The following is a 55,881-nucleotide window of genomic DNA, read 5'->3' on the forward strand; positions in this document are numbered from 1 at the left end:
CCCCGGCACACCGGCTTACCCGGCGAATCCCGGTCTGGCGCCGGCCCCGGCGTATCCCGCCAGCCCCGCCTATCCCGCCACCCCGGGGCTGGCCCAGGTCCCGGGGTATCCCGCACCCGTGGCGCCGCGGGCAACCCCCGGTGTCGCCCTGCGCTGAGCGGACACGACTTCATTCCCTGTTGTCGGGTGTGCACCGACGGCAATCGGTTCTGCGCCCGCCGCTCCACAATCGGTGAACGACAAGCCCGCCACATCCTGACACTTCATTCCGCCGTGTCCGCGAATATGGATCGGCCCGCGGGCGCTACTACTCATCGTCGACAGAAACATCCCCGGAATCACTGTCGTCGGCTGGAGTCGTGCCGTCGCTGTCACCGTCGTCGGGGACAGGATCGTCGAACGACGGATCCTCAGGGTCGTCCATATCCCCAGGCGCTGGCACATCATCGGGCACATCGACATCCGGAACCGGGGAGTCATCGGCCGGATCACTTTCCGACGCAGGCCCGTTCGGCGAATCGTTACCCCCGTGGTTGGGGTTGGTGCAGATGGTGCCCTCGCAGGAGTCGTCGAATGAGGGGTCCTCGCCGCCATAATTGGGGTTGGTGCAGATCGTGCCCTCGCAGACCACATAGCCCGGGCTGCCATCCGGGTTCTTGATCGCATCGGCACTGACGAAACTGCCCACCGGGCAACTGGGGTCTTCGGTTCGCGCGCAGTACTCTTGGGTGTGATTGTTTCCGGTAGATCCGTTGGCGCCCATCGGCCCGCCGTGGATGGGGTTACCGTTCACATCCCAAAAGCCACCGCTGTCCGCACCACCATAATTGGGGTTGGTGCAGATCGATCCCTCGCACACAACGTAACCCGGGCTGCCATCAGGATTTCTGATCGCGTTGGGGCCGACATAACTGCCCACAGGACACCCGGCGCTCTTGTTCCGCGCGCAGTATTCCTGGGAGAGGTTGCTCCTCTTGGACCCGTTGGCGCCCATCGGACCGCCGTTGACCGGATTTCCGTCTGCATCCCAGTAGCCGCTGGTCGGAGCGAGCGCCACGTTGGTGCCGTGGTAGCTGCCCGTCGGACACTTCGGGTCCCGGTTCTGCGCACAATATTGCACGTTCGAGGTCAGCTGCGGCGCCTCGCTGTGCTTACGTGATTTCGCGGGCGTTTCGCTGCCACACGCCGCCAGCAATCCCAGCGCTGCGAGACTGATGAAGATCACTGCGAATCTGCGCATCGGTAGTCCTCCCGTCCCTAAGGGGCGCCGACGCGGTCAGTGGGGCTATCGGTGTTGTGCAGATACCACAGGCCGTCCTCGTGCTGCTCGCAGTACCAGTACTTGAGGAAGTCGTCGTCCGACGCATTGTCCAGGTGAGTATCGGGGCCATCCCTCAGGCACGCCTCCTCGTCGGCCCAACTCCAGGGGATACCGTTTTCGTCCCGGACCACCATGTCGTCCGCGTGCGCGCCCGCGGCACCGCTGAGGGCACCACCGAACATCACTACTAGCGTGGCGATCACTCTCGCGCTCACAAATCTTCCTTCCTCACCCGGCAGCCGTGTTCACAGCTTCCAACCTGCATCGCCGAGACGATACATAGTTAACGTCCAGACATCTTTCGAAAAAGAGGGGCGAAACTTGCGAAATCCGCGACCCTACCTGCGGGTGGATTAGCCTGGCTCGATGTGGATCGCACGCGACCTCGACAGCACATGCCGGTGGCCATGAGTAGACATCGGCCTGACTCCGAGGGCGTCGAACCCGACATCGTCGCGCGTGGGGTCGAATTCCGTTTCGTGACAACCAGTTCCGATGATGTTGTCACTTGGTCTTTTTCAAGACCCCAGCACAACATTTTGATTTGGCGTCGCGGCATCGCATCCGAGAAGGCGGTCGACTTCGAGGGCCGTCCCACGATCAAGGCCGCGCCCCACACAGGCGACGTGTGGGTCATCCCCGCCGACTACCGTTCCACTGCGTCAGCCCGAACGGCCGACTGCGAGTTCACTCAACTGACGCTACCGACCTCGATACTAGGAGATGCCCGTCTTCAGCCGGTACTGGCGAAGCAGGATCGTTTACTACACACCATGACCGACAGAATCGCCGACCTCGCTGAGCGCGACGATGTTCTCGCCCGACTATTGCGCGAATCAATCGTCGAAGGATTGTGTCTGCACATCCGAGACCGATTCAGCGAAGCCATACCCGTCGCCGACGCCTGCGCCCCGGAGCTGAATCGGGTACAACAACATCGGATCATTGAATTTCTGCACGACAGCCCGGACGTCCACGTTGATCTCGCATCGCTGGCAAAGCTCGTGGACATGCATGTCCACGAATTCCGGAGGGCGTTCACCAACACATTCCGGACGACCTTGTATCAATTCGTGCTGGACCAACGGATTCAACGCGCGAAGACGCTGTTGACCAACTCTGCCTTGTCGATGACTGAAATAAGCGCTGAAGTGGGGTTTTCCAACCCCAGCCACTTCTCGACGACGTTCAAGCAACGTGTGGGCGTGACCCCGACGGTCTTCCGCCGTAATACATGACCCGAGTCGGCGACAGCCTCCGCGGATCGTAGTCGCCGCTGGTGACGGTACGTGTGATCGCTCACACTTGCCGCCGCAGCGCCGTGCGGGCACCCCGCGTCGGGGCTGGATCGGATAGAGTGACACCAACGTCGGCACCACGCCGATACGTCGTGGAACGCTTCATCATCAGCTAGCCCGGCCCACACACTGCGGCCCGATCGATGATCCGTGCTCCCGCACAAGCTTTTTTCGCGGCGATCGATTTTGCCCACCGGCAATCTCGCCATCTGTGCCGCGCATGGTGAACCAGCGCCCGGCACACCCGATGCCTGAAAGGCACTCCGTTTACATGACTTCGCAACCGTCCTTTGCCGATCTCGGCGTTCCCGCCGCGATCGTCGGTGCTCTCACCGACGCCGGCATCACCGCCCCGTTCCCCATCCAGGTCGACACGCTGCCCGACACCCTCGCCGGCCGTGACGTGCTGGGTCGGGGCAAGACCGGCAGCGGCAAAACGCTGGCGTTCTCCATCCCGCTGGCCGCCCGCCTCGACGCCGGCGCCCGCACCCCGGCACGCCCGACCGGGCTGGTGCTCGCCCCCACCCGCGAGCTGGCCACCCAGATCACCGCCGCCCTGGCGCCGCTCGCCGCGGCCCGCAACCTGCGGGTGACCACGATCTTCGGTGGGGTGAACCAGAACCGCCAGGTGAGCGCGCTGAACAACGGCGTCGACATCGTGGTGGCCTGCCCCGGCCGACTCGAAGACCTGATGCGCCAGAAACTCGTCAGCCTGGAATCGGTGCGCATCACCGTCCTCGACGAGGCCGACCACATGGCCGACCTGGGATTCCTGCCCGGCGTGACCCGCATCCTCGCGGCGACACCGCAAGGCGGCCAGCGGCTGCTGTTCTCGGCCACCCTGGACAACGGGGTCGACAAACTGGTCAAACGCTTTCTGCGCAACCCGGTCTCCCACGCCGTGGACGAGGCCACCTCACCGGTGGCGGCGATGACCCACCACGTGTTCCACGTCGCCGACGCCTCAGCCAAAAAGCAACTGGTGCAACGGCTGGCGTCGGGCACCGATCGGCGAATCCTGTTCATGCGCACCAAACATCAGGCCCGCAAGCTGGCCCGCCAGCTCACCGAGGCCGGTATCCCGTCAGTGGATCTGCACGGCAACCTCTCCCAGAACGCCCGCGACCGCAACCTGGCGGCGTTCTCCGCCGGGACCGCAAAGGTTCTGGTGGCCACCGACATCGCTGCCCGCGGTGTGCACGTCGATGAGGTTGGACTGGTGGTCCACGTCGACCCGCCGGTCGAGCACAAGGCCTACCTGCACCGCTCGGGGCGCACCGCGCGGGCCGGCAGTTCCGGTGACGTCGTCACGATCGTGATGCCCGAACAGCGCAAGGACACCGCCGCGTTGCTGCGCAAGGCCGCCATCACCGCGCGCCCCCAGCAGGTCGACGCCGACTCCGAGTCGGTGACCGCCCTGGTCGGGCAGGTCGCGCCGTATCAGGCGCCCGCCCCCAAACAGGCGCCCGCACCGGCGTCGGCCAAACCGCGCCGCCGCCGCGGTGGGCGCGGGACACACCAGGGGCAATCGGAGCAGCGTGCCGCGCGGCCCGCGCGTCGCCGCAGCACCGGCGGTCGCCGCGTCGCCCACTCCACCTCGACGCCCGCCTAGCGCCCGGGCACGGTAGCCCCCGGGCGCCGAGCACCGGGGGTTGTGCACTCACGGCGGCCCACCGCGGAGGGTTGTGCACTCACGGCGGCGCAGGCGGCGAATCGGCCGCCGCCATGTAACAAACCTGTGCGTGACCCCGCGCGAACCCCGCGGAAAACCCCGCGTGAACCCCTACTCGACGCGCCGTTGCCCACCACAGTTGGGAAACCCCGCGGAAAGTCGGTAAGCAGGACGGCGATGACCGCCACCACCGACCCCAGCGACACCACCGCCGACACCGCCGACACCGCCGACACCGCCAACGCCCGGACCGCCCGCTTCGACACCGCCGCGCTGATCACCCTGCCGGTGCGCCTGGTGGTGGGCTGGACCTACTTCTCGGCGTTTTGGCGCCGCGTCGCCCTGGAGGACAAGCTCAACCCCGACCTGCCGGGCTACATCGGCGAGAAGTTCAACCATTTCCTGCCGAACGCGCTGGGGATCGGCCCGATCATCGAGCACCTTTTGACCCACCCGGGTCTGCTGCAGGCCGCGATGACGGTGTTCACCATCGCCGAGGGCCTGGTCGGGGCGGCGATCATGCTGGGCCTGTGCACCCGGCTGATGAGTGTGGGGGTGTTCTCGTTCGCGTTCGGAATCCTGCTCTCCGCCGGCTGGCTGGGCACCACCTGCCTGGATGAATGGCAGATCGGCATCCTCGGGGTGGCCGCCGGGTTCATGCTGTTCCTCTCCGGCGGCGGACGCTACTCCCTGGACCGCCTGCTGGTGGGCCGCCGCCCCGGCCTCGGCGAGCGGCGCTGGTTCGCCTGGCTCGCCTCGGGCCCGATCCCGCTGCGCACCCCGGCGGTGCTGGGCACCACCGCCGCGATCGCCGCGTTGACGCTGTTCACCAACCAGTTCTTCCACGGCGGGGTGTACGGGCCGCTGCACAACAAGTCGGTGGCCCCGCGGATCGAGATCACCGACGCCACCCTCACCGACGACACCCTGCGCTTTCAGCTGTATCGCACCGAGGGCGCCGACGTGTACGGCGCGTTCCTCATCGGCCTGGACGTCCTCGACACCGCCACCGGCCAGCCGCTGCTGCATCTCGACGGCGACGACCTGGCCGCACTGGACCCGGCGGTGATCGACAACCGCTACCTCGCGCCGGTCGCGCCCGGCGCGCACGCGCTGGTGGTGCCGTTGGGGGCGAAGGCGCAGCTGACCCTGCCCAGCGCCCCCGCGCGCCCCGGTCACGACTACGCGTTGATCCTCACCGACGTCAGCGGCGCCGCCTGGCAGCACCCCGTCGAGCTGCGCGCAGACTGACTGTCAGAGCCCGGCGCGACCATGGGGCCATGAATGCACGCACCGTCATCGATGTGGCGCTGCTGGCCGGCGCCGCGTTGCTGACCACCCTGGCCCCCGCCCCGCCGGCGCACGCCGACCCGCCCTGCGCGGCCTTCGACACCTGCCGCTACATGCCCAATCCGTATTACGACGGACCGCTGATGCCCACCTGGGACATCCCCGGCTACTACGGCGGCTGGACGACCGGGCCGGTGCTCTGCGACCCGGTCACCGTCACCTGCCGCGGGGTCGCCCCGGCGGCCTGATCGCGACACAACCGGTGCGGGGACCGATCGCAGCCTCCCCCAGCCACGCCCACCGGCCCGGTAACCTCATCCCGGCAGACCAGCGCCGTTTAAGTTGACGGCAAGGCGCCGACAGGTGCACGACCGGACCGAAAGACACCATGCGAGTTGACGGGCGCGACATCGCCGTTACCGGCAGCTTGCTGCAGCCTCTGAACCGCCGCACCAACGACATCCTGCGGCTGGCGATCGCCACCGTGGTGCTCGCCGCGGTGATCGCCAGCTCGCTGATCACCCGCCGGGAATGGATCGTGCTGGAACGCTCGGTGGCACGGCTGGTCAAAGTGCTCTCCCCCACCCAGGCGAACATGGTGTACCTGGTGTACGGGTTGGCGATCGTGGCGCTGCCGTTCGTGATCCTGATCGGGATGATCGTCAACCGGCAGTGGAAGCTGCTCGGCGCCTACACCGTCGCCGCGGTCGGAGCGTTCGTGTCGCTGTCGGTCGGCGGCAACGGCTTCGCCGCCCCGCGCTGGCATTTCGACCTGTCCGACCGGCTGGACACCATGCTGGCGCAGTTCAGCGACGATCCGCGCTGGATCGCGATGCTCGCCGCGATGGTCGCGGTGTCCGGGCCGTGGCTGCCGCCGCGCTGGCGGCACTCCTGGTGGACGCTGCTGTTGGCGTTCATCCCGATCCACCTGGTGATCAGCGCGGTGGTGCCGGCCCGCTCGGTGCTCGGCCTGGCCACCGGCTGGTTCGTCGGTGCGCTGGTGATCCTGGTGGTCGGCACCCCGGCCCTGGAGGTGCCGGTTGAAGGGGCGATCCGCGCGCTCAACCGGCGCGGCTACCCGGTGGCCAGCATGGCCGTGGTCCGCCCGGCCGGGCCCGGCCCGCTGGTGTTGGCGGCCACCTCCACCGCCGACGCCGAGGCCACCGTGCGGCTCTACGGGCCCAACCAGCGCAGCGGCGGGGCGCTGCGCCAGATCTGGCGCAAGCTGCGGCTGCGGGACACCGAGACCGCCCCGCTGCACGCCTCGATGCGCCGCGTCGTCGAACACCGGGCGTTGATGATGGTCGCCGCCAACCAACTGGAGGTCGCCAACACCGACACCCTGGCGGTGGCGGCCCTGGACCGCGGCTGGACCCTGCACGCCCACACCCCGCCGCGCGGCGTGCCGATCAGCGAATGCACCGACACCACCTCGGTGACCGCGGTCTGGTCGGCGCTGCATGAGCTGCACGCCGAGCAGATCGCCCACGGTGACCTGCGGGCCTGCGAGATCACCGTCGCCGACGACACGGTGCTGTTCGGCGGGTTCGGCAGCGCCGAGTACGGCGCCACCGACGCGCAGCTGGACTCCGACGTCGCCCAGCTGCTGGTGACCACCGCGGCGCTGTATGACCCGCAGTCGGCGGTGGGCGCGGCGATCGGCATCTTCGGCCGCGACGCGGTGTTGACCGCCTCCCGCCGGCTCACCAAGACCGCGGTGCCCAAACGGCTGCGCATCGGCCTGCCCGACGCCAAGGCGACTATCGCCGCCACCCGCGACGAGGTCAAACGCCAGACCCACACCGACCAGATCCAGGCCACCACCGTCACCCGGTTCACCCGCACCCAGGTCATCCAGCTGGTATTGCTGGTGGCCCTGGTCTACGTGGCCTACCCGTTCATCAGCACCCTGCCCACCTTCTTCACCCAGCTGCGCACCGCCAACTGGTGGTGGGCGCTGGTCGGGTTGACCGTCTCCTCGCTGACCTATGTGGGGGCCGCGGCCGCACTGTGGGCCTGCGCCAACGGGGCGGTGAGCTTCCGCAACCTGACGATCATGCAGGTGGCCAACACCTTCGCCGCCACCAGCACCCCGGCCGGCATCGGCGGGCTGGCGCTGTCGACCCGTTTTCTGCAGAAGGGCGGGCTGACCACCACCCGCGCCACCGCCGCGGTCGCACTGCAACAGTCGGTGCAGGTGATCGTGCACGTGCTGCTGTTGATCTTCTTCAGTGCCGCGGCCGGGGTCTCGGCGGACCTGTCGCATTTCGTGCCGAGTGCGACCCTGCTGTATCTGGCGGCCGGGGCGCTGCTGGGCGTGATCGGCACGTTCCTGCTGGTGCCCAAGCTGCGCCGTTGGATGGCCGAGGCGATCGGTCCGCGCCTCAAAGAGGTCTCCACCGACCTGGTGGCCCTCGCCCGCGAACCGCAACGGCTGGCGTTGATCGTGCTCGGCGCCGCCGGCACCACCTTGGGGGCCGCGCTGGCGCTGTGGGCCAGCGTGGAGGCGTTCGGCGGGGGCACCACGTTCGTCACGGTCACGATCGTCACGATGGTCGGTGGCACGCTCGCCTCGGCGGCCCCCACCCCCGGCGGGGTCGGCGCGGTGGAGGCCGCCCTCATCGGTGGGCTGGCGGCGTTCGGGGTGCCCGCCGCGGTCGCGGTGCCCTCGGTGCTGCTCTACCGGGTGTTGACCTGCTGGCTGCCGGTGTTCGTCGGCTGGCCGGTGATGCGCTGGCTGACCCGCAACGACATGATCTGATTCACGGGTTCAGCACGTACAGCACCGCGAACAGCGCCGCCTCCACGACCCCGGCCACCGCGAACGTCACCGCGAACCCGCGCACCCACCACCGCTGCGGCAGCGCGAACGGCATGATCACCGCGGCGACCACCGCAGCCGGCACCGACATCAGCATCCCGAAGACCATGCCGTAGCCGTGCGGATCGTAGCTGCGGTCCGAGGAGTGCAGCAGCGACAGGATCGGCAGCGACAGCAGCATCAACCAGCACATGGTGGCCAGCGTGCCGATCACCGCGGCCAGTACGCGCGCCACCAGCACCCCGGTCGACTGCACGTTCGGAGTCTCCGCCGGCGTCGTCATGGGGTCAGCCTGCCAGGCCCACCGACCCCGCCGGCACACGAATTATCGGGCCCTCAGGGGCACAGCCCGGCGCCGTCGGCGGCGAACGTGCGGGTGATCGTCGGCTCGGCGTACCCGGCGGCGACGACCGCGGCGCGCACCGCCGCGCCGATCTCGCGGGCGCGCGCCTCGGGCACCAGCGCGATGACGCTGCCGCCGAACCCTCCGCCGGTCATCCGCGCGCCCAGCGCCCCGGCGTCGACGGCGGTGTCGGCGATCAGATCGATGTGGGCGGTGGTGATCGCGAAATCGTCGCGCATCGAGGCGTGCGACTCAGTCCACAGCCGCCCCCCGGCAACGAAATCCGCATCGGCGAGGGCGGCGACGAAATCGAGCACCCGACGGTTCTCGGTCACCACGTGCCGGGCGCGCCGGGCGTCGATCGGGTCGGCGACCCCCTCGAGTGCTGCCACGTCGTCGACCTCCCGCAGCGACGCGAGCTGAAGGTCGGCGGCGGCGCGTTCACAGGAGGCCCGCCGGGCGGCGTACGCCCCGCCGACGTGGTCGTGGCGGGAGTGCGAGTCGATGAGCAGCAACGCGACCGCGTGACCGTACGGGTCGAACGTCACCGGGCGCACCGCGACGTCGCGGAAGTCGATGAGCAGCGCGGTCGCCGACGCCCCGTACAGCGCGGCGAGCTGGTCGAGCAGACCGGTCGGGGCGCCGACGTAGTCGTTCTCGGCGCGCTGGGCGATGCGGGCCGCCTCGGTGCGGTCGATGGTCAGACCCGCTGCGGTGCTCAACGCGCCGAGCACCGCGCATTCCAGCGCCGCCGACGACGACAGCCCCGCCCCGATCGGCACGTCGGAGGCCACGGCCAGCTGGCCCCCGGGTACGGCGTAGCCGCTGCGGCGCAGCGACCAGATCACCCCGGCCACATACGCCGCCCATCCGCTCACCGCGCCCGGGGCGGTGTCCAGCGCGATGTGCACCGGCTCCTCGGCATGGTCGCTGTAGGCGGTGACGCTGTCGGTGTCGGCGTCGCCGGGGATGAAGGTGGCAATCGTGCGCTGCGGCAACGCGATCGGCAACGCGAACCCACCGTTGTAGTCGGTGTGCTCGCCGATCAGGTTGATCCGCCCCGGCGCGGCGTAACGCACCGTCACCGGGCCTGCTCCCGCAACCGGGCGGCCACCGACTCGGGGGTGACGTCGACGATGAACGCGTCCATCGCCGACTCCGACCCGGCCAGGTACTTCAGTTTGGTGGCGCTGCGGCGAATCGAGAGGAACTCGACGTGGAAGTAGCCGTCGCGTTGCGCAGCGCTGTCGCGATACTGGTGCAGCGCAGCAATATACGGCAGCGGCGCACCGTAGAGCGCGTCGAAGCGGCGCAGCACCTCCTGGTAGAGCGCGGCGAACTCGTCGAGTTCGGTCTCGGTGAGCTCGGTGAGGTTGCGCACCCACCGATTGGGGTACAGGTGCACCTCCACCGGCCAGCGCGCCGCGAACGGCACGAACGCGGTGAACGTCGCGCTGCGGGCGATCACCCGGGTTCCGTCGGCGACCTCGCGCGCCAACAGGTCGGCGAAAAGGTTGCCGCCGTGGCGGTCCCGGTGCTCGCGGGCTCGGGCCAGCATGGTCGCGGTGCGCGGCGTCAGGTACGGGTAGGCGTAGATCTGGCCGTGCGGGTGCGACAGCGTCACCCCGATCTCCTCGCCGCGGTTCTCGAAACAGAACACCTGCTCGACGCCGTCGGCGGCCAGCAGAGCCGCGGTGCGCTGCCGCCAGGCCGCCACGACCAACCGCGCCTGGGCGAAAGGCAGGTCGGCGAAGGAGCCGGTGTGGTCGGCGGAGAAGCAGATCACCTCGCAGCGGCCGTTGCCGGGCGCGGTGTGAAACCCCGGGGCGCGGGGCGTGCTGATCGGCCCGGCTCCGGCGAGGCTGGGAAACCGGTTCTCGAACACCACCACGTCGTAGTCGGGTGCCGGGATCTCGCTGGTGGTCCCGCCCGGTCCCGGGCACAGCGGGCACTGGTCGGCGGGCGGCTTGTAGGTGCGGTCCTGGCGGTCGGCGGCGATGATCACCCACGCTCCGGTGGTCTGGTCGAAGCGCAACTCGGTGGGCTGCTCGCGGCGCGGCGGCAGCGGGCGCCGGTCGGCCACCGGTGCCGGCACGTGAGCCGGCAGGGAGAAAAACAGCAGTTCACGCCCGTCGGCGAGGGGCCACACGGTGGGCTCGGTCACGCTTGCGAAGCGTAGCGGCCCGGCGGTGCACCATGGGACAGGGCACGCGTGGCAGTCTGTGCCGGGCGAGATCGAGGCGGAAAAGGGGCGCGGTGGCCGGTCGCAGTGGGGTTCTCGGCGCCGGCCGTGGGGGTGCGCTGAGCCCGGTGGCCGGACGCTTTCTGGTCGAGCAGGCGCGCACCTGGGCGGTCGGCTCGGATCCGGGGCTGTTGCGGCTGCAGACCGCGATTCGCACCACGATCGCGCTGGGGGTGGCCCTCGGGGTGCTCTACCTGTTGGCGTTGGCGACCGGGGCGCCGGTGACGGTGTCCGTGCTCGGCGCGGTGGTGGCGATGATCTCCGCCCGCGCGGTCAACGAACCCGATCCGCGCCGCCAGCGCATCACGCTGCTGCTGCTGCCGGTTCCGGCGGCGGCGGCGATCACCGTGGCCAGTCTGCTCGGCCCGCACTGGATCGCCGCGGACGTGGTGTTCGTGGCGATCACGTTCGTCGCGGTGTACGTGCGCCGCTTCGGCCCGCGCGGGATGGCGCTGGGGATGGTCGCGGTGATGACCTACTTCTTCACCCTGTTTTTGGAGGCCACCCCCGCCGAGTTGCCGTGGCTGATCGCGGCGGTGGCGGTCGGTGCTGCCTGCACCCTGCTGATCAGCAGCTACCTGCTGCCCGACCGCCCAGAGCGGGTGCTGCACCGTACGGTGCGGGCGTTGCGCGCGCGGATGGCGATCGTCGCCGAGACCGCCGCCGACGTGGTCGCCGCCGGCCCGGACGATGAGCGTCGGCGACGACGGCTGGCGGTGCGGGTGGCCCGGCTCAACGAGACCGCGCTGATGGCGCAGTCCCAGATCGAGGAGAAGGTCGATCCGGCGCTGGTGTGGCCCGGTGTCGACGGCGCGGACCTGGCGTTGCGGCTCTTCGACGCCGAGTTGACCTTCGAGCGGGTCGCGATCACCGCCGGACGCGCCGCGGGTGCGGACCTGGCGCCGGCCACCCGGTCCCAGGTCGCCGCGGTGCTGTCGGATCTGGCCGCCGAGATGCGGGTGCCGCGCTCGGTCGGGCTGGACCGGGTGGAGGCGGCGGCGCGCCCGCTCATCACCGCCGATCCCGCCGGCACCCGCGGCACCGAGCTGTATGCCCGCCGCGTCGGCATGGCGGTCACCGACGCGGTCGCGGTGATCCGCCGGATCCGCGAGCTCGCCGAGCGGGGCAGCGCGAGCCCGGCCGCCCCGCTGGCCACCCAATCGGCCCCCGAACCGCCCGACGGCGACGGCATGCGCCCGACCACCCGGCAGGCCATCCAGGTCACCGTCGCGGTGTCGCTGGCGATCGTGGCCGGGGAGGCGCTCTCCCCGGCCCGGTGGTACTGGGCGGTGATCGCCGCGTTCGTGACCTTCGCCGGCACCACCTCGTTCGGCGAGACCCTCACCAAGGGCTGGCAGCGGCTGCTGGGCACCGTGCTCGGCGTGCCGGCCGGGGTGCTGGTGGCCACCGCGGTCTCCGGGCGTCCCGGCGCGGCGGTGCTGCTGATCTTCGTCTGCCTGTTCGCCGCCTTCTATCTGATGAAGGTGTCGTATGCGTTGATGATCTTCTGGATCACCACCGTGTTGGCGCTGCTGTACGGGCTGCTCGGCCAGTTCAGCCTCGACGTGCTGGTGCTGCGGATCGAGGAGACCGCGATCGGTGCGGTCATCGGGGTGGGGGTCGCGCTGCTGGTGTTGCCGACACGGACCAAAACCGCGATCCGCGACGCGGCGTGCGCGTTTTTGACCGCGCTGTCGGAATCGGTGGACACCTCGGTGGCCGCCCTGGCCGGCGACACGGTGCACCCGACCGATCAGGCCCGCCGGGTGCATACCCAGCTGCAGCAGTTCCGCACCGCCGCAAAACCGGTCACCGTCGGCATCGCCGGGATCGCGGGGCGCAACACCATGCGCCGCAGCCTGCGGCTGGTCAACGCCTGCGACCACTACGCGCGGGCGCTCGCCCGCGCCAGCGCCGTGCCCACCACACAATCCCGGCAGGTGACCAACCTGATCGCCGCCGCGGCCGCCCAGACGCGCGCCAACATCGACGCGCTCATCGCCCACCTGCAGCGCCGCGATCCGCGGGGGCTGCGCTCGGCCACCGATCTGCTCGACGCCGCCGAAGCCCTCGCCACCCCGACCGCCGGTCCGGACACCGAGAACCGGCGGGTCGCCGGGGCGGTGCAGGCGCTACGTCAGATCGACCGGGCTCTGCTCGACGCCGCCGTCGACCTCGGGGTGCCCACCGTCAACCTCTGGTAGCCCCACCGCATCGGGACGGGCCTGTTGGTAGGCGCCCAGGTAGGCGGTGGCGGCCTTCGCGGCACGGCGCAGCGCCCCGTATTCGCCGAGGTAGGCGGCCACCCCGCCGACACCGGGCAGCACCGACAGCCGGCGGAACACCCGCCGCGGTTGGGGGCGGCGGTCCAACTCGTCGCCGATCCCGCGCAGCACCGCCGCCAGGTGCCACCAGGTGCGGATCAGCGTGATCGGGTTGCGCGAGGGACGCGGCTCCTCGACGTCCCCGTCCGGGTCGAGGTGACGTTCGGCGAGGTCACGGTCGAGGCTGCGCCCACACAGCACCGCGGCGAGCAGCTGGACACACACCGCGGGGTCGGTGACACCGTGTTCGCGGGCGACGGCGCACAGCACCAGCGCCTGGTTGGCGAAGCCCAGCATCGGCTGCACCGGCAGCAACGTGCTCAGCAACCCCAACGACCGGGGCGAGGCGACCGCGAGGGTGTTCAGCGCGCCGACCCGGCGCACCCACCAGTTGGCACGGTGACGCACGTCCATGCCGTCCCACGCCCGGGTGCCGGGGGCGTGGGCGACGTTGATCACCCACGCGGCGCCGTCGACCATCGACTCGAGCGCCGACTCGAGCACCGCGGGTCCGGCGGGCGCCCGGTCGGCGGCGGGATCGTCGTGGGTGCGCGCCTTCAGCCCCAGCGGGTCGGTGTCGGCGAGCATCCCCAGCAGTGGGGTGATCAGTCGCACGGCGCGGCCCAAAGCGGCGGCGACGTCGTCGTCGGTGAGCACGGCGCGGGAGGAACGCAGAAGACCCATGGCCTGATCCTGCTCGACCGCCCGGGCACACCTCAATACACCTCCCCCACGACGGTTTCGATTGTTTCGATGTCGGTGCACCGGGTAGGCTGATGTCATGTCCACCGCCGCCACCCTCGCCGAACGCATCGCCGACCGCGCGCGCCGCGACGCCGAGTTCGCCGAGGTGCTCGACACCTTGCTCACCGCACCGACCACCCCGTCGGGAACGCTGGAACGCGTTGCCGCCCAGAGCCTCAACGATCAGCGCAACGCCGCGCTGGTCGCCGAGTTCACGGCCGGCTCCCTGCCGACCCCGGACGTTCAGCGTCGGTTGGGGTTCTCCTCTCCGCAGGCGGTGCACCGGCTGCGCAGCCGCGGCAAGCTTTTGGGCGCGCCGGTGGGCAACCGCACCTGGTTCCCGGCGTGGCAGTTCGACGGGGACCGGCTGCGCGCCGACCTGCCCGAACTGTTGGAGCTGCTGGGCCGGTTCACCGACGACGCGCTGGCCGCCGACCGGATCATGCGGTTGAGCCGCGACGACCTCGACGGCGACTCGATCGTCGAGGCGCTGCGCCACCGAGACCGGGCGCCCACCGCCCGGACGCTGCTGGCCGCCCTCGGTGCCTGAGCTCGCCGCCGGCTACCGCCGCCCGCTGCCCGCCGAGCGCCCCTCCGGGTTGGCGCGGCGGCGCCTGCCGGCGGGCACCACCCTGTGGCGGCTGGAGGCCCAGGGGCCCGAGGCCTGGGACTGGGCGGGGTTCGCGACCCCGCGGTTCCGGTTCGACCCCGAGTCGGGGGCGTTTCGCACCCGCTACGCCGGGTCGACGCTGCCCGGCGCGGCCCGCGAACGCTACCGCGGCACCGGGCTGTTGATCCCCGCCGACCACGCCGACCAGCAGATCACCCGCCTGGTGGCAGCGCGCCCGCTGCGGGTGCTCGACCTGCGCACCGAACGCAACCTGGACCTGCTGGACCTCGACGATCAGATCAGCACCGGCCAGCACCCGGCGGTGTGGCGCACCTGCCACCGGCTCGCCGACGCGGTGCACCGCTGGTGGCCGCCGACGCCGGCCGATCCGCATCCCCTCGACGCGATCGTGTACCGGTCGCGCACCACCCCGGAGACCTCGCTGAACGTCGCGATCTTCGGCATTGCCGCGTTCACCGCCCGGTGCTGGCCGCTGGGTCGGCGCACCGACCTGCTGGCCGAGTTGGTGTTGCACCACGGCTTCACGATTGGGTGGGAGCTGGGCGGCTGACCAGCCGGGGCCGCAGCTGGGTGGCCGGGATCGCCGCCCCGGCGTCGACCCGCTCGGCGAGCCGCTCGGCGAAGCCGATCAGCCCCGCCACGTCGACGTCGTGGCGCGGTGTCGCCGCACCCAGCCGGCCCGCGCCGCGACGCAGCAACGCCGCCGCACCGGTGCGGTTGCCGCGTTGGATGTGGGTGATCCCGACCGCGAGCTGGGCCAGCCCCTGCCAGAGCATCCGCTCGTCGTCGGGGCCGGTCTTCCACGCGGCCTCCAGCACCTCGTGGGCGTGGAACGCCCGCCCCTCGTCGAGCAGGCGCTGCGCGTAGGCGAGTGACTCCGGTGGCGGCAACTGCAGATCCTCGGGCACGGTGGGCACGCCGCGGCTGCCCCGCGGCAGCGGACGGCCCAGCGCGTCGCGGGGCCGGGCGTTGCGCGGCCGCCCGGATTCGTCACGGTCACGTTCGGCCGGGTCACGTTCGGACCGGTCTCGTTCGAACATAGGACCATCATGCCCGGCCTCGTAAACTCTCACAGGTGACGCATCTTCGTTGGATCGCGGCGCTGGGCGCCGTGTCGCTGCTGGCCGCCGGCTGCCAGGGCTCCCCGGGCGGCGACCCGGACTCCCCGCCGACCACGACGTCGGGACCGATCGGGTTCTGTGCGCAGCTGGGCGGGCAGTGGAACACCCCGGCGCGACGCTGCACCCTCGACGGGAAAACCGAGCACACCCATGTCAGCGTCACCTATCCGATCGAGCTGATCGACGACCCGACCGCCGGTCCGGCGCTGAAAACGTTTGTGCGCGAGTTCTATCACCAGCACGCGGAGTCCGACGGCGGTGGCGACGGCGAGAGCAGCGCCACCCTCAAGCACTCGGTGTTCCACCACGGCCCCGACATCACCTCGGTGGTCTTCGACGGCGACTGGTACGTCGCCGGCACCCCTCACCCCAACGAGGAATACACCACGTTCACCTTCGACTTCTTCGCCGGACGCCAGATGCAGCTCAGCGACCTGTTCTGCCCCGGCGTCGACCCGACGGAGGCGATCCCGCCACTGATCCACGACCAGATCGTCGAGCAGTTCGGTGACGACGGACCGCTGACCGTGGAGAGCTTCGAACCCGGGGCATCCGGCGGAAACTACAGCGACAACTACCGGGCATGGTTCCTCGACGGCGACGACCTGGTGGTGTACATGCCCGCGGCGCGTGTCGGGCCGGTCGGTGCCGCCGCGGTCAAGGCCCGCGTGCCGCTCACCGAGCTGCAACCGCACCTGCACGACGGCGGTTGCCCCACCTGACCCACACCGGCGCCCCGATCTGATGGAATATCCCCATGGCGCGCCCCTTCACCGAGACCGAACGTGAACAGTTCCTCGCCGACAAACACATCTGTGTTCTCTCGGTCGCCGCCGGCGACGGCCGGCCCCCCGCCGCCATCCCGATCTGGTACGACTACACCCCCGGCGGCGACATCCTGATCAACACCGGGGTCAACAACCGCACCGCGAAGCTGGTGCGGGCCGCCGGCGTGGTCACCGTGGTGGTGCAGCGTGAAGAACTGCCCTACCAGTACGTGATCGTGGAGGGCACGGTCACCGCGGCCACCACCCCGGCACCGCTGGAGATCCGCGAGCGGATCGCGGTGCGCTACCTGGGCGAGAAGGCCGGCCGGGCGTTCGCCCGCTCCGGCGACGACGCCGAGGCGGTGCTGTTCACCATCCGTCCCGATCGCTGGCGCAGCGTCGATTTCACCGGTGACCTCTGAGATGGCCGACGCCGAGGACGCGCAGCGCCGGGCGGTCCGCACCCCGGTGTTGGTGCTCGGTATCGCGCTGGTGGTGCTCGGGGTCATCGCCGGGCTGACCGTGGTGGCGCTCTCCGGGCCCGAGCGTGCCGGGCTCTCCGACGACGCTGCCCGCGCCCGCGTGGTGGAGACGGCCCGCCGGGTCGTCCACGTCGCCTCGCTCTACGACGTGCAGGCACGGTTCTGGTTCCAGCCGTGCTCCGCGGAGCCCGGCGCCCCGCCGCCGGCCCCCGAGGAGAACCCGGGGCCGCCCTACACCGGCCGGGTCGACATGACCTTCGCGATCCCGCGAAACACCACCGCGCAGTCCTCACTAAAAAACGTGGCGGTGCTGCTCGGGGTCAGCGGGTGGCAGACCGCGGCGCTGACCCCCGACAGCGACCGCTGGACAACGGTCAAAGACGGGGTGGCGACCATGATCTCGCCGGTGCCCGAGGACCCCGACCGCGGCCAGGCGCTGGTGGTCGGCGAGTGCAACGACTGGAACGATCACCGCGACGACAGCAGCAGCGGTGAGGACGTCAGCGATCAGCTGTGGTGAGCGCGGCCGCGGCCGCAGCCGCGCTTGGAGTGCTTGTGGTGCCAGGTGCAGGATTCGAACCTGCGTAGGCTTACGCCGACGGATTTACAGTCCGCTCCCATTGGCCGCTCGGGCAACCTGGCGGGGTGCGCTAAGCAGACTACAACGCGCCCCGACCGCACCCACAAGCGGCCATGGGGGCACCGCGACCGCGACACGCACCGAAAGGGGACCTCATTCCATGGCGGATTCATCGTTCGACGTCGTCAGCAAGGTGGACCGGCAGGAAGTCGACAACGCCCTCAACCAGGCCGCCAAGGAGCTGGCCACCCGATTCGACTTCCGCGGCACCGACACCTCGATCGCTTGGAAAGGTGAGGAGGCCGTCGAGTTGAGCAGCTCCACCGAGGAGCGGGTCAAGGCCGCCATCGACGTGTTCAAGGAGAAGCTGGTGCGCCGCGACATCTCGATGAAGTCGCTGGAGGTCGGTGAACCGCAGGCGTCCGGCAAGGGCTACAAGGTGGTCGGCACCATCAAGCAGGGCATCTCCAGCGAGAACGCCAAGAAGATCACCAAGCTCATCCGCGACGAGGGCCCCAAGGGCGTCAAGGCGCAGATTCAGGGCGAGGAGGTGCGGGTGTCGTCGAAGAAGCGCGACGATCTGCAGTCGGTGATCGCGCTGCTGAAGAAGGCCGACCTCGAGGTGGCGCTGCAGTTCGTCAACTACCGCTGACCGGCGCGAACCGCAGGATCGCGGCGAGTTCGCCGCCGTCGGGGATGTCGGCGCGGCGCACCGCCAGCACCCGGGCTCCGGCGAGCAGCGCGCGCCGGGCGATCTCGTCGACCAGCCCGTACCCGGTGTCCCCGGTCTCCAGTGACACCGCCCCGGTCTCCGGGTCGATCGCCCCGGCGACCACGGTGTCCATGTCGATGAGCATGGTGGCGATCTGGCCGTAGGTGGCCGCCCGCGCGGCGTCGGCGAGGTCGGTCAGGGCTCGGCCCTGCGCGCGGCGCTCGGCGAAGACCCGGTGCCACTGCTCGATCTGGTCGGCGTAGAAGCGGTCGAGCACCGGGCGGGCGTCGGCGGCCAGCTGGCCCGCCGAGCGGGTTTCGGGGCTGCCGGTCAGCGTCTCGGCCACCAGCCCCGGGTAGGAGTTGACCTCCCGGTAGGTGGAGGCGATCGGCTCGGCCGCCGCGAGGATCAGCGGCAGCGTCCCGTCGGGCAGCACCGCACGCAGGGCCCGGTCGATCGCCCGCGCGTACTGGCGCACCCGCACCTGGCGTTGGTCGGAGCCCGACAGGCCCCCGAACTCGCTGCGGCCGGTGATCGCCGAGCGTCCGGCGTGGTCGGCAGCACTGGTGGGCAGATCCGGCACGGCCAGTTCCCGGGCGGGAGCGTCGCCGGACAGCTCGATGAGCCGCACCGAGTTCTCCGCCAACGCCAGGATGAACGCGCTCTGCGGAAAGGTCGTCGCCCGCAGCAGCGGCTTGAGGTGCAGCCGGTCGGCGACCACTTCGACGGCGGTGAGCCGGTTGGGCAGCCGGTAGGTCAACACCCCGTCGGTGGTGGCGTAGACCACCAGCGAACGGGACTGGTGGCGCCAGAAATCCGGGTCGGTGAACTCGACGAACCCCTCGGCGAAGATCTGTCGCTCCCCGTCGTCGGTGATGCTCTGCAGCGCCGCCCTGGTCTGGTTACGAAACGCGGTCACCGGCGCGTCGGGATGTTGCGGCTTGCCCTCGGTGGGCGTCACGATCGTCACGCAGGTCCGCCCGTGCACCGATGCGAGGACCTCGATCTCACGGACTCCGGGAAAATCGTTGTGCAACATCTGCCGCCTCCTTCGGGGCCGACGACGGGAAAAACCCCGCCTGCCTTCGACCATAGCCATCTCGTCGCTGCGACTTGTGGCCCAAACACCGCCGGGGTGCCTATCGTGGTGATCGAGACCACACCCGGAAGTGAGGACCGCGATGACGGTGACACGCCAGCCCGCCCCCGAGCAGACCGGCGACGGCGGCGACGGTGGCGACTGCCTCGACGTGCTGATCGTCGGCGCCGGCATCTCCGGGATCGGTGCGGCCTACCGCATCACCGAACGCAACCCGGCCGCCCGCTACGTGATCGTGGAGCGGCGCGCCCGCATCGGCGGCACCTGGGACCTGTTCCGCTACCCGGGTGTGCGGTCGGACTCCAGCATCTTCACCCTGTGCTTCCCCTACGAGCCGTGGACCCGCCCGGAAGGGGTCGCCGACGGCGACAAGATCCGCGAGTACCTGGCCGCGACCGCCCAAAAGTACGGCATCGACGAGCACATCGAATTCGACAGCGAAGTGCTCGCCGCCGACTGGGATTCGACCACCGACACCTGGGCGGTGCAGGTCAGCCACAACGGTCAACAGCGCACCTACCGGGCCCGGTTCGTGTTCTTCGGATCCGGCTACTACAACTACGACCACGGCTACACCCCGGATTTCCCCGGCGCCGATCAGTTCAGCGGCACCGTGGTGCACCCCCAGCACTGGCCGGAGGACCTCGACCACACCGGCAAACGGGTGGTGGTGATCGGCAGTGGGGCCACAGCGGTCTCGCTGATCCCCGCGCTGGCGCAGAAAGCTGCCCACGTCACCATGCTGCAGCGCTCCCCCACCTATCTGATCTCGGCGTCACGGTTTAGTCCGTTCGCTGACGTTCTGCGAAAAGTGTTGCCGCGGAGGCTCGCCCACCCGATCATCCGGCTGCGCAACGCGGTGTTCGAGGGCATCATCTGGGTGTTGGCCCGCAAGACCCCGCCGCTTTTGAAGTGGCTGCTGCGCCGTCAGGCGATCACCAACCTGCCGCCCGGCTACGCCGTCGACGTGCATTTCAAACCCCGCTACCAGCCGTGGGACCAACGGCTGTGCCTGATCCCCGATGCCGACCTGTACACCGCGATCAGCGAGGGCCGCGCCGACGTGGTCACCGACCGCATCGAGCGATTCGACGCCGACGGCATCACGCTGCAGTCCGGCGCCCACCTCGACGCCGACATCATCGTCACCGCCACCGGCCTGCAGCTGCAGGCACTCGGCGGGGTGCGGATCTCACTGGACGGCACCGAGATCAAACCCGCCGACCGGTTCGTCTACAAAGCCCACATGCTCGAGGACGTCCCCAACCTGTTCTGGTGCGTCGGCTACACCAACGCCTCCTGGACGTTGCGCGCCGACATGACTGCGCGGGCGACGGCGAAACTGGTGGAGCACATGCGCACCCGCGGCTACACCCACGCCTATCCGCATCTGGGCGGTGAGCCGATGCCGGAGAAACCGGCCTGGGACATCCAGGCCGGGTATGTGCTGCGCGCGCTGCACGCACTGCCGAAATCAGGCACCAAGCGGCCGTGGAATGTTCGGCAGAACTATTTCGCCGACGCACTGGACTACCGGTTCGACCGCATCGACGAGGCGATGGTGTTCGGACGCTGCGCTCAACCGGCGTTGGCCGGTTGAGCAGCGGCGTGGCGCCCGGCGACGGCGACGATCTGGCCGAGCTGTACCGGCGTCGGGCTTTCACCGAGGACGCCGCCCGCGCCGATGCGGTCACCCGCCGTCACGCCGCGGGCGGACGCAGCGCGCGGGAGAACATCGCCGACCTCATCGATGCGGGTTCGCTGGTCGAGTACGGGCGGCTGGCCACCGCCGCCCAGGAGCAGCGACTCTCGGTCGAGGAGCTGATGGCGCGCAGCCCCGCCGACGGCCTGATCGGCGGGCTGGCCCGCATCGACGGCGCCCAGTGCGCGGTATTGAGCTACGACTATCTGGTGATGGCCGGCACCCAGGGTCTTCGCGGGCACCACAAATCCGATCGACTTCTGGCGACGGTGGCTCGGTTGCGTTGCCCCACCGTATTTTTCACCGAGGGTGGCGGGGGAAGACCCAACGACACCGACTATCCGGCGGTCTCCGCCCTGGATGTGCGGACGTTCGCACTGTGGGCGAAGCTCTCCGGTGTGGCGCCGCGCATCGCGATCAGCGCGGGTCCGTGTTTCGCCGGCAACGCGGTGCTCGCCGCGAGCGCCGACGTACTCATCGCCACCGAGAACACCACCCTGGGGGTGGCCGGGCCGGTGATGCTGGCCGCCGGCGGCCTCGGCGAGCACCGCGCCGAGGAGTTGGGGCCGGTCTCGGTGATGGCCCCCAACGGGGTCATCGACGCGGTGGTGCCCGACGAGGCCGCCGCGGTCGCGCTGGCCCGCACCCTCGTCGGGTATTTCGCCGGGGACCGCCCCGCCGGGCCGGTCGCCGACCAGACCGCGCTGCGTGCGGTGATCCCCGCGCGTGAACGCACCCCGTTCGACGTGCGCCCGGTGATCACCACGATCTGCGACACCGGCACCGTCACCGTGCTGCGCGAGCAGTTCGCCCCGGAGCTGGTCACCGCGTTCGGGCGCATCGAGGGCCGCCCGGTGGGGTTTTTGGCCAACCAGACGCTGCGCATGGCCGGGGCGCTCACCGCCGACGCCTCGGATAAGGCGGCCCGGTTCCTGCAGCTGTGCGACGCGTTCGGCATTCCGGTGGTCTCGCTGGTCGACACCCCCGGCATCATGGGCGGGCCCGACGCCGAGCGGACCGCGGTGCTGCGGCACTCCGCGCGGGTGCTCGCCGCCGCCGCTCGCCTGCAGGTGCCGCTGATCGGGGTGGTGCTGCGCCGCGGCTACGGACTCGGCGCCCAGGCGATGCTCGGTGGGTCCACCCAGGAGCCGCTGCTCACCGTGGCCTGGCCGTCGGCGCACATGGGCCCGATGGGCCTGGAGGGGGCGGTGCGGCTGTCGCTGCGAAAACAGCTCGCCGAACTCGACGATCCCGCCGCCGCCGAGCAGCTGGTCCGCGAGGCCACCGCCGCCTACCGCGAACGGGTCACCGGGTTCAACGTCGCGCGGGCATTCGAGATCGACGACGTCATCGACCCGGCCGAGACCCGGTCGGTGATCGCCGCGACGCTGGCCGCCGCCGCCGGCCGCGACGGGTTCTTCGGCAGCGGACGCGTCGTCGACACCTGGTGAGCCACGGCCAGTTTGCCAACCCGCCGGTATAGGACGGCGGACCCCAATACGCTGATCGACATGTCAGCTGCCATCCGCACACCGAAGGTCGTCGTTCTCGGCGGGGGATCCTGGGGCACCACCGTCGCCTCCATCTGCGCGCGCCGCGGCCCGACGCTGCAGTGGGTGCGCTCGCAGGAGACCGCCGAGGACATCAACACCAACCACCGCAACTCCCGTTATCTGGGTGAGGAGGTGGTGCTCAGCGACACCCTTCGGGCCACCACCGACTTCACCGAGGCCGCCCGCTGCGCCGACGTCATCGTGATGGGCGTGCCCTCCCACGGCTTCCGCGGGGTGCTCACCGAACTCGCCGCCGAGCTGCGCCCCTGGGTGCCGGTGGTGTCGTTGGTCAAGGGCCTCGAGCAGGGCACCAACATGCGGATGTCCCAGATCGTCGAAGAGGTGCTGCCGGGCCATCCCGCCGGGATCCTGGCCGGACCCAACATCGCCCGCGAGGTCGCCGAGGGCTTCGCCGCGGCGGCGGTGCTGGCGATGCCCGACCAGCATCTGGCGGCGAACCTGGCGGGGCTGTTCCGCACCAAACGGTTCCGCACCTACACCACCGACGACGTGGTGGGTGTGGAGATGGCCGGGGCGCTGAAGAACGTCTACGCGATCTCGGTGGGCATGGGCTATTCGCTGGGGATCGGGGAGAACACCCGCGCGATGGTGATGGCGCGGGCGGTGCGCGAGATGTCCAAGCTCGGCGAGGCGATGGGCGGGCAGCGCGACACGTTCGCCGGGCTGGCCGGTATGGGTGATCTCATCGTCACCTGCACCAGCAAGCGCAGCCGCAACCGCCACGTCGGCGAGCAGCTCGGGTCGGGCAAGACCGTCGAGGAGATCATCGCGGCGATGAACCAGGTCGCCGAAGGGGTCAAGGCGGCCAGCGTGGTCATGGAGTTCGCCGGCAAGTACGGGTTGAACATGCCCATCGCCCGGGAGGTCGACGGGGTGATCAACCACGGCTCCACCGTCGAGCAGGCCTACCGCGGGCTGATCGCCGAAACCCCGGGCCACGAGGTGTACGGCAGCGGTTTCTAGCCGAGCGGCAGCCGCACCCGGAACACGGTGTGCCCGCCGGTGGATTCGGCCGCCACGGTGCCGTGATGGGCTTCGGCGATCGCCGCCACGATCGGCAGTCCCAGCCCCGCGCCCTGGGCGTGCCGGGAGCGCGCGGCGTCGGCCTGCACGAACCGGTCGAACAGATGCGGCAGCAGCGCCGGTTCGATGGCCGGCCCGTCGTCGGTGACGGTCACCTCGGCGTGGGTGGCGTCGACGGTGACCGCAGCGGTCACCGTCACCCCGGCCGGGGTGTGCACCCGCGCGTTGGACAACAGGTTGGCGACCAGTTGCAGTAGCCGGTCCCGGTCCCCGCTGACGCGCACCGGAGCCTCGGGCAGGTCGGTGACCCACCGGTGGTCGGGGCCGGCGACCGCGGCGTCGCCGACGGCGTCGCTGACCAGGTCGGTCAGCTCCACGTCCTCGGTGCGCAGGTCCTGGCGTTCGTCCAGCCGGGACAGCAGCAGCAGGTCCTCCACCAGCGTCACCATCCGGTGTGCCTCGGCTTCGATGCGTCCCAGCGCGTGTTCGCTGGTGGCCGGCAGCGTCGCGCTGTCCTGGCGGGTCAGTTCCGCATAGCCCTGGATGACCGCCAGCGGGGTGCGCAGTTCATGGCTGATGTCGGCGAGGAACCGGCGGGTGCGCCGCTCGGCGCCGGCGAGTTCGGCCAGCGCGGCGTCGACGTTCTCCAACAGCAGGTTCAGCGTCTGGCCGACCACGCCGACCTCACTGGCCGGGTCGGTGTCGCGCACCCGGGTGGTGATGCGGTGGTCGGGGTCGGCCAGCGGCAACGCGGCGACGTCGGCGGCGGTGGCCGCCACCCGGCGCAGCGGCCGCAGGGCGTAGCCGATCACCGCGATCGTGCCGAGCGCGGTGATCACCAGGGCGACCGCCACCAGCGCCGCCACCAGCAGGATCTTGGTGGTCAGCAGCGCACTCGAGCGGGTCAGCGAGATCCCGGCGACCAGCCGGTGCCCGTCGACGGTGCGGCTTTGCACCCGGTAGTCCCCGGCGGACCCGAGGGAGACGGTGTGCGCGACGCCGTCGGTCCACTGCTGGGCCTGCAACGCGGCGGTGAGATCGGGGCCGGCGGGGCGGGCCTCACCGTCGGCGAACACCGCCGAGTTGACCACGGTGTCGTCGTCGAGCACCGCGATCAGGTTGCCCGGGCCCTGTCCGACGAAATGGGTGAGCGGCTCGTCGGCGGCGCGTTCGCGACGCTGCGCGAAGGCGTGGCTGAACGCGGCCAGCGACCGCGACACCTCCGCGTCGTTCATCGTGGTCACGTAGCTGCGCAGGCTCAGCGCCGAGAACACACCGAGGGCGAGGACCACCACGCTGACCACCGCGCAGACCCCGACGACCAGTTGGGTGCGCACCGACCTCGGCCACCGGAACCGCCACCGCGGGCTCATCGCGGCGGTCGCAGCAGGTAGCCGACGCCGCGCACGGTGTGGATCATCGCGTCGCGCTCGGCGTCGATCTTCCTGCGCAGGTAGGAGATGTAGAGGTCGACGATGCCGGTCTTGCCGTTGAACCCGTAATTCCACACCTGTTCGAGGATCTCGGTGCGACTCAACGCCCGATTCGGGTTGCTCATCATGAAGCGCAACAAGTCGAATTCTGTTGCGGTCAGGGATATCTGATCGCCGTCGCGGGTGACCTCGCGGCTCGCACCGTCGAGCACCAGGGTGCCGACGATCAGCCGCTCGGGCACCGGGTTGCCCAGCAGTGCCGAGCGGCGCAGCAGCCCGCGCAACCGGGCGACCAGTTCTTCGAGGCTGAACGGCTTGGTCATGTAGTCGTCGGCCCCGGCGGTCAGCCCACTGACCCGGTCCATCACCGAATCCCGTGCGGTGAGAAGCAGTGTGGGGAGATAGGATTCGGATTCGCGTACTCGCTGCAGCACCTGCATGCCGTCGATGTCGGGCAGCATGATGTCGAGCACCAGGACGTCGTGGTCTCCGGCGCTGATCTGGTGCAGCGCCTCGCGGCCGTCGCGGGCGACGTCGACCTCCCAGCCCTCGTACTGCAGAGCCCGTTCGACCAGGCTGGTCAGGTCGGGTTCGTCGTCGACCAACAGGACCCGGATCGGTGAGCCGTCGGGGCGATGCATGCGGGGCAGGCGCCCCAGGATGGCCTGCCGCCGGTGCTGCCCGCCGTCCGGCGGTGCGGTTGCCATGGCGACATTCTTCCGGCCCGATCGACAATCGCCAATCCGTTCACGAAGAATTAACCTTGACCGGCGGTTTTGTGGCGTGTCTCACCGCGCGTATGTGAGTTTTCTATGCATCGTCGGCACCGGTTTGCCCACCGGATTCGCGCGCCCTTAGCGTCGCAGAAAAGCGCCCGGGAAATGCTTGGCGCACAGTCTGATTACCAGATCAAGGGAGACTCTCATTCTGCAGGTTGAGCACCGCACCCAGACGGCGACGGGCTCAGCGTCGACCGATCGGCTCAGAGCGATTCTGCGCTACGACCTTCCGGCGTCGCTGGTGGTCTTCCTCGTCGCGCTGCCGCTGTCGTTGGGGATCGCCGTGGCCTCCGACGCCCCGGTGTTGGCGGGGCTGATCTCGGCGATCGTCGGCGGTGTCGTCGCCGGCGCACTCGGTGGGTCGGTGGTCCAGGTCAGCGGACCGGCAGCCGGGCTCACCGTGATCGTGGCCGGGCTGGTCGCCCAGTTCGGCTGGGCGGTGACCTGTGCGATCACCGTGGCCGCCGGGGTGCTGCAGGTGATCTTCGGGCTGAGCCGGGTGGCGCGCGCCGCCTTGGCGATCTCGCCGTTCGTCGTGCACGCCATGCTGGCCGGCATCGGGATCACCATCGCCTTGCAGCAGGCCCATGTACTGCTCGGCGGAGAGTCGGCGAGTTCGGCGTGGGCCAACCTGGTCGGGCTGCCCGCCGCCGTCGCGGATGCGAGTCCCGTCAGCGTCGTGCTGGGCACCCTGGTGATCGCGATCATGGTCGGCTGGGGCCGGCTGCCGGGGCTCGCATCGCGCATCCCCGGCCCGCTGGTGGCGATCGTGGCGGTCACGGCGCTGTCGCTGGCGGTGCCGGTCGAGGTGACCCGCATCCGGCTGGACGGTTCGCTGCTCGACGCGATCGCCCTGCCGTCACTGCCCGACGGGCACTGGGGCGCGTTCGCGGTGGGGGTGCTCACCGTCGCGTTGATCGCCAGCATCGAGAGTCTGCTGTCGGCGGTGGCGGTGGACCGGATGCACACCGGTCCGCGCACCGACTTCAACCGGGAACTGATCGGGCAGGGCTCGGCGAACATCGTCGCGGGCAGTCTCGGCGGATTGCCGATCACCGGGGTGATCGTGCGCAGCGCCACCAACGTCGGCGCGGGCGCACGCACGCGGGCGTCGGCGATCATGCACGGGGTGTGGGTGTTGCTGTTCGCGGTGCCGTTCTGCGCGCTGATCGAACAGATCCCGACCGCGGCGCTGGCCGGGCTGCTGATCGTCATCGGGGCGCGGCTAGTCAAACCCGGCGACATCCGCACCGCCGCCCGCACCGGCAACCTCACCGTCTACCTGGTGACCCTCGCCGGGGTGGTGTTCATCAACCTGCTCGCCGGGGTGCTCATCGGGCTGGCGCTGGCGATCATCCTGACCGGCTGGCAGGTGGTGCGCGCGAAGGTCAGCACCGAACAACTCGACGACACCGAGTGGCGGCTGCGCATCGAAGGCGCCTGCACCTTCTTGTCACTGCCCCAGTTGACCGCCGCCCTCGCCGCACTGCCGCCGGGCACAACGGTCTACGTCGAGGTGTCAACGATCGTGTTCGACCACGCCGCCCAGGACGCCCTCGACGATTGGCAACACCAGCACTGCGTTCGCGGTGGCACCGTCCACCGCAGCACCGGCGCCGCCGTTGCGGTCAGTCAGCTTCAATGCTGACGTGCAGCTTCTTGCCGCACGCGACCGCGAGACGCTCCAGGGTCTCCACCCCGGGTATCCGGGCGCCGCTCTCCCAGGACGCGATCGCGGACTGACTGGTGCCCATCGCGGCGGCCAGTTCCGCCTGGGTCATCTCGGCGCCGACGCGGGTGACGTACACCAGCTGGCTCAGAGTCGTCGACCATCCGGCATCGCGGTAGGCGGAATCGTAGAACTTCGGCTCGGATTGGGTAATCATGGGGAAACCCCCTTAGCTTCCGATAGCGCAACGTCCCCATATCATATCTGACCCGATATATTTTGACCAGAGGTATAATTTTTATACCGGGCGTTCGGAAACCGCGGGACGAGCGGTGAAATCCGGTGTTTTCGAGACGTTTTCGTGGTCTCAGCGCCCTGCCATCTGCTCCAGTCGGCGGATCCTGTCGGCCATCGGCGGGTGAGTGGAGAACAGCTGCCCCATCTTCTCCCCCACCCGGAACGGGTTGGCGATCATCAAATGCGACTGGTTGGCGAATTCCGGCTCCGGCGGAAGCGGTGCGGCCTGCACCCCGTCGGAGATCTTGCGCAGCGCGGAGGCCAACGCCAGCGGGTCACCGGTGAGCTCCGCGCCGGACTGGTCGGCCTGGTACTCCCGCGAGCGCGACACCGCCATCTTGATCACACTCGCCGCGATCGGTCCCAGCAACGACACCAGCAGCATCGCGAAGGGGTTGCCGCCTTGGCGGTTGCCGCCGAACGCGCCGGCGAAGATCGCCATGTTGGCCAGACCGGTGATCACCGACGCCAACGCCCCGGCCACACAGGAGATCAGGATGTCGCGGTTGTAGACGTGGGAGAGCTCGTGGCCGAGCACCGCGCGCAGTTCCCGCTCGTCGAGGAGTTGCAGGATCCCGGTGGTGCAGCAGACCGCGGCGTGACGCGGATTACGTCCGGTGGCGAACGCGTTCGGGGCGTTGGTGTCGCTGATGTAAAGCCGCGGCATCGGCTGGTGGGCAACGGTCGCCAGCTCACGCACGATCTTGTACATCACCGGGGCCTGCACCTCGGTCACCGGTTGGGCGCGCATCGCCCGCAGTGCGAGCTTGTCGCTGTTGAAGTAGCTGTAGAAGTTCATCGCGACCGCGATGGCCACCGCCACCCACATCGCGGTCGGGCCGAACATCCGTCCGACCACGACGATCAGCGCCGACATCACCACCATCAGCGCAAACGTCTTTGCCGTGTTGTGGTGCGGATGCCATTTCATCACCGGTCGCCTCCTCGCGGACTACTGCTGATTAAACGCCATCGGGCGCGGGGAGGTTCCGGCGTTCAGCCGTGACGGGTGACGGTGTAGTCGACCAGGGTGGCCAAAGCGTCGCGGCCGGCACATGCCGGCAGCAGCTCCAGCTCGGCGCGGGCGCGCTGTGCGTACTCGGCGACGGTCTGTTTGGCCCGGGTCATTCCCGACGAGCGGCGCAGCAGCGTCAACGCCTCGTCGACCAGGGCGTCGTCGTCGATCGGGCCGACCAGCACCTCACGCAACCGGTCGGCGTCCGGGCCGGTGTCGGCGAGCGCGTAGAGCACCGGCAGGGTGTGCACCCCTTCCCGCAGGTCGGTGCCGGGCAGTTTGCCCGACTCATCGGGGTCGCTGTCGATGTCGATGATGTCGTCGGAGATCTGGAACGCGGTGCCCACGATGCCGCCGAGACGGGCGAGCCGGTCGATCTGGGTGTCGTCAGCGCCGGAGAACGTCGCGCCGAAACGACCCGACGCGGCGATCAGGCAGGCGGTCTTCTCGTACACGACGGTGAGGTAGTGCTCGATCGGGTCGGCGCCCGCGGTGCTGCCGCGCGTCTCGCGCATCTGGCCGGTGACCAGTTCGGCGAACGTCTCGGCGATGATGCGCACCGCGTCGGGTCCCAGCCGCGACACCAGCCGCGAGGCGGTCGCGAACAGGTAGTCGCCGGCCAGGATCGCGATGCTGTTGCTCCAGCGAGCGTTGGCGCTCTGGGCGCCGCGGCGCATCTCGGCGTCGTCCATCACGTCGTCGTGGTAGAGGGTGGCCAGGTGCACCAGCTCGATGACCGCGCCGGCGACGGTGACCTGCCAGGCGTCCGGGTCGGGGCCGAGCTGGGCGGCGAGCACGGTGAACAGCGGGCGGAACCGTTTGCCGCCGGCGTCGAACAGGTGGGTGACCGCCTCGGTCATCAACGCGTCGCTGCTGCGCAGCTCGGTGTCCATCAACTCCTCGATGCGGCCCACCGCGTCGCGGACGTTCGCAGCGAACGCCGGGTCACCGAGGTCGACGCCGGCCACCACGTTCACCGGTGTACTCACGGCTCCAACATACTGGTGAACCATGGGTGACTCTGCGACCGGCGTACCTGAAGACGCCGAGCTGGTAGTGGTCGGCGCCGGACCGGCCGGTTCGGCGGCCGCGGCCTGGGCGGCGCGGGCCGGACGCGACGTGCTGCTGATCGATTCGGCGTCCTTCCCGCGCGACAAGGCCTGCGGCGACGGACTGACGCCGCGCGCGGTGGCCGAACTGAACCGGCTGGGGCTGTCGGAGTGGCTGGCGGGGCGGGTGCAACACCGCGGCCTGCGGTTGAGCGGTTTCGGCAGCGCCGTCGAGGTCGCCTGGCCCGGACCGTCATTCCCGTCGACCGGCAGCGCGGTGCCACGCACCGAACTCGATGACCGGATCCGTCGCACCGCAGAGGAATCCGGTGCCCGAATGTTGCTGGGCGTCAAGGCAGTCGGTGTTCATCACGACGCCACCGGGCGGGTGTGTTCGGTGCAACTAGCCGATGGTGCGACGGTGCGCTGCCAGAGCTTGATCGTCGCCGACGGGGCGCGCTCGCCGCTGGGCCGGGTGCTGGGGCGGCAGTGGCATCAGCAGACCGTCTACGGGGTGGCTGCGCGCGGTTACCTCGCCTCACCTCGCCACGACGAGCCGTGGCTGACCTCGCATCTGGAGCTGCGGTCGCCGGACGGGGCACTGCTGCCCGGCTACGGCTGGATCTTCCCGCTGGGCAATGGCGAGGTCAATATCGGGGTGGGCGCGCTGTCGACCACCAAGCGGCAGGCCGACCTGGCGCTGCGCCCGCTGATGCGCTACTACGCCGATCTGCGCCGCGAGGAGTGGGGTTTTGAGTCCGATCCGCGGGCGATGCTCTCGGCGCTGTTGCCGATGGGCGGGGCGGTCTCGGGGGTGGCCGGGGCGAACTGGATGCTGATCGGCGACGCCGCGGCGTGCGTCAACCCGCTCAACGGCGAAGGCATCGACTCGGGCCTGGAATCCGGGCGGCTGGCCGCGGAGTTGCTCGATCAGCCCGACCTGACCCACGCGTGGCCGGCGGTGCTGCAGGAGCGCTACGGGCGCAGCTTCTCGATCGCGCGCCGGCTTGCACTGCTGTTGACGTTCAAACGGTTCTTGCCCGCGACCGGGCCGCTGGCGATGCGGTCCTCGGCGTTGATGACGGTGGCGGTGCGGGTGATGGCCAATTTGGTCACCGACGACGACGCCGACCTGGTGGCCCGGCTGTGGCGCGGCAGCGGCCTGACCTCGAAGCTGATCGACCGTCGTCGCCCGTTCAGCTGAGTTCGATTCGCGTGCCTTGAGACTCAGCAGGCTGCGGTCCCGGAGCCGTTGCGCCCGAATACCGCTCAGCGCTGGGTCTCTCGAATTGTCGCAGTGTGTCTGCGAACAGGCGGGCGAGCACGTCGACGTGGTCAGCCGGGCTTCCCGGGATCGATTGGTCGAGGGTTCCGATGATGACTTCACCGGTAGCTCCGACGAGAAAGCGTGAGACCAGCATGAGGTCGTCACGGGTATGTTTGCCGTCTTCGACCCAGCGGTTGAGGAACTGGTAATACGCCTCGGCGATGTCCTGGATCGCGTCGCGCCGTCGCGCCGCGAGGGAGGCCACTTTCAGCGAGTCCACGAGGATGAGGCGGGCTTTGTGTGGTTGGTGTTCGATGAAGGCACAGACAGCTCGAGCCAGTACGGCAGCGCCGGCCTCGACCGAGGCCGGCGGTTCTTGCGCCAGCGCCTGCAGATACTCGAAGAGTTCGGCGAAGGCGACGTCGAAGCTGGCTTGCAGCATCCCGTCGAGGCTGCCGAACTCCTGGTACACGTAGCGCTGGTTGAGGCGGGATCTGACAACGACCTGCCGTACCGACAACCGGTCAGCTGCGTCGTCCCGGAGGCAATCGAAGACCGCGGTGAACAGCTGTTGCCTGCGTTGGGCACGGCGTTCGCCCAGCGACTTGCCACCGTAGACGCGTTCAGGCTGATCCGTTTCGATGCCACTGAGCCTACCGCCACGTTGACAATCCGACGCCCACCGCCAATGATGTGGATATCGTCATATCCAGATGGTGTGGGTGACGACACCACGAGGTTGCCGTGCGCCGAGGAGAGACATGGACCAGGCTCTGCAAGAACACCGACGGAACCCGATTTTCGTCGACACCGCCGACATACCGGAAACTCCGGAACCGGTGGAACTGGAGATCGACGGCACCGTTCCCGGCGAACTCAGCGGCATCCTCTACCGCAACGGGCCCGTGCGTTTCGAAGGTGGCGGCTTCGCCGCACAGCATCCATTCGACGGCGACGGGTTGGTCTGCCGGTACCGGTTGGACGGCGGCCGAATCACCTTCCGATCGCGATATGTCCGCACCCGCAAGTTCACCCAGATACAGAACGGGCGCGGCGCCGACGTCAAGGGCATCGGTAACCGACTGCCCGGGTGGTGGCGCAACCACGTCTGCCCGCAGATTCCGCCAATACACAAGCGATGTTCCACGCCGGGCGGTTGCTGGCGTTGTCCGATGCCGGCAAACCCTGGGAACTCGATCCCCACACCCTGACGACCATCGGCGCCTGCTCGCTCGACGGCGCGCTGAGTCGCATCGGCAGATACTCTCCGCACCCGCGCGTCGACGCCACGACCGGCGAACTGTTCAACTTCGGTATCGACGTCGTGCCCCGTCTGCTGCCGAAACTGCCCCTCGGCCTCAGGTGTTACCGAACCAGCCCCGACGGTCACACCCGTTCGATCGCGACGATTCCCCTCGACGGAGCCCATATCCAGCACGACTTCGCGATCACGGAGAAATTCCTCGTCTTCCTGATCTCACCGATCACCGTCGACCCGTGGAAGGCGCTGACCCAGCCTCAAGAACTCGCAGCGCAATGGCACCGGGATAAGCCCACACGCGTTATCTTGGTCCCCCGCAACGGCGGTCAGATGGCCGAATACACCCTTGACGAGCCCCTGGCCTACGTTCACATCGTCAACGCCTACCAAGACGACCTCGGCGTACACGTCGATCTTGTCAGGTTCCCCGACCCTGATGACTTCTTCGTACCGACGCGGCAGTTCCGGACCAGCACCCGCGCCGTCGGCGGCTGCACCACACGCGTCACCATCGCACCCTCCGGCACGATTTCACTGCGCGACATCAATGCCCGTCGCTATGAGCTACCGCAGTACGACTGGCGGCGAGCCGGTCTTCCCTACACGTACGGCTACTACACGACGCTTCGCTCCACGCCCGAGACCCCCAACGAGATCTACAAAGTCGACCACACCACCGGAACCGAACAGCGTCTGCAATTCGCGCCCGGCGACGTCCCCGGCGAACCCTTCTTCGTTCCCCGTACCGACGCAGTCGCCGAAGACGACGGCTGGCTACTGACACAGGTCACCAGCGGCGGGTGCACCTCACTACACATCATCGATGCCCGCAACATCCACGACGGGCCCGTCGCCACAGCGGCCGGACCCACCGGCTTCTTCCCGGGCTTTCACGGCAGCTTCACACGGACACGACCAGGCGACCGGACACCGCGGTGACCACTCCGACATCATCGCCGCCGACGGAGTCGTCACCACCTCGAATCGATCTGGCGGGACAGCAAGATCGGTGGAAGTTCTCGGCTCCCTGGTCACGACCGCACCAGGGATCGTCGTTGAAAAACCCGGTCCTACATATGCGATGGACACACGGTTACGAAGTTTCGTTCATTCCACAACAAGCAGACCCCCACACGTCAAAAGGTACAAGTTTTTAGGGAGAGAAAATGACAAATGTCTTGGATGAGGGCCGTGACGAAAACATAGACCGGTCGTCGGCGAAGCGGAACGGCGCCAAAGAGATTTCCTTAGCGGAACTCCATGCCGAGGAAATCGCCGTGCTGAGGCGGCGGATCGATGGCATCGGCGCCCTGATCGGGGACACGGCGAATGTATTCTTGCAGTTGGCATGGCCGGAAGTCGGATACGGCGTCGTGGAAAGTAGCGTAACCACCGGACAGGTCATGCGTCACCCGCTTAAGCGTGCTCGCACCACCCTCGCGTACCTGGGGATCGCCTTGGAGGGCACGCAGGAGCAAATCGATCTGTACCGCCAAGCCGTCAACGAGTCGCATCGCCAGGTCCGGTCAGGACCGCTCTCGCCGGTGAAATACAACGCATTCGACCGGGAACTGCAGCTGTGGGTTGCGTCCTGCCTGTTCTACGGGTTCTGGGACACCTCGGTCCGTATGCACGGACCCATGAGTCCGACTGAAGAAGAAGCTCTACTGCGGCTGTGCGCCCGATTCGGCACCGGTCTGCAAGTGCCCCAGGACATGTGGCATAAGTCGATGGTCGACTTCTGGGAATACTGGGAGAAATCCCTTCAGCGCGTGGACATTGATGAAACCGTCGGTGCGTATTTCCATGATCTGCTGCACCTGCGAATGCTGCCGTTCCCGCTGGATCGGCTGTTCGGTCCGGTGCATGCCTGGTTCAACACAGGCCTCACCCCTGAGGAGATCCGCCGACAACTCGGTCTGCGCTGGACACCGGCCGACGAGCGGCGTCACAGGCGGATTTTGCGTGTGCTCGGTCTGATCTACCGCCGGCTCCCGAGGGTAGTTCGCATGTTCCCACTCAACACCGCCGCCGCTGCGACATTTACTCTTCATCGTCTTCGACGACCGATGGTCTGAGCGGAACCAACCAGCCGGATGTTCGACGCCCCTACGGCTTGTCGGCGGCGTGCAGGGCGACGATGCCGCCGGTGAGATTGCGCCACCGCACCTGCCCCCAGCCGTTGGCGGCGATCTGGCGGGCCAGCGCCTCTTGGCCGGGCCAGGCCCGGATCGATTCGGCCAGGTACCGGTAGGCGTCGGGGTTGCTGGAGACGGCATCGGCCATCGCCGGCAGCGCCCGCATCAGGTACTCCTTGTACACGGTGGCGAACAGCGCACTGGTGGGGGTGGAGAACTCGCAGATCACCAGCCGCCCGCCGGGGCGGGTCACCCGCGCCATCTCGCGCAGCGCCAGGGGGTAGTCGACGACGTTGCGCAGCCCGAAGCTGATCGTGACCGCGTCGAAGACCCCGTCGGCGAACGGCAGCCGCGTCGCGTCCCCGGCGATTTTGGGCACCGTCCGTCGCGCCCCGGCGGCGAGCATCCCCACCGAGAAGTCCGCGGCCACACACCGTGCACCGGACTTGGCCAACTCGACGGTCGAGACCGCGGTGCCGGCGGCGAGGTCCAGCACCGTGTCGCCGGCTCCGATCTGCAGGGCGGCGCGCGTGGCGCGACGCCAGGCGCGGTCGCGCCCCAGCGACATCACGGTGTTGGTGAGGTCGTAGCGGCGCGCCACCCCGTCGAACATCGACGCCACCTCGTGGGGGTCTTTGTGCAGGGTGGCTCGGCTCACCGCCCCGACGCTACCGGGTGCGGCCCCCGGGCGCGCCGCGGAGTGGCGCATGCCTGCCGGTAGTGCTCGACGAGTTCGCCGCCCGCACCGGTTCCCACCCGCCCCGACGGCCAGTAGTGCACCCGCGGAATCCGGTGGGCGGCGAGATCATCGAGCCCACTCTCCCCGACGGCGAGGGTTCGGCTCGCCCGGCGGTACAGATGACAGGCCACCGGCCCGACCCGATCGTCGTAGTCGACGGCCACTACCGGCACCCGAAGCCCACGGGCGATCCGCAGAGCGCCGTAGCCGAGCAGGCCGTGGCCGACCAGATGCACCACGTCGGGGCGGAAGCCGCGCAGCACCCGGCGCAGCCGCGGCCACGGCAGGCCGGTCGGCGCGTGCCCCGCCCGCCGCAGCGCGGGCACCCGGTGCACCCGCATCCCGCCGTAGACCCGGTCGGCCGGCGGCGCGCCGCGCGGCGTGTCCGGGGCGATGATCAAGACCTCGTGATCGGCGTCACGTAACTCATCGACCAGGCGCAACACCGCCGCGGTCACCGCGTCATCGGTGGGCAAAAACCGCTGGGTGACAATTGCAACACGCATATTGCTGATGCTGATGGAAATGAATGTCGATAAGGTTGCGGCTGGGGATACGGGACACGACCACCGCGCGAGCACAGCGTGCCGGGTCGCGTCGGCGGCACGACACCGATGAGAAACGAGGTCTACAGCATGCGGTACCTGTTGGCGGCGCTAGCGGTCACGTTGGGCAGTGCGTTTACCCTCGCCACACCGGCTCACGCCGATACCGCGCCGGGCACGGCGATCGGTGCCGACGGTTTCAGCGTTCTCGTCGGTGCGGCCGACGCACCGGTGCAGTTGGAGATCTTCTGTGAACCGCAGTGCCCGGTCTGCGCCCACTTCGAGGACGCCTCCGGCGACGCGCTTTCCCAACGGTTGGCCGCCGGCGACCTGGCGGTCACCTACCGGTGGTTGACCTTCCTCGACGGCAAGCGGAACAACGACACCTCCGCTCGGATAGCCAACACGTTGCTGCTCGCCGCCGACCCGGGCACACCGGCGCCGTCCTACCAGGGTTTCGTGACCGAGATGTACCGCGCGCAGAACGGTAGCGCCGATGCCCCGTCGGCAACGCAATTGGCGACGATGGCTGCACACAACGGAGTCTCGGGTATGGCGATCGCCCGGATCGCTATCGATCTGCCCGCGGCGGACACCGCGCTGATGAACAGCACCAACATGACTCGGCTCAAGCAGGTCAACCCCGACAATCCGGGCACCCCGACGGTGTACAACCTGAACACCAACGATGTCATCGACGCTCAGGAATCAGGTTGGCTGGACAGTCTTTTCGTGTCGTAGCGGTCAACCCGCACCTCCACCCACGCCAGCAGCGCCAGCAGGACGGCGGCCACCAGCCAGCCGACCACCGCGACCGAGCCGGCCGGGATGATCGCCAGAACCGCGCTGCGGTGCTGCACCCGCACCAGGTCGGGGTCGGACTTGTCGTATTCGACGTAAATCCGCATGCCGGTGGCTAATTCGGAGGGATAGAGCACCCCGAGTTCCGGCCGGTAGGTGACGCGGTCGGGGGTGACGAACTCGATGGTGGAGCGCCGCGGGCCGGCGTTGAGCACCTCGGCCTGGGCAACTCCCATATTGTGGTCGATCGCCAGGTCGTTGCGCCACGCACCGGCGACCAGAAGTACCGACTGCAACGTGACCAACCCGGCCACGATGAGCACGGTGATCCGCGCCCAGCGAAGCACCCGCCGACCCCAGCTGTCGGGGGCGTCGACACCGCGGCCGTGAACGAGCAACTGCCCCACCGCTTTCGCCCGTGCGACGACGGGATCGAACCGGTTCAGCTTCATAACGCCGCCTTGATCGCCGCATGCAACGCCCGCAGCGACGACCGGTCCGCTTTGACCTCCAGCACCCGCATCCCCGAACTCGGTTCGGCGAGCGCCGATCGGAGTTCACCGACTTCGATCTGGCGGGATTCGACGTGATAGGCGCGGCACAGCGCCCCGACATCGACGTCGTGCGGGGTTCCGAAGATTCGCGAGGACACGTCGGAGAACCGGGGGTCGCCTTGTTCGAGCAGTTCGAAGATGCCGCCACCGTTGTCGTTGGCGACAACGATCGTCAGCCGCTGCGGTGTCGGCTCGGTCGGCCCGATCAGCAGCCCGGAGCTGTCGTGCACGAACGTCAGGTCGCCGATGAGCGCGATGGTGCGCCCGTCGGCATGGTCGCGCTCGTGGGCCAGCGCAGCGCCGATCGCGGTGGACACCGTGCCGTCGATGCCGGCGACGCCGCGGTTGGAGCGCACCACCACCTCCGGGGTGCTCGGGCCGACCAGGGCAGCGTCGCGCACCGGGTTGGACGCGCCGAGCACCAGTTGGTCCCCGGGGCGCAACGCGGCGCTCACCGCCGCGGCGACGTGCAGTCCCGTGGTCAGCGGGTGGGCGGCCAGTTGTCCGTGCACCGCCGCCAGCGCATCGCGGTGCAGCTCGGCGCAGCGCCGCAGCCAGGCCGGGTTCGGGGTGCCGCTGAGCACCGCGCGGGTGCCGGTGGCCTGCGAGTTGCCCGACACGTCGGGCCAGCGCGGTCCGGTGGTCAGCGCGTACACCGCGACCTGCGGGTCGGCCAGCAGTGCGGCGACCGGGCGGTGCAGGGTGGGCCGGCCCAGCATGATCACCTGCTGCGGGCGCAGCAGCGCCAGCGCCAGCGGGTGCAGCGGGTTGGGTGGGACACGACCGGCGAACGACGTCGGTTCGGCCACCGTCGGCAGCCCGGCCAGATCGGGGTGCTCACCGGCCCCGTGGCCGGCGATGACGACGGTGTCGGCGGTGACGTCGATCGGCAGCGGCTGGTCGAACACCACCGGCGGGGAGGCGGTCCACGCCGTGCCGTCGGGTCGGCCGGGTGGATGCGCACCGCGCTCCCCGTCGGGTTCGTGGGCGGGAACCAGCGGCTCACGCAGCGGGATGTCGAAATGCACCGGCCCGGCGTTGGCACTGCGAGATCCGGTGGCCGCAGCCAACACTCGGCACGTCGCCGAGCGCCAGGTGGCGTTGAGCTCATCCAGCCGTTCCGGTGCGTCCTCGGCCAGTCCGAGGTTGATCGTGGCGCGCACCTGGGTGCCGAAGTAGCCGAGCTGCTCCATGGTCTGGTTGGCGCCGGTGCCCAGCAACTCATAGGGACGGTTGGCCGACAGCACGATCAGCGGTACCCGTGCGTAGTTGGCCTCCACCACCGCCGGGCCGAGGTTGGCCACCGCCGTGCCCGACGTCATCGTCACGCACACCGGCGCACCGGCGCCGATCGCGAGCCCGATCGCCAGGTATCCGGCGGTGCGCTCGTCGATGCGCACGTGCAGCCGGATCCGGCCGGCCCGGTCGGCGTCGGCCAGCGCGAACGCCAACGGCGCGTTGCGTGAACCCGGGCAGAGCACGACGTCGCGCACACCGCCGCGGATCAGTTCGTCGACGACGACACGCGCCTGGATCGTCGAGGGGTTGCTCACCGGTTCAGCCTAAGCCGTCCCACGTGCCGGGCCCGGGCCGGTTCACGGGTGGGCGGCGAAAAAGTCCAGCGCAGCGGTGTTCACCGCCTCCGGCGCCTCGATGAAACCCAGATGCCCGGTGTCGGGGATCAGCTGGAAGGCGGCGCCGGGGATCGCCTCGGCGACCTCACGACCCAGATGCGGCGGTGTCACCACGTCGTCGGCGAAGCCGAGTACCAAAACCGGAGCAGCGATCGACCGGTAGGCCGGAAGTCGGTTGGTCTGCGGGGCGACGTTGAGCTGGCAGGCCGAGCCCGGGGTGGATTCGGACGGCCACATGGTGAACATGGAGATCCAATCGTCCACGGCTGCATCATCGTTGAGCGTCTTGGGCGAGAAGCTCTCCAACAGTCGAGCTTTGGCATCATATTCGGCCGGCAACTGCAGACCGGAGGAAGCCAGTTGGGCTTCAGCGGACCGAAAGAAGCTGCGGGCTTTGTCTTCTCGCCCCCGCGTGGCCATCAGGACTGCGGAGTGCACCAGCTCCGGGCGTGCCAGCATCAGCTCCTGAGCGATGAAGGACCCCATCGACACCGCGACGATGCGCACCGGACCGCCGACGAGTTCGTCGATGAGCGCGGCGGTGTCGGCGACCATCGTCTCGGTGGTGAACCCGTCGGCATTGGCGGTGGCACCGACCCCGCGGTTGTCGAACGTGATGGTGCGGTAGCCGGCGAACATGAACGTTTTCACCTGGTACAGGTGCCAGCCGCGCCCGGCACCGCCGCGCCCGGCGATGAACACCACGGTGCCGGCGGCACCGGATCCGCGATCGTCGTAGGCCAGATTGATCACGGTGGTGACGCTACGCGATCGGCTCGCCTCGGCGTCCTCGCGTCGGCGTCACCGCGCTCGCGCCGCCAAAACGGCGTGGCAGCGCCGGATCCGCTCGATCCACCACCGCCGGCGCTCGGCGGGGACCGCCAGCGCGGCCAGCCGGGCCGGGTCGGGGGTGACCGCGCGCACCGGCAGCGCGCCGTCGACGGGGACCGCAGGTTCGGCGACGTCCTCGATGAACAGCCCGCCGGTGCCCAGCCCGCAGGCGTGGTCGAGGCGCGGCAGTGCGGCGGCGGCCGCCAGCGCCGATCCGATGCCCACCGCCGAGTCCAGGGCGCTGGAGACCACCACCGGGATGGCGATCTGCGCGGCGATCTGGCTCAGCGCGGTGGCTCCGCCGAGCGGGGCCACCTTGAGCACCGCCACGTCCGCGGCGTGGGCGCGCACCACCGCCAGCGGGTCGGCGGCTTTGCGGATGCTCTCGTCGGCGGCCACCGGCACCGCCACCTGCCGGCGCACCTGGGCCAGCTCGGCCACGGTGGCGCAGGGCTGCTCCAGGTATTCCAGGGGGCCGGCGGCGGTCAGCGCCCGGGCCGCCGCCACGGCCTGCGGCACCGTCCAGCCGCCGTTGGCGTCGACGCGCACCGTCGGTATCGACGCCCGCACCGCCTCGACCCGGGCGACGTCGTCGGCGAGGGTCTGGCCGGGTTCGGCGACCTTCACCTTGGCGGTGCGCGCCCCGGGGAAGCGTGCCAGCACCTCGGGCACCTGCGCGGGGGGCACCGCGGGGACGGTGGCGTTGATCGCGATGTGGGTGCGCCGCGGCGCCGGCGGGGGGCGATAGGCCGCCTCCAGCCCGGCCGCCAGCCACGACGCCGCTTCGTCGTCGTCGTATTCGAGGAAGGCACCGAACTCACCCCAGCCGGCCGGGCCGTCGATCACGGCGAGTTCGCGGGTGGTGATGCCCCGAAACCGCACCCGCATCGGCAGGGCCACCACGTGCACCCGGTCCAGCAGGTCGTCGAGGGTGGCGAACATGGGTCCATCGTGCCTTCCACCGGGGTGTTCGCCGGGCGGCGCCCACCGATATTGCAACACGTTCTAGTGTGGGTCCATGAGCGACGAGCTACTACGCAACCCCGTCCACACCGGGCATCTGCTGGCCGGTGCGCTGCACCGTCACCGCGACGCCCCGGTGCTGTTCCTCGGTGAGACCACGCTGACCGGCGGCCAGCTGGCCGACCGGATCAGCCAGTACATCCAGGCGTTCGAGGCGGTCGGCGCCGGCACCGGCACCGCGGTGGGCCTGCTGTCGCTGAACCGCCCGGAGGTGCTGATGATCATCGGCGCCGGCCAGACCCAGGGGTACCGGCGCACCTCGCTGCACCCGCTGGGTTCGCTCGACGACCACGCCTACGTGCTGGCCGACGCCGGCATCAGCTCGCTGATCATCGACCCCACCCCCGCGTTCGTGCAGCGTGCGGTCGGTCTGCTGGAACGGGTCGAGTCGCTGCGCCAGATCCTCACCCTGGGTCCGGTGCCCGCCGAGCTCGCCGAGGTCGGGGTGGACCTGACCGCTGAGGCCGCGAAGTATCCGGCGCGGCCACTGGCCGTCGCCGACCTGGCGCCGGATCACATCGGCGGGCTGACCTACACCGGCGGCACCACCGGCAAACCCAAGGGCGTCATGGGCACGGTCGGGTCGATCACCGCGATGACCACGGTCCAGCTCGCCGAGTGGGAGTGGCCGGCGAACCCGAAGTTTTTGATGTGCACCCCGCTGTCGCACGCCGGGGCGGCGTTTTTCACCCCGACCGTGGTCAAGGGCGGCCAGATGGTGGTGGTGCCCAAATTCGATCCGGGCGAGATCCTGCGGATCATCGAGGAGCAGCGGATCACCGCCACCATGCTGGTCCCGTCGATGCTCTACGCGTTGCTCGATCATCCCGACTCGCGCACCCGCGACCTGTCGTCGTTGGAGACGGTGTACTACGGCGCCTCGGCGATCAACCCGGTGCGCCTGGCCGAGGCGATCGAGCGGTTCGGCCCGATCTTCGCGCAGTACTACGGGCAGTCCGAGGCGCCGATGGTGATCAGCTACCTGGCCAAGGCCGACCACGACGAGAAGCGGCTCTCCTCGTGCGGGCGGCCGACCCTGTTCGCGCGCACCGCGCTGCTAGGCGAGGACGGCACCCCGGTGGCCCCCGGTGAGCCCGGTGAGATCTGTGTGGCCGGCCCGCTGTTGGCCGGCGGGTACTGGAACCTGCCGGAGGCCACCGCCGAGACGTTCCGCGACGGCTGGCTGCGCACCGGCGACATGGCCCGCGAGGACGCCGACGGCTTCTGGTTCATCGTCGACCGGGTCAAGGACATGATCGTCACCGGTGGGTTCAACGTGTTCCCCCGCGAGGTCGAGGACGTCATCGCCGAGCATCCGGCGATCGCGCAGGTGTGCGTGGTCGGCGCCCCGGACGACAAGTGGGGTGAGGCGGTGACCGCGGTGGTGGTGCTGCGGTCCGACGCCGCCTCCGATGAGGCCGCGATCGCGACCATGACCGCCGAGGTGCAGGCGGCGGTGAAGGACCGCAAGGGGTCGGTGCAGTCGCCCAAGCAGGTGGTGGTCGTCGACGCGCTGCCACTGACCGGGCTGGGCAAACCCGACAAGAAGGCCGTGCGCGCCCGCTTCTGGGAGGGCACCGGCCGCGCCGTGGGCTAGGCCCGCGTCTGGGCCCCAGCGCCCGGCGCCCCAGCGCCGAACGTGAAGCTGGGTTCACGTTCGCGCCCGAGTGTGAACCTATCTTCACGTTCGAGCGCGGGGCGGCCACGCTCAGCGACACGTTCGAGCGCGGGGCGGCCACGCTCAGCGACCGGTTCACCGCTGAGGCGGCCACGCTCCACGCGCTATGGGCTGTCGCGGCGGTCAGGGCCAGGTGGCGGGCTGTGGCCACGGCGCCGGTGCCCGCCGAGGCGCTGCGGCGATGTACTGCCAGAGCGCGATCACCAACACCATCAGCACGCACAGCAGCGCGATGAACAGGCCCGCCCCGTAATTGACCGGCAGACCCGTGGAGCCGGGGTCGAGCTGGGGGCCATCGGGGGACATCTGCATCTGCTCTGCCAACTCCCCGGTGACGGTCATTTTCGGGGAGCGCCGCAGCCCCACCGACCCGGCCAGCAGGACCGTGACCGTCATCAACGCCGCCGTCGCCCCCCACAGCCGGCGGTCGGCGCCGCGGACCAGTTGGGTGGCCGCGACCGCCACCGCCGCGGCCAGCGCCAGCGGGATCAGCCCGAGGGCCGGCACCCCGCCGGTGCCCCAGCTGTAGAAGTCGAGCTCGATGTCCATGGTGCCGCCGAGTCGCTCCTCGACACCGCTGGCGCGCAGATATTCGTCATCGACGTGCATCACCCACACCGGCAATCGCGTGCTGAACAGGCCGACCAACGCGACGAGGCCGACCAGCGCAGCGGACAGCCACGCCGACAACGGGCGCGCGGGCGGCCCGACGCCGAGGTGGGGGTAGCTACCGGTCATGGCCGGATCACCACTGTGGCGGGGCCGGCGGGCCGGGCGGCGGCTGCGGACCCGGCGGCGGCGGGCCAGGCGGCGGCGGGCCCGGGGCAAACGGCGGCGGACCAGACTCAAACGGACCCGGCGCAAACGGCGCAAACGGACCCATCGGCAGCGCCGCGGGCTGGGCCGGTGCCCGTTTAAACACCACCACCAGCGACGCGCCCCAGCCGAGCAGGGCGCACACCAGCGCGACGATCAGCCCGGAACCCGGGCCGACCGACCCCACCGACGCGATCAGGCTGTCGACGCTGCGGGCGCCGGTCTGTTGTTGGAACTCGGTCAGCAGCTCGCCGGTCAACTCCACCGACGGCAGCGGGCTGCTGATGATCAGCACCAGCGCCAGCAGCGTGCCGGTGCCGGCGAAGACCGACGCCAACGGCGCGGTCGTGGACTCCCGACCGACGATCACCGGCACCGCACACAGTGCCGCCAGCACCAGCAGCACCGGGATCGCCTGCGCGACGATCGGCGGCGTCACCACCGGAAAAACGTCGTAGAAACCAATCCCGACGCGGATCTCGCCGGACGGTGCGTCGTCGCCGCCCAGCTGCGCCGATGACGGCACCACGGTGATGGTGTACAGCGGCAACAGCGAGGCCGCCAAGGAGAGCAGACCCGCCACCGCGACGGCGATCGCGGCGATCCTGGCCACCGGGAACCCTCCCCCACCGAATCGGGGGCCGGCGGGCGGACCGAAGCCCGGCGCCACCGGCTGCACCGGCGGGCCCCCCACCGGCGGCGGCCCGGGGTAGCCGAAGCCGGGCGCTGCGGGTTGCGGGCCGCCCGGCGGCGGACCGGTCGGTGCGGGCATGCGTGACTGCCAGGTCGGGTCGGCCCCGTGCTGGTGTTGGGGGTTGTCGTCCACGCCGGCACCCTTCTCACGTCGATGAACTGCGACGACGTCGCGGGATTCCGCGGCGACGGGAAAACGATAACGGAGAATCCGCAGGGCAGAGCACACCGATTGCGCCCCGGCTCCTGCCGCCTCCCGCCACCGCGCCAGCCGACTCTACAGTCGGTGGGGTGAGCGACAACCCCTTTGACCCCGCCCTGTGGGAGCCGGTGGCCGGGTTCACCGACCTGACCGACATCACCTATCACCGCCACGTGCTCGACGGCACGCCCCAGCCGACGGTGCGGGTGGCCTTCGACCGCCCCGAAGTGCGCAACGCGTTCCGCCCGCACACCGTCGACGAGCTCTACCGCGCGCTCGATCACGCCCGGATGTCCGCGGACGTCGGGGTGGTGCTGCTCACCGGCAACGGGCCCTCCCCGAAGGACGGCGGCTGGGCGTTCTGCTCCGGCGGTGATCAGCGCATCCGTGGGCGCACCGGATACCAGTACGCCGCCGGGGAGACCGCCGACACCGTCGATGTCGCGCGCGCCGGGCGGCTGCACATCCTGGAGGTGCAGCGACTGATCCGCTTCATGCCGAAACCGGTGATCGCCCTGGTCAACGGCTGGGCCGCGGGTGGGGGCCACAGCCTGCACGTGGTCTGCGACCTCACCCTGGCCAGCCGCGAGCACGCCCGGTTCAAGCAGACCGACGCCGATGTCGGCAGCTTCGACGGCGGCTACGGCAGCGCCTATCTGGCCCGGCAGGTGGGCCAGAAGTTCGCCCGGGAGATCTTCTTTCTGGGCCGGGCCTACAGCGCCGAGCAGATGCATCACATGGGCGCGGTCAACGAGGTGGTCGACCACGGCGAGCTGGAGCGGGTGGCACTGGAATGGGCCGCGGAGATCAACGCGAAATCGCCTCAGGCCCAACGCATGCTGAAGTTCGCCTTCAACTTGCTCGACGACGGCCTGGTCGGCCAGCAGCTCTTCGCCGGGGAAGCCACCCGGCTGGCGTACATGACCGACGAGGCCGTTGAGGGCCGGGATGCGTTCCTAGAGAAACGTGACCCGGACTGGAGTGCGTTCCCGCGCTACTTCTGAACCGCGCACCGCGGGTGAAACGCTCACCGCGCGCGCGACGGCACGTTGCCGCCGGCACGCGCCACCGGCCCGGCGGGCGCCGGCGGCAACCGCTGGTACTGGTTGCCCGGCTGCGGCGCGGTGTGCGGCGGCGGGTTCGCCTGGATCAGCGCGTTGAGTTCGGCGGCGGCGGCCGCGGCGATCGCGGCGCGTTCGGTCGTCAGCCGCTCCGCCTCCGCTTTGAGTCCGTCGAGTTCGGTGGAGAGTCCGGACTGCTCGGCGCGCAGAGCGTTGCCCTCGGCGTTGATCCGGTCGGCGACCGCCGGCGGCGCGGTCCGGTTGGGGTAGGCGTCGACGGCGGCGTTGTGCTCGTCGATGCGGCGCAGCAGGTCGTCGGTGCGCTCCTTGAAGTCACCGAGCTTGATGTTGAGCTCGGCCAACGCCGTGTTGTAGACGACGATGCGCGAGCTGAGTTCCTTCGAGTAGCGCGGATCGGGATCGAACGGGGTGGGGTCGGCGCCGACAGCCGGGCTGGTGATCATCGCCGCGAGCAGCGCCGCCACCGCGGCCACGGTGAGCAGCACCCGGCGGTGCACGGCGGGCGGGCTCATTTGCCGGCTACGTTCGCCGCCAACTCCTCGGCGAGGGCGGTCGCCGCCGGCCGGCCGTTGCCGACCTGGCAGACCGCGCTCTGCACCACCCAGGCCCCGGTCAGCCGCGCCTCCCGGAAACAGGACCAGTCGTGGCTGCCGTCCTGTGCGGCGGTCCAGCGGGCAACAGTGTCCCCGGCGTCCCCGGCGTCCTCGTCGAGCTGAAACGTCCACGTCGATGTCGACCCGTCGAGCGCGTCGGTGGCCGTGGCCGACGTGTCCCCGGCGCAGCCGCGCACCCCGGCGACCAGCGCGTCGAACACGGTCCGTGCGGCCGCTTCATCGGGATATTTCCCGGCCGTCTGGGTCACCGAGTGATCCCAGTAGTCGGCGGCTTCCTGCATGGCGACCAGGTGATATTGCGTCCATCCGGGGGTGTAGACCGCGGTGGTCGACGGTCCGGCGGCCACCGCGCAGTCCTTCGGGTCGACGGTGACCGGCTCCGGCGGCGCCACATCGGCGGTGGTGTTGGCCAGCTCGGCGCCGACCAGCTCACCGACCTGGGTGGCTCCCACCGCCAGCGCGGGGATGGCTTTGACCGCCGTGCCGTCGATGACCTGGGTGCACCCGGTGCTCAACGCCAGCACCACCACACCGCCGATCGCCCAGCTGCCTCGCATCCGCCTGATGGTAGCGGCGCCGCGCCTGCGGCGGGCCGCAGTCACCGACCATGCACCCTCGCCGGCCGCGGCGGCTATAGAGTCGCGCTGTGCCCAGGATCAGCGCCTCCTCCGTCGGGGAACACCGCGAGCAGATCCAGCAGCGGATCTTCGACGCGTTCGCCACCCTGATGGCCGAGCAGAGCTTCGACGCCATCACGATGGCGCAGTTGGCCGCCGAGGCCGGGTTGGGGCGCACCGCGATCTACCACCATTTCCCGAGCAAGGAAGCTGTGGTGGTGGCGTTCGCCTCCCGCGAGACCAGCCGCTACATCGCCGGATTGCAGGCGGTGCTCGCCGACGTCGACGACCCGGTGGAGCGGCTGCGTCTCTACATCCGCCACCAGGTCGACGCCGGGGAGAAGTTCCACATGGGGCTGGGCCGCCAGCTCTACGGGGTGCTCTCCCAGGAGACGATGGGCGCGATCCGCGATCACGTCGGGGAGATCGAGGCGGTGCTGCGCGAGATCCTGGCCCGCGGGGTCGACGCCGGACGGTTCAGCGTCGACGACGAGGCCGCCACCATGTCGCTCATCCACGCCTGCCTGGCGCCGCGGGATCTGCCGGCGGAGCTGATCGAACGCTTCGTGGTGCGCGCACTGGGCGCCACCCCCTGACACCCACCCCACATTGACGACGTTGACAAGTTGTCAGTATGATTCTGACAACTTGTCACGCACCTCGTTGTTGGGAGCCCCATGCTGAACACCCTCGCCGCCGCCCGTCCGTTGTCGGTCGCGCTGAGGGAGGGGACCACCGCCGAGCACGACGCCGCCGAACACTCGACGTTCATGACCGAGTTGCTCGCCGGGCGGGTCAACGCCCGCGGCTACGGCGACTATCTGCGCCGGCTGCGGATGATCTACCTCGCCCTGGAGGACAGCGTGCGCGCCCACCGCGCCGACCCGCTGGTGGCGGCGGTCTACGACCCGGCGCTGGAACGGCGCGCCGCGATCGACGCCGACCTGCGGTTCTGGGACCCGCAGACCGATCCGGCGGCCCCGGCGGACTCCCCGGTCGCCGCCGCCTACCGCGACCGGATCCGCACCGCCGACTGGGGTGGCGCACTGGTCGCCCACCACTACACCCGCTACCTGGGCGACCTCTCCGGCGGCCTGGCGATCGGCAAGCTTTTGGGTCGTGCCTTCGAGCTCACCGACGGTGCCGGGTTGGCGTTCTACGACTTCCCGATGCGTCCCAAGCCGTACAAGGACGGCTACCGGTCCCGCCTCGACGGGCTCGGCCTGGGCCCGCAGCAGATCGACCGTGCCGTCGCCGAGGTCAAGGTGGCGTTCACGCTCAACCAGCAGCTGTTCGCCGAACTCGGCGAGAACCTCACGCAGTACCGCCGCTGACGGTCCCTACACTGCCGGGGGTGACCAGAAATCCGCTGCGCCGCCTCACCGACCCGTTCATGCTCGCCGCGATGCGCCCGCCGCTGGCGCCGCAACTGCGGCTGCACAACCCCACCGCCCATCCGGTGGATCTGGCCGGCAAACGGGTCCTGCTGACCGGCGCGTCGTCGGGGATCGGGGAGGCCGCCGCCGAGCAGTTCGCCCGCCAGGGCGCCACGGTCATCGCGGTGGCCCGCCGCCAGGAACTGCTGGAGCAGGTGACGTCCCGCATCGCCGCCGCCGGCGGGGACGCCACCGCCCTGCCCGCGGACCTGTCGGACATGGCCGCGATCGACGCGCTCGTCGACGATGTCACCAAGCGGTTCGGCGGGGTGGACATCCTGGTCAACAACGCCGGACGGTCGATTCGCCGGCCGCTGGAGGAGTCCCTGGAGCGCTGGCATGACGTGGAGCGCACGATAGCGCTCAACTACTACGCGCCGCTGCGGCTGGTGCGGGGGCTGGGCCCGGGCATGCGGGAGCGCGGCGACGGCCACATCATCAACGTCGCCACCTGGGGAGTGATGACCGAGGCGTCCCCGCTGTTCGGGGTCTACAACGGTTCCAAGGCGGCGCTGGCGGCGGTGAGCCGGGTGATGGAGACCGAGTGGGGCCGGCACGGCGTGCACTCCACCGCCCTGTTCTACCCGCTGGTGGCGACACCGATGATCGCGCCGACCAAGGAGTTCGCCGGCCGTGCCGCGCTCAGCGCCGAGGAGGCCGCCGGCTGGATGGTCACCGCCGCACGCACCCGCCCGGTGCGCATCGCCCCGCGGCTCGCCGTGGGGATGCGCGCGCTCGACGTGGTCGGCCCGAGCTGGGTGAACGCCCTGCTCAAGGGGCAGCCGGAGAGTCGTCCACGCAGCTGACGGGAGATCACGATGGAGATTCTGGCCAGCCGGGTGTTGTTCCGGCCCCGCGACTACCGCCGCTCCCTGCGGTTCTACCGCGACGAACTCGGGTTGGCGATCGCCCGCGAGTACGGCGCGGGAACGGTGTTCTACGCCGGGCAGTCGCTGATCGAACTGGCCGGTCACGGCGACCCGCCGGTCGCCGCCCCGCCGTTTCCCGGGGCGCTGTGGCTGCAGGTCCGCGACGTGCGCGCCACCCAGGCCGAACTGGAGGGCCGCGGGGTGCCGATCACCCGCGCGGCCCGTCGTGAACCGTGGGGACTGCACGAGATGCACGTCACCGACCCCGACGGGGTGACCCTGATTTTCGTGCAGGTCCCCGAGGATCACCCGCTGCGACGCGACCCCAGGTTAACCGCGGGGTAACATCTGGCAACGAATCCGGACACGCCCGTGATTTTGCTTCGTTTCATTCGACTTTGAGCCCCGTCTACCCCCAGAATTGAGCCCGTGAGTCTCGAGCTGTTCCTGTTGATCATCGTGGTGATCACAGCCTTGGCCTTCGACTTCACCAACGGTTTTCACGACACCGGCAACGCGATGGCAACCTCCATCGCCAGCGGGGCGTTGAGCCCCAAGGCGGCGGTCTCGCTGTCGGCGGTGCTCAACCTGCTGGGCGCGTTCCTGTCCACCGCGGTGGCGGCCACCATCGCCAAGGGGCTGGTCGACGCGAACCTGGTCACCTTGGAGCTGCTCTTCGCCGGTCTGGTCGGCGGCATCGTGTGGAACCTGCTGACCTGGCTGCTCGGCATCCCGTCGAGTTCCTCCCATGCGCTGATCGGCGGCATCATCGGCGCGATGATCGCCGCGGTCGGCGGCCACGGGGTGCTGTGGACCGGGGTGGTCTCGCTGGTGCTGGTGCCGGCCGTGGTCGCCGCGACGCTGGCGATCCTGGTCGCCGCCGTCGGCACCGCGCTGGTGCACCGCATCATCCGCGGCCTGGAGGAGAAGCGCACCGAGCAGGGCTTCCGCCGCGGCCAGATCGGGTCGGCGGCGCTGGTGTCGCTGGCGCACGGCACCAACGACGCCCAGAAGACCATGGGCGTCATCTTCCTGGCGCTGATGTCCTACGGCGCGGTCTCCACCTCGGCGACGCTGCCGCCGCTGTGGGTGATCGTCGCCTGCGCCACCGCGATGGCCGCCGGCACCTACATGGGCGGCTGGCGCATCATCCGCACCCTGGGCAAGGGCCTCGTCGAGATCAAACCGCCGCAGGGCATGGCCGCCGAATCCGCCGCGGCAGCGGTGATCCTGCTCTCCAGCCACTTCGGCTACTCGTTGTCGACCACCCAGGTGGCCACCGGGTCGGTGCTCGGCAGCGGGGTCGGCAAGCCCGGCGCCCAGGTCCGCTGGGGAGTGGCGCGCCGCATGGTGACCGCCTGGCTGGTCACCCTGCCGCTGGCCGGGGTGGTCGGGGCCACCACCTACCTGCTGGTGCACGCGATCGGCGGCTACCTCGGGGTGATCCTGGGCTTCGCGCTGCTGGCGATGGCGTCGCTGGTGATCTGGCTGCGCTCGCGGCGGGTCCGCATCGACCCCAGCAACGTCAACGACGACTGGCAGGGCAGCCTCACCGGCGGTATCGGCGCCCCCGGCGACGCCGCGGGTGCGCCCGCAGCCCCACGCACCGCTGCCACCTTCGGCCCCGCCCCGCGGGAGGTCGCTGCGCGGTGAGCGCCTGGTTCGACTACGTCGCCACCCTCAAGATCCTGGTTTTCGCCCTGCTCGTCGGCGGCGCGTTGCCGGCGCTGTTCGCGCTCGGGGTGCGCATGGGCGCCCCGAACGGCCCGAACGCGGACGGCACGACGCGACGCAACCCGGTGATGGTGGCGCTGAGTTGGCTGGTGTTCGCGCTGGTCGTGGCTGCCGTCGTGGTCGGGGTGCTGTTCATCGCCCGCGATTTCCTGGCTCACCGGTTCGGCTGGCACCTGCTGGGCGCCTATCCTGTCGGCGCGGGCACGTAACATCGGGGGGGTTGGTGTGACCCGGGTATCGCGTGCCGTGGAGCGGGAGTTGACGTTGTGAACCGATTCCTCGACGCCATCGTCGCGTGGCTGCGCGCCGGCTACCCCGACGGGGTCCCGCAAACCGACTACATTCCGCTGTTGGCGCTGCTGTCGCGGCGGCTCACCAGCGACGAGGTCAAAGAGGTGGCCAGCCACCTGATGCGCCGCGGCGACTTCGACCACGTCGACATCGGGGTGACGATCACCCAGATCACCGATGAGCTGCCCTCGGCCGAGGACGTGGCCCGGGTGCGCGATCGGCTCGCCGCGAAAGGCTGGCCGTTCGACGACCAGCGCGACGCCGCCGGCGGCCAGCCGCGGGAGCACCCATAGCCGTGCTGCTGCGCGCCGTGGTGACCCGGCCCGGCCACGCCGTCGCCGATCTGCTGCCGGCGCTGAGCGAGGTCCTCGGCGACGGGCTTGGCGACGGGCTTGGCGACGGACGCGGCGCGCTGCTGCCGGTGGCCCCCGACGCCGCCCCCGCCGCCGCGCTGCGGGTCGGTGAGCCGATCGACGCCGACATCGCGGTGGTGGCGACCACCTCCGGCACCACCGGCACCCCGAAGGGCGCCGCGCTGACCGCCGCGGCGCTGCGGGCCAGCGCCACCGCCACCCACGCCCGTCTCGGGGGGCCGGGCCGCTGGCTGCTGGCCCTGCCCGCCCATCACATCGCCGGAATCCAGGTGCTGGTGCGCAGCCTGCTCGCCGGCACCGCCCCGGTCGAACTCGACCGGTCCGGCGGTTTTCACCCCGACCGCTTGCCGGGCGCGATCGCCGCCCTCGGATCGGGGCGCCGCTACGCCGCGCTGGTCGCCGCCCAGTTGGCCGCGGCGCTGACCGACCCGGCGGCCACCGCCGCGCTGGCCGACCTCGACGCGGTGCTGCTCGGCGGCGGGCCGCTGCCCGCACCGGTGCACGCCGCGGCCGCCGACGCCGGGATCACCGTGGTGCGCAGCTACGGCATGAGCGAGACCGCCGGCGGCTGCGTCTACGACGGGGTGCCCCTCGACGGGGTGCGGATGCGCATCGACGACGACGGCCGCATCCGCCTCGGCGGCGCCACCCTGGCCCGCGGCTACCGCAACCCGCCGGACCCCGACCCGTTCGCCGAGGCGGGCTGGTTCGTCACCGACGATCTCGGCGCCATCGACGCCGCCGGGGTCCTGCGGGTGCTCGGACGCGCCGACGAGGCGATCAGCACCGGCGGGCTCACCGTCGTGCCCCAACCGGTGGAGGCCGCGCTGGGAACCCACCCGGCGGTGGCCGACGTCGCGGTGTTCGGCGTCCCCGACGACCGGTGGGGCCAGCGGGTGGTGGCCGCGGTCGTGGTCGCCGACGGCCACACCGCCCCCACCCTGGCGGCGCTGCGCGGCCACGTCGCACAGACCCTCGAGGTCACCGCCGCGCCGCGGGAGCTGCATCTGGTGAGCGCGCTGCCGCGCCGCGGCATCGGCAAGGTCGACCGCGCCGCGTTGGCGCGCCGCTTCGGCCGGTAGCGCGCCCGCACCGACCCGTTTTCTGCGGGCCCCTCAGGGCAACTCGAACGGCAACTCCACACCCTCGTGGGCCAGGCAGTGGGTGCAGGACCGCTCGGGGGCGACGCGGTCGATCGCGGCGCGCACCAGTGTTTTGAACGGCCCGATGTTCCTGGTGAACTCGGCGAACACGTCGACGGTGCGCACCCCGGAGCCGACCTCGACTCCGGCATCCAGGTCGGTCACCAAAGCGATTGCCGCATAACACATCTCGAGTTCACGGGCCAGCACCGCCTCCGGGTAACCGGTCATGTTGATCAGACCGAATCCGGCTGCGGCGAACCAGCGGCTCTCCGCGCGGGTGGAAAACCGCGGCCCCTGGATCACCACCATCGTGGCCCCGTCGACCACGTCGGGCCGGCCGGTGACCGCGGCGCGCAACATCGGGCAGTAGGGGTCGGCGAACTCGACGTGCACACCCCCGGAGTCGAAGTAGGTGTCGTCGCGACCGCGGGTGCGGTCGACGAGCTGGTCGGGCACCACGACGGTGCCCGGCCCCCACTGCGGGGTGAGGCTGCCGACCGCGCACGGCGCGAAGATCCGGCGCACCCCCACCGCGCGCAGCGCCCACATGTTCGCCCGGTAGGGCACGGTGTGCGCGGAGTACTCGTGTCCGGCGCCGTGGCGTGGCAGAAACGCCACCTCGTGGTCGCCGACGAGCCCGAGGGTGACCGGCCCGCTGGGCGCGCCGTAGGGGGTGTCGAGGTCGACGCTGCGGGCCTCGGGGCCGAAGAACGAGTAGAAGCCGCTGCCACCGATCACCCCGAGCATGCGCTCATTGTGCGCCACGGCGCTCCCCGGTCCGGGCCCCGGGGACCTCAGCTGCGGGCCGGCCACCACATCCGCTCGCCCAGCAGGCTCATCGCCGCCGGCAGCAGGTAGGTGCGCACCACGGTGATGTCGAGCAGCAACCCGATACCGATGGTGGAGCCGATCTGCACCAGGTTGAGCACGGTGCCGCTCATGAGGGCGAACATGGTGATCGCGAACACCGCCCCGGCGGTCGTGATGACGCGCCCGGTGCTGCCGAAGCCGCGGATGATGCCGCTGATCACCCCGCTGTGGGACTCTTCGCGGATCCGGGCGGCGAACAGCATGCTGTAGTCGGCGCCGACGGCGACCAGCGCCATGAACGCCACCGGCAGCACCGACCAGTCGACGTCGATGCCGATGATGTGCTGCCAGATCAGCGTGGTGACCCCCGCCGCCGACGCGAAGGACAGCACCACCGCGGCGATCATCAAAAGCGGCGCGATCAGGCTGCGCAGCATGACGATGAGCACCAGGGTCACCGCGAGAACGGCGACCACCGCGAACAGCGCGAAGTCACGCCACGTCTGCTGCAGGTGGCTCTGCGACAGCGACGCCAGTCCGGTGGATTCGATGGTGGCGTGTTCGAGCACCGTGCCGGTGGCGGCTTGGCGAGCCGCATCCCGCAGGTCCGGCACCGCGGTCAACGCCTCGTGGCTGTAGGGGTTGACCGCCCACACCGCCATCATCCGGGCGGTGCGGCCGTCCGGGGAGATCAGCAGCTTCTGGCCGGCGGTGAACCGCGGATCGGACTGGGCCTCCGGCGGTAGGTAGAACCCGCGCCCGGCGCCGTCGCGGGTGTGCTCGGAGAGCCCGCGCAGATACCCGGTGGCCCGATCCAGGCCGGCGTTGAGTTCGGTGGTCAGCGCCAGCATCGTGTCGGTGCCGGTTTTGACCTGCTCGAGCCCGTCGTGCAGTTGTCCCATCCCGCCGGCCAGGTCGGCGACGCCGGCGGTGAGCGAATCCAGGTCGGCGCGCGCCTGCTGCGGGGAGCGTCCGTCGAGCCGGTCGAGCATCGCGCGGAATCCGGCCAGGGTGGCGCGCAGGTCCGGCAGTGCGGCCACGGCGGCGGCGATGTCGGCGTCGGGGACCACCGGGGCGATCAGCTGCGCCCCGGTGATCGCCGCCAGTGCCCGCCCGCCGGTGGCGGCGTTGAGGTCGGCGAACGCGGTGCGCGCGCGCTGGCAGGACGGATCGGCGGCGCACTGCGGTGAGGGATCCGCGGCGGTGAGCGGATCGAACACTCCGTGCAGCGCGGCGGCCGCGGCGACGGCCTGCTGACCGGCGGTGACGTCGTCGGCGACCGATTCCAGCGCGGTGGTGGCCGAGGTCAGCGTCGCGACCACGTCGGCCACGTCGACAGAATCGCCCGAGACGGTGCCGAGCAGCCGGTCGGCGGACTCCAGCGTGCCCAACAGGGCGCGCACCACCCCGGTGATGTCGCGGACACCGTCGGTGAGCTGCGGGATGCGGGTCGCGGCGTCGGCGGCGCCGTCGCGCAGCGCGGTGACCCCGGCGGCCAGCCGGCGCAGCCGGGGAAGCTGGTCGTCGATGCGGTGCTGGGCCTCGCCGAGACCGTCGGCGACCTGACCGGTCTGATACCCGATCGCGGTCTGCTGCAACGGTTTTCCGTCAGGCCGGGTCAGCGAGCGCACGTAGGCCACCTGCGGCAGGTTGCCCACCCCGCGGGCGATCAGATCCAGTGCGGCCAGATCCGCGGTGTTGCGCATGTCGTGGTCGGCGCGGATCACCAGGAATTCCGGTGCCACCTCGTTGACACCCCAGTGCTCCTCGACCGCGTCGTAGCCGCGTTTGCTGTCGGTGGCGTGCAGCTGCATCGAGTTCTCGTCCATGTTCGGCCGGAACGTCACCAGCACCGCGCTGGTGGCCAGCAGGAACACCAGCGTCGCCGCCGCCAACACCGGTGCGCGGCGCACGATGGTGGCTCCCCGGTGGCGCCACGCCCGCTCGTCGAGGGGCCGCGGCTCGGCGCGTCCGTGCCGCCCCCAGACCGCGATCAGCGCCGGGGTGAGGGTCAGGCTCACCGCGGCGGTGATCGCGATCGCCAGGGCGATCGGCGGCCCGGCGGTGCGGAACATGCCGATTTCGGTGAAGACCATCGCCGACCCCGCCCCGGCGATCGTCAGCGCCGAGGCGATGATGATCGCCGCGGTCCGGGCCCCGGAGCCGGCCACCGCCTCGGTGACGTCGACGCCGCGGCGCCGCCCCTCGTGGTAGTTGGCCAACAGGAAGATGCCGTAGTCGGTGCCGGCGCCGAGCACCATCGCGGTGGCCAACGCGATGGTGAAGTTGGAGACCGACAACCACTCGTGGGCGCCGAGCAGCGAGATCACCGGCCGGGCCACCCCCAGCGAGATCCCGACGGTCAGCAGCGGGATCAACCCGGTCACCAACGACCGGTACACCGCCAGCAGCAGCAGGGTGATCAACGCCATCGACACCGCGGTGATGATGAGCAGCGAGGTGTCGATCGCGGAGAACAGATCCGACAGGGTCGGTGAGGGCCCGGTGAAGTTGACCGCCAGCCCCTCGGGGCGCGGCAACTCGGCGATGAGCGCGCGCACGTCCTCGGTGGACCGGTGCGCCCGGGTCGAGCCCACGTCCCCGGTGGTGGCCAGCATCAGCTGGATCGCCCGGCCGTCCGGGCTCATCCCCAGATCCGCCAGCCCGGGGGTGCCGAACGTGTCCAGCACGTAGGCGACATCGTCGTCATCGGCGACCAGGCGGGCCACCAGGCGGTGG

General features: G+C 70.1%; 56 protein-coding genes, 1 tRNA gene and 1 pseudogene (1 of these 58 only partly in view). 31 read left to right on the top strand and 27 right to left on the bottom strand.

What is annotated here, in order from left to right; translation table 11 throughout:
* Window positions 1–307 precede the first annotated feature (307 nt).
* Window positions 308–1,240, bottom strand: a complete 933-nt coding sequence (locus tag B8W67_RS09000) for a mesocentin (protein ID WP_085303567.1) — start codon at window positions 1,238–1,240, stop codon at window positions 308–310.
* Between the two features lie 17 nt (window positions 1,241–1,257).
* Window positions 1,258–1,503, bottom strand: coding sequence for a hypothetical protein (locus tag B8W67_RS09005; RefSeq protein WP_085303636.1), 246 nt, complete (start codon window positions 1,501–1,503; stop codon window positions 1,258–1,260).
* Window positions 1,504–1,689: 186 nt separating this feature from the next.
* On the opposite strand from B8W67_RS09005, the gene B8W67_RS09010 reads away from it, so the two are divergent.
* From B8W67_RS09010 to B8W67_RS09030, 5 genes are all read left to right on the top strand, one after another.
* A complete protein-coding gene (locus B8W67_RS09010) occupies window positions 1,690–2,559 on the top strand; it encodes a helix-turn-helix transcriptional regulator (RefSeq protein ID WP_234806710.1) in 870 nt (289 codons plus the stop codon).
* A 331-nt stretch (window positions 2,560–2,890) separates the two neighbouring features.
* Entirely contained in the window at window positions 2,891–4,231 is a 1,341-nt protein-coding gene (locus B8W67_RS09015; protein ID WP_085303569.1) for a DEAD/DEAH box helicase, read from the top strand.
* Between the two features lie 237 nt (window positions 4,232–4,468).
* A complete protein-coding gene (locus B8W67_RS09020) occupies window positions 4,469–5,542 on the top strand; it encodes a TQO small subunit DoxD (RefSeq protein WP_085303571.1) in 1,074 nt (357 codons plus the stop codon).
* Between the two features lie 29 nt (window positions 5,543–5,571).
* Window positions 5,572–5,829 carry a hypothetical protein gene (locus tag B8W67_RS09025; protein WP_085303572.1) on the top strand — a complete coding sequence of 86 codons (258 nt, stop codon included), beginning with the start codon at window positions 5,572–5,574 and terminating at the stop codon, window positions 5,827–5,829.
* Between the two features lie 140 nt (window positions 5,830–5,969).
* A complete protein-coding gene (locus B8W67_RS09030) occupies window positions 5,970–8,342 on the top strand; it encodes a lysylphosphatidylglycerol synthase transmembrane domain-containing protein (protein WP_069391765.1) in 2,373 nt (790 codons plus the stop codon).
* Window position 8,343: 1 nt separating this feature from the next.
* Here the strand turns inward: B8W67_RS09030 and B8W67_RS09035 are convergent, their stop codons facing one another.
* Genes B8W67_RS09035 through galT form a run of 3 tightly spaced genes read right to left on the bottom strand, consistent with a single transcriptional unit; the run spans window position 8,344 to window position 10,909 of the window.
* Window positions 8,344–8,685 (bottom strand): hypothetical protein, encoded by a 342-nt coding sequence (locus B8W67_RS09035; protein WP_069391766.1) that lies wholly within the window; start codon window positions 8,683–8,685, stop codon window positions 8,344–8,346.
* 53 nt (window positions 8,686–8,738) lie between these two features.
* The gene (locus B8W67_RS09040; protein WP_085303574.1) at window positions 8,739–9,830 is read right to left on the bottom strand and encodes a galactokinase; all 1,092 of its coding nucleotides are present in this window, start codon (window positions 9,828–9,830) and stop codon (window positions 8,739–8,741) included.
* On the bottom strand, window positions 9,827–10,909 hold the full coding sequence (gene galT, locus B8W67_RS09045; protein WP_085303576.1) for a galactose-1-phosphate uridylyltransferase: 1,083 nt from the start codon (window positions 10,907–10,909) through the stop codon (window positions 9,827–9,829). The genes B8W67_RS09040 and galT overlap by 4 nt, the downstream gene beginning before the upstream one ends.
* Before the next feature lie 146 nt (window positions 10,910–11,055).
* Here galT and B8W67_RS09050 point away from each other — a divergent pair, with 146 nt between their 5' ends.
* Window positions 11,056–13,191: an FUSC family protein gene (locus tag B8W67_RS09050; protein WP_234806713.1), complete on the top strand. Its 2,136-nt coding sequence runs from the start codon at window positions 11,056–11,058 to the stop codon at window positions 13,189–13,191.
* On the opposite strand, the gene B8W67_RS09055 is transcribed toward B8W67_RS09050, so the two are convergent.
* Window positions 13,120–13,995: a hypothetical protein gene (locus B8W67_RS09055; protein ID WP_109561746.1), complete on the bottom strand. Its 876-nt coding sequence runs from the start codon at window positions 13,993–13,995 to the stop codon at window positions 13,120–13,122. The genes B8W67_RS09050 and B8W67_RS09055 overlap by 72 nt on opposite strands.
* Before the next feature lie 97 nt (window positions 13,996–14,092).
* Here B8W67_RS09055 and B8W67_RS09060 point away from each other — a divergent pair, with 97 nt between their 5' ends.
* Both B8W67_RS09060 and B8W67_RS09065 read left to right on the top strand, forming a co-directional pair.
* Window positions 14,093–14,605, top strand: a complete 513-nt coding sequence (locus B8W67_RS09060) for a hypothetical protein (protein ID WP_085303580.1) — start codon at window positions 14,093–14,095, stop codon at window positions 14,603–14,605.
* The gene (locus B8W67_RS09065; RefSeq protein WP_085303582.1) at window positions 14,598–15,236 is read left to right on the top strand and encodes an RES domain-containing protein; all 639 of its coding nucleotides are present in this window, start codon (window positions 14,598–14,600) and stop codon (window positions 15,234–15,236) included. The genes B8W67_RS09060 and B8W67_RS09065 overlap by 8 nt, the downstream gene beginning before the upstream one ends.
* Here B8W67_RS09065 and B8W67_RS09070 read toward each other — a convergent pair.
* A complete protein-coding gene (locus B8W67_RS09070; protein WP_085303584.1) occupies window positions 15,208–15,726 on the bottom strand; it encodes a DUF309 domain-containing protein in 519 nt (172 codons plus the stop codon). The genes B8W67_RS09065 and B8W67_RS09070 overlap by 29 nt on opposite strands.
* A 35-nt stretch (window positions 15,727–15,761) precedes the next feature.
* Here B8W67_RS09070 and B8W67_RS09075 point away from each other — a divergent pair, with 35 nt between their 5' ends.
* The 3 genes from B8W67_RS09075 to B8W67_RS09085 are packed head-to-tail and all read left to right on the top strand — an operon-like array spanning window position 15,762 to window position 17,576.
* Entirely contained in the window at window positions 15,762–16,529 is a 768-nt protein-coding gene (locus B8W67_RS09075) for a DUF3298 domain-containing protein (protein WP_133056086.1), read from the top strand.
* Window positions 16,530–16,564: 35 nt separating this feature from the next.
* Window positions 16,565–16,996: a pyridoxamine 5'-phosphate oxidase family protein gene (locus B8W67_RS09080; protein WP_085303588.1), complete on the top strand. Its 432-nt coding sequence runs from the start codon at window positions 16,565–16,567 to the stop codon at window positions 16,994–16,996.
* Window positions 16,986–17,576, top strand: a complete 591-nt coding sequence (locus tag B8W67_RS09085; protein WP_131814663.1) for a lipoprotein LppJ family protein — start codon at window positions 16,986–16,988, stop codon at window positions 17,574–17,576. Before B8W67_RS09080 ends, B8W67_RS09085 begins: the two co-directional genes overlap by 11 nt.
* A 36-nt stretch (window positions 17,577–17,612) precedes the next feature.
* Here the strand turns inward: B8W67_RS09085 and B8W67_RS09090 are convergent.
* A tRNA-Tyr gene (locus tag B8W67_RS09090) sits at window positions 17,613–17,698 on the bottom strand.
* A 98-nt stretch (window positions 17,699–17,796) separates the two neighbouring features.
* Here B8W67_RS09090 and B8W67_RS09095 point away from each other — a divergent pair.
* Entirely contained in the window at window positions 17,797–18,288 is a 492-nt protein-coding gene (locus B8W67_RS09095) for a YajQ family cyclic di-GMP-binding protein (protein ID WP_069391774.1), read from the top strand.
* Here B8W67_RS09095 and B8W67_RS09100 read toward each other — a convergent pair.
* Window positions 18,275–19,387 (bottom strand): baeRF11 domain-containing protein, encoded by a 1,113-nt coding sequence (locus tag B8W67_RS09100; RefSeq protein ID WP_069391775.1) that lies wholly within the window; start codon window positions 19,385–19,387, stop codon window positions 18,275–18,277. The genes B8W67_RS09095 and B8W67_RS09100 overlap by 14 nt on opposite strands.
* Before the next feature lie 142 nt (window positions 19,388–19,529).
* Here B8W67_RS09100 and B8W67_RS09105 point away from each other — a divergent pair, with 142 nt between their 5' ends.
* The 3 genes from B8W67_RS09105 to B8W67_RS09115 are packed head-to-tail and all read left to right on the top strand — an operon-like array spanning window position 19,530 to window position 23,686.
* Entirely contained in the window at window positions 19,530–21,047 is a 1,518-nt protein-coding gene (locus B8W67_RS09105) for a flavin-containing monooxygenase (RefSeq protein ID WP_069391776.1), read from the top strand.
* The gene (locus B8W67_RS09110; RefSeq protein ID WP_234806711.1) at window positions 21,044–22,600 is read left to right on the top strand and encodes an acyl-CoA carboxylase subunit beta; all 1,557 of its coding nucleotides are present in this window, start codon (window positions 21,044–21,046) and stop codon (window positions 22,598–22,600) included. The genes B8W67_RS09105 and B8W67_RS09110 overlap by 4 nt, the downstream gene beginning before the upstream one ends.
* A 60-nt stretch (window positions 22,601–22,660) precedes the next feature.
* Complete coding sequence (locus B8W67_RS09115; RefSeq protein ID WP_069391777.1) at window positions 22,661–23,686, top strand: NAD(P)H-dependent glycerol-3-phosphate dehydrogenase; 1,026 nt, start codon at window positions 22,661–22,663, stop codon at window positions 23,684–23,686.
* Here the strand turns inward: B8W67_RS09115 and B8W67_RS09120 are convergent.
* Window positions 23,683–25,119, bottom strand: coding sequence for a sensor histidine kinase (locus tag B8W67_RS09120; RefSeq protein ID WP_085303590.1), 1,437 nt, complete (start codon window positions 25,117–25,119; stop codon window positions 23,683–23,685). The genes B8W67_RS09115 and B8W67_RS09120 overlap by 4 nt on opposite strands.
* Window positions 25,116–25,886 carry a response regulator transcription factor gene (locus B8W67_RS09125; protein ID WP_069391779.1) on the bottom strand — a complete coding sequence of 257 codons (771 nt, stop codon included), beginning with the start codon at window positions 25,884–25,886 and terminating at the stop codon, window positions 25,116–25,118. The genes B8W67_RS09120 and B8W67_RS09125 overlap by 4 nt, the downstream gene beginning before the upstream one ends.
* Window positions 25,887–26,106: 220 nt before the next feature.
* Here B8W67_RS09125 and B8W67_RS09130 point away from each other — a divergent pair, with 220 nt between their 5' ends.
* Window positions 26,107–27,606 carry a SulP family inorganic anion transporter gene (locus B8W67_RS09130; RefSeq protein ID WP_069391888.1) on the top strand — a complete coding sequence of 500 codons (1,500 nt, stop codon included), beginning with the start codon at window positions 26,107–26,109 and terminating at the stop codon, window positions 27,604–27,606.
* Here the strand turns inward: B8W67_RS09130 and B8W67_RS09135 are convergent.
* From B8W67_RS09135 to grcC1, 3 genes are all read right to left on the bottom strand, one after another.
* A complete protein-coding gene (locus tag B8W67_RS09135; RefSeq protein WP_069391780.1) occupies window positions 27,587–27,844 on the bottom strand; it encodes a type II toxin-antitoxin system RelB family anti-toxin in 258 nt (85 codons plus the stop codon). The two genes, B8W67_RS09130 and B8W67_RS09135, sit on opposite strands and share 20 nt — an antisense overlap.
* Before the next feature lie 150 nt (window positions 27,845–27,994).
* Window positions 27,995–28,855: a zinc metalloprotease HtpX gene (gene htpX / locus B8W67_RS09140; protein WP_069391781.1), complete on the bottom strand. Its 861-nt coding sequence runs from the start codon at window positions 28,853–28,855 to the stop codon at window positions 27,995–27,997.
* A gap of 65 nt (window positions 28,856–28,920) precedes the next feature.
* A complete protein-coding gene (grcC1, locus tag B8W67_RS09145; RefSeq protein WP_174254741.1) occupies window positions 28,921–29,928 on the bottom strand; it encodes a nonaprenyl/(2E,6E)-farnesyl/geranylgeranyl diphosphat synthase in 1,008 nt (335 codons plus the stop codon).
* A 22-nt stretch (window positions 29,929–29,950) separates the two neighbouring features.
* Between grcC1 and menJ the strand changes: the two genes are divergently transcribed.
* Complete coding sequence (gene menJ, locus B8W67_RS09150; protein WP_084228642.1) at window positions 29,951–31,192, top strand: menaquinone reductase MenJ; 1,242 nt, start codon at window positions 29,951–29,953, stop codon at window positions 31,190–31,192.
* Here menJ and B8W67_RS09155 read toward each other — a convergent pair.
* Window positions 31,185–31,727: a hypothetical protein gene (locus B8W67_RS09155; RefSeq protein WP_085303592.1), complete on the bottom strand. Its 543-nt coding sequence runs from the start codon at window positions 31,725–31,727 to the stop codon at window positions 31,185–31,187. The genes menJ and B8W67_RS09155 overlap by 8 nt on opposite strands.
* A 289-nt stretch (window positions 31,728–32,016) precedes the next feature.
* On the opposite strand from B8W67_RS09155, the gene B8W67_RS21515 reads away from it, so the two are divergent.
* From B8W67_RS21515 to B8W67_RS09170, 3 genes are all read left to right on the top strand, one after another.
* Entirely contained in the window at window positions 32,017–32,466 is a 450-nt protein-coding gene (locus B8W67_RS21515) for a carotenoid oxygenase family protein (protein ID WP_069391783.1), read from the top strand.
* The gene (locus B8W67_RS09165) at window positions 32,394–33,455 is read left to right on the top strand and encodes a carotenoid oxygenase family protein (protein ID WP_069391784.1); all 1,062 of its coding nucleotides are present in this window, start codon (window positions 32,394–32,396) and stop codon (window positions 33,453–33,455) included. The genes B8W67_RS21515 and B8W67_RS09165 overlap by 73 nt, the downstream gene beginning before the upstream one ends.
* Before the next feature lie 227 nt (window positions 33,456–33,682).
* Window positions 33,683–34,594: an oxygenase MpaB family protein gene (locus B8W67_RS09170; RefSeq protein WP_084228646.1), complete on the top strand. Its 912-nt coding sequence runs from the start codon at window positions 33,683–33,685 to the stop codon at window positions 34,592–34,594.
* Window positions 34,595–34,625: 31 nt separating this feature from the next.
* On the opposite strand, the gene B8W67_RS09175 is transcribed toward B8W67_RS09170, so the two are convergent.
* Both B8W67_RS09175 and B8W67_RS09180 read right to left on the bottom strand, forming a co-directional pair.
* Window positions 34,626–35,312, bottom strand: a complete 687-nt coding sequence (locus B8W67_RS09175) for a demethylmenaquinone methyltransferase (RefSeq protein WP_069391892.1) — start codon at window positions 35,310–35,312, stop codon at window positions 34,626–34,628.
* Complete coding sequence (locus tag B8W67_RS09180) at window positions 35,309–35,899, bottom strand: glycosyltransferase (protein WP_069391785.1); 591 nt, start codon at window positions 35,897–35,899, stop codon at window positions 35,309–35,311. Before B8W67_RS09180 ends, B8W67_RS09175 begins: the two co-directional genes overlap by 4 nt.
* A gap of 129 nt (window positions 35,900–36,028) precedes the next feature.
* Here B8W67_RS09180 and B8W67_RS09185 point away from each other — a divergent pair, with 129 nt between their 5' ends.
* Window positions 36,029–36,679, top strand: a complete 651-nt coding sequence (locus B8W67_RS09185; RefSeq protein ID WP_085303642.1) for a DsbA family protein — start codon at window positions 36,029–36,031, stop codon at window positions 36,677–36,679.
* On the opposite strand, the gene B8W67_RS09190 is transcribed toward B8W67_RS09185, so the two are convergent.
* From B8W67_RS09190 to B8W67_RS09205, 4 genes are read right to left on the bottom strand one after another with little or no spacing between them, the layout of a single operon-like run.
* On the bottom strand, window positions 36,640–37,191 hold the full coding sequence (locus B8W67_RS09190; RefSeq protein ID WP_069391786.1) for a DUF3592 domain-containing protein: 552 nt from the start codon (window positions 37,189–37,191) through the stop codon (window positions 36,640–36,642). The two genes, B8W67_RS09185 and B8W67_RS09190, sit on opposite strands and share 40 nt — an antisense overlap.
* Window positions 37,188–38,846, bottom strand: coding sequence for a 2-succinyl-5-enolpyruvyl-6-hydroxy-3-cyclohexene-1-carboxylic-acid synthase (menD, locus tag B8W67_RS09195; RefSeq protein WP_069391787.1), 1,659 nt, complete (start codon window positions 38,844–38,846; stop codon window positions 37,188–37,190). The genes B8W67_RS09190 and menD overlap by 4 nt, the downstream gene beginning before the upstream one ends.
* A 42-nt stretch (window positions 38,847–38,888) precedes the next feature.
* A complete protein-coding gene (locus tag B8W67_RS09200; RefSeq protein ID WP_109470076.1) occupies window positions 38,889–39,680 on the bottom strand; it encodes an alpha/beta fold hydrolase in 792 nt (263 codons plus the stop codon).
* Window positions 39,681–39,728: 48 nt separating this feature from the next.
* Window positions 39,729–40,700 carry an o-succinylbenzoate synthase gene (locus tag B8W67_RS09205; RefSeq protein WP_069391788.1) on the bottom strand — a complete coding sequence of 324 codons (972 nt, stop codon included), beginning with the start codon at window positions 40,698–40,700 and terminating at the stop codon, window positions 39,729–39,731.
* Between the two features lie 76 nt (window positions 40,701–40,776).
* Here B8W67_RS09205 and fadD8 point away from each other — a divergent pair, with 76 nt between their 5' ends.
* Window positions 40,777–42,378, top strand: coding sequence for a fatty-acid--CoA ligase FadD8 (gene fadD8, locus B8W67_RS09210; protein ID WP_069391789.1), 1,602 nt, complete (start codon window positions 40,777–40,779; stop codon window positions 42,376–42,378).
* A 204-nt stretch (window positions 42,379–42,582) separates the two neighbouring features.
* Here fadD8 and B8W67_RS20260 read toward each other — a convergent pair whose 3' ends face one another.
* Window positions 42,583–43,197 carry a hypothetical protein gene (locus B8W67_RS20260; RefSeq protein WP_133056087.1) on the bottom strand — a complete coding sequence of 205 codons (615 nt, stop codon included), beginning with the start codon at window positions 43,195–43,197 and terminating at the stop codon, window positions 42,583–42,585.
* Window positions 43,198–43,204: 7 nt separating this feature from the next.
* Window positions 43,205–44,101 carry a hypothetical protein gene (locus tag B8W67_RS20265; RefSeq protein ID WP_069391791.1) on the bottom strand — a complete coding sequence of 299 codons (897 nt, stop codon included), beginning with the start codon at window positions 44,099–44,101 and terminating at the stop codon, window positions 43,205–43,207.
* Between the two features lie 158 nt (window positions 44,102–44,259).
* On the opposite strand from B8W67_RS20265, the gene B8W67_RS09220 reads away from it, so the two are divergent.
* Complete coding sequence (locus B8W67_RS09220; RefSeq protein ID WP_085303604.1) at window positions 44,260–45,174, top strand: 1,4-dihydroxy-2-naphthoyl-CoA synthase; 915 nt, start codon at window positions 44,260–44,262, stop codon at window positions 45,172–45,174.
* Window positions 45,175–45,197: 23 nt separating this feature from the next.
* On the opposite strand, the gene B8W67_RS09225 is transcribed toward B8W67_RS09220, so the two are convergent.
* Window positions 45,198–45,764: a hypothetical protein gene (locus B8W67_RS09225; protein ID WP_085303606.1), complete on the bottom strand. Its 567-nt coding sequence runs from the start codon at window positions 45,762–45,764 to the stop codon at window positions 45,198–45,200.
* Window positions 45,761–46,423: a sensor domain-containing protein gene (locus B8W67_RS09230; protein ID WP_085303607.1), complete on the bottom strand. Its 663-nt coding sequence runs from the start codon at window positions 46,421–46,423 to the stop codon at window positions 45,761–45,763. The genes B8W67_RS09225 and B8W67_RS09230 overlap by 4 nt, the downstream gene beginning before the upstream one ends.
* A gap of 89 nt (window positions 46,424–46,512) precedes the next feature.
* Here B8W67_RS09230 and B8W67_RS09235 point away from each other — a divergent pair, with 89 nt between their 5' ends.
* The 8 genes and pseudogenes from B8W67_RS09235 to menE all read left to right on the top strand — a co-directional run bounded on the left by B8W67_RS09235 (window position 46,513) and on the right by menE (window position 52,269).
* Window positions 46,513–47,079, top strand: a complete 567-nt coding sequence (locus B8W67_RS09235; protein WP_069391795.1) for a TetR/AcrR family transcriptional regulator — start codon at window positions 46,513–46,515, stop codon at window positions 47,077–47,079.
* An 81-nt stretch (window positions 47,080–47,160) separates the two neighbouring features.
* Window positions 47,161–47,817, top strand: coding sequence for a biliverdin-producing heme oxygenase (locus B8W67_RS09240; protein ID WP_109561749.1), 657 nt, complete (start codon window positions 47,161–47,163; stop codon window positions 47,815–47,817).
* A gap of 20 nt (window positions 47,818–47,837) precedes the next feature.
* Entirely contained in the window at window positions 47,838–48,725 is an 888-nt protein-coding gene (locus B8W67_RS09245; protein ID WP_085303609.1) for an SDR family oxidoreductase, read from the top strand.
* Between the two features lie 12 nt (window positions 48,726–48,737).
* On the top strand, window positions 48,738–49,133 hold the full coding sequence (locus B8W67_RS09250; protein ID WP_085303611.1) for a VOC family protein: 396 nt from the start codon (window positions 48,738–48,740) through the stop codon (window positions 49,131–49,133).
* Between the two features lie 84 nt (window positions 49,134–49,217).
* Window positions 49,218–50,418: pseudogene (locus tag B8W67_RS09255) on the top strand (inorganic phosphate transporter); the annotation flags it as partial.
* A gap of 19 nt (window positions 50,419–50,437) precedes the next feature.
* Window positions 50,438–50,731 carry a hypothetical protein gene (locus B8W67_RS09260; protein WP_069391896.1) on the top strand — a complete coding sequence of 98 codons (294 nt, stop codon included), beginning with the start codon at window positions 50,438–50,440 and terminating at the stop codon, window positions 50,729–50,731.
* Window positions 50,732–50,788: 57 nt separating this feature from the next.
* A complete protein-coding gene (locus tag B8W67_RS09265) occupies window positions 50,789–51,106 on the top strand; it encodes a DUF3349 domain-containing protein (protein WP_069391798.1) in 318 nt (105 codons plus the stop codon).
* Window positions 51,107–51,225: 119 nt separating this feature from the next.
* Window positions 51,226–52,269: an o-succinylbenzoate--CoA ligase gene (menE, locus tag B8W67_RS09270; RefSeq protein WP_109561752.1), complete on the top strand. Its 1,044-nt coding sequence runs from the start codon at window positions 51,226–51,228 to the stop codon at window positions 52,267–52,269.
* A 33-nt stretch (window positions 52,270–52,302) separates the two neighbouring features.
* Here menE and B8W67_RS09275 read toward each other — a convergent pair whose 3' ends face one another.
* Window positions 52,303–53,079 carry an S-methyl-5'-thioadenosine phosphorylase gene (locus B8W67_RS09275; protein ID WP_085303645.1) on the bottom strand — a complete coding sequence of 259 codons (777 nt, stop codon included), beginning with the start codon at window positions 53,077–53,079 and terminating at the stop codon, window positions 52,303–52,305.
* A gap of 47 nt (window positions 53,080–53,126) precedes the next feature.
* Window positions 53,127–55,881 carry the 3' portion of an MMPL family transporter gene (locus B8W67_RS09280; protein WP_085303617.1) on the bottom strand. Its footprint extends 290 nt past the window's final position, so only the last 2,755 of its 3,045 coding nucleotides appear in the window; the start codon falls outside the window, past its right edge; it ends in the stop codon at window positions 53,127–53,129.

It is taken from the genome of Mycolicibacillus koreensis, from assembly GCF_002104795.1.
Lineage (GTDB): Bacteria > Actinomycetota > Actinomycetes > Mycobacteriales > Mycobacteriaceae > Mycobacterium > Mycobacterium koreense.

Excerpts from the sequence above, each read along its gene's own strand:
- B8W67_RS09000 (WP_085303567.1), bottom strand. The coding sequence starts at position 1,240 with ATGCGCAGATTCGCAGTGATCTTCATCAGTCTCGCAGCGCTGGGATTG.
- B8W67_RS09005 (WP_085303636.1), bottom strand. The coding sequence starts at position 1,503 with ATGTTCGGTGGTGCCCTCAGCGGTGCCGCGGGCGCGCACGCGGACGAC.
- B8W67_RS09015 (WP_085303569.1), top strand. The coding sequence starts at position 2,891 with ATGACTTCGCAACCGTCCTTTGCCGATCTCGGCGTTCCCGCCGCGATC.
- B8W67_RS09020 (WP_085303571.1), top strand. The coding sequence starts at position 4,469 with ATGACCGCCACCACCGACCCCAGCGACACCACCGCCGACACCGCCGAC.
- B8W67_RS09025 (WP_085303572.1), top strand. The coding sequence starts at position 5,572 with ATGAATGCACGCACCGTCATCGATGTGGCGCTGCTGGCCGGCGCCGCG.
- B8W67_RS09030 (WP_069391765.1), top strand. The coding sequence starts at position 5,970 with ATGCGAGTTGACGGGCGCGACATCGCCGTTACCGGCAGCTTGCTGCAG.
- B8W67_RS09035 (WP_069391766.1), bottom strand. The coding sequence starts at position 8,685 with ATGACGACGCCGGCGGAGACTCCGAACGTGCAGTCGACCGGGGTGCTG.
- B8W67_RS09055 (WP_109561746.1), bottom strand. The coding sequence starts at position 13,995 with ATGGGTCTTCTGCGTTCCTCCCGCGCCGTGCTCACCGACGACGACGTC.
- B8W67_RS09060 (WP_085303580.1), top strand. The coding sequence starts at position 14,093 with ATGTCCACCGCCGCCACCCTCGCCGAACGCATCGCCGACCGCGCGCGC.
- B8W67_RS09070 (WP_085303584.1), bottom strand. The coding sequence starts at position 15,726 with ATGTTCGAACGAGACCGGTCCGAACGTGACCCGGCCGAACGTGACCGT.
- B8W67_RS09080 (WP_085303588.1), top strand. The coding sequence starts at position 16,565 with ATGGCGCGCCCCTTCACCGAGACCGAACGTGAACAGTTCCTCGCCGAC.
- B8W67_RS09095 (WP_069391774.1), top strand. The coding sequence starts at position 17,797 with ATGGCGGATTCATCGTTCGACGTCGTCAGCAAGGTGGACCGGCAGGAA.
- B8W67_RS09100 (WP_069391775.1), bottom strand. The coding sequence starts at position 19,387 with ATGTTGCACAACGATTTTCCCGGAGTCCGTGAGATCGAGGTCCTCGCA.
- B8W67_RS09105 (WP_069391776.1), top strand. The coding sequence starts at position 19,530 with ATGACGGTGACACGCCAGCCCGCCCCCGAGCAGACCGGCGACGGCGGC.
- B8W67_RS09115 (WP_069391777.1), top strand. The coding sequence starts at position 22,661 with ATGTCAGCTGCCATCCGCACACCGAAGGTCGTCGTTCTCGGCGGGGGA.
- B8W67_RS09120 (WP_085303590.1), bottom strand. The coding sequence starts at position 25,119 with ATGAGCCCGCGGTGGCGGTTCCGGTGGCCGAGGTCGGTGCGCACCCAA.
- B8W67_RS09125 (WP_069391779.1), bottom strand. The coding sequence starts at position 25,886 with ATGGCAACCGCACCGCCGGACGGCGGGCAGCACCGGCGGCAGGCCATC.
- B8W67_RS09135 (WP_069391780.1), bottom strand. The coding sequence starts at position 27,844 with ATGATTACCCAATCCGAGCCGAAGTTCTACGATTCCGCCTACCGCGAT.
- htpX (WP_069391781.1), bottom strand. The coding sequence starts at position 28,855 with ATGAAATGGCATCCGCACCACAACACGGCAAAGACGTTTGCGCTGATG.
- menJ (WP_084228642.1), top strand. The coding sequence starts at position 29,951 with ATGGGTGACTCTGCGACCGGCGTACCTGAAGACGCCGAGCTGGTAGTG.
- B8W67_RS21515 (WP_069391783.1), top strand. The coding sequence starts at position 32,017 with ATGGACCAGGCTCTGCAAGAACACCGACGGAACCCGATTTTCGTCGAC.
- B8W67_RS09165 (WP_069391784.1), top strand. The coding sequence starts at position 32,394 with ATGTTCCACGCCGGGCGGTTGCTGGCGTTGTCCGATGCCGGCAAACCC.
- B8W67_RS09170 (WP_084228646.1), top strand. The coding sequence starts at position 33,683 with ATGACAAATGTCTTGGATGAGGGCCGTGACGAAAACATAGACCGGTCG.
- B8W67_RS09180 (WP_069391785.1), bottom strand. The coding sequence starts at position 35,899 with ATGCGTGTTGCAATTGTCACCCAGCGGTTTTTGCCCACCGATGACGCG.
- B8W67_RS09185 (WP_085303642.1), top strand. The coding sequence starts at position 36,029 with ATGCGGTACCTGTTGGCGGCGCTAGCGGTCACGTTGGGCAGTGCGTTT.
- B8W67_RS09190 (WP_069391786.1), bottom strand. The coding sequence starts at position 37,191 with ATGAAGCTGAACCGGTTCGATCCCGTCGTCGCACGGGCGAAAGCGGTG.
- B8W67_RS09205 (WP_069391788.1), bottom strand. The coding sequence starts at position 40,700 with ATGTTCGCCACCCTCGACGACCTGCTGGACCGGGTGCACGTGGTGGCC.
- fadD8 (WP_069391789.1), top strand. The coding sequence starts at position 40,777 with ATGAGCGACGAGCTACTACGCAACCCCGTCCACACCGGGCATCTGCTG.
- B8W67_RS20260 (WP_133056087.1), bottom strand. The coding sequence starts at position 43,197 with ATGACCGGTAGCTACCCCCACCTCGGCGTCGGGCCGCCCGCGCGCCCG.
- B8W67_RS09225 (WP_085303606.1), bottom strand. The coding sequence starts at position 45,764 with ATGAGCCCGCCCGCCGTGCACCGCCGGGTGCTGCTCACCGTGGCCGCG.
- B8W67_RS09230 (WP_085303607.1), bottom strand. The coding sequence starts at position 46,423 with ATGCGAGGCAGCTGGGCGATCGGCGGTGTGGTGGTGCTGGCGTTGAGC.
- B8W67_RS09240 (WP_109561749.1), top strand. The coding sequence starts at position 47,161 with ATGCTGAACACCCTCGCCGCCGCCCGTCCGTTGTCGGTCGCGCTGAGG.
- B8W67_RS09250 (WP_085303611.1), top strand. The coding sequence starts at position 48,738 with ATGGAGATTCTGGCCAGCCGGGTGTTGTTCCGGCCCCGCGACTACCGC.
- B8W67_RS09275 (WP_085303645.1), bottom strand. The coding sequence starts at position 53,079 with ATGCTCGGGGTGATCGGTGGCAGCGGCTTCTACTCGTTCTTCGGCCCC.